The sequence below is a fragment of the Bacillus pfraonensis genome, assembly GCF_050768835.1.
Taxonomy (GTDB): Bacteria; Bacillota; Bacilli; order Bacillales; family Bacillaceae_G; genus Bacillus_A; species Bacillus_A pfraonensis.
In genome coordinates, this window is sequence record NZ_JAHCDO010000032.1 from 1 (window position 1) to 42,511 (window position 42,511).

Annotated in this window: 38 protein-coding genes, 1 rRNA gene and 2 riboswitches; of the genes, 10 read left to right on the top strand and 29 right to left on the bottom strand. The window is 36.4% G+C overall.

Going from position 1 to position 42,511, the window contains the following annotated elements; all coding sequences use genetic code 11:
• Positions 1–9: 9 nt before the first annotated feature.
• Positions 10–105 carry an IS3 family transposase gene (locus KFD70_RS23410; protein WP_414645822.1) on the top strand — a complete coding sequence of 32 codons (96 nt, stop codon included), beginning with the start codon at positions 10–12 and terminating at the stop codon, positions 103–105.
• A gap of 191 nt (positions 106–296) precedes the next feature.
• On the opposite strand, the gene KFD70_RS23415 is transcribed toward KFD70_RS23410, so the two are convergent.
• The 3 genes from KFD70_RS23415 to KFD70_RS23425 are packed head-to-tail and all read right to left on the bottom strand — an operon-like array spanning position 297 to position 2,831.
• Positions 297–1,136, bottom strand: a complete 840-nt coding sequence (locus tag KFD70_RS23415) for a MetQ/NlpA family ABC transporter substrate-binding protein (RefSeq protein WP_336454150.1) — start codon at positions 1,134–1,136, stop codon at positions 297–299.
• Between the two features lie 20 nt (positions 1,137–1,156).
• Positions 1,157–1,822 carry a methionine ABC transporter permease gene (locus KFD70_RS23420; RefSeq protein ID WP_336454149.1) on the bottom strand — a complete coding sequence of 222 codons (666 nt, stop codon included), beginning with the start codon at positions 1,820–1,822 and terminating at the stop codon, positions 1,157–1,159.
• Positions 1,812–2,831, bottom strand: a complete 1,020-nt coding sequence (locus KFD70_RS23425; protein ID WP_336454148.1) for a methionine ABC transporter ATP-binding protein — start codon at positions 2,829–2,831, stop codon at positions 1,812–1,814. Before KFD70_RS23425 ends, KFD70_RS23420 begins: the two co-directional genes overlap by 11 nt.
• Before the next feature lie 121 nt (positions 2,832–2,952).
• Positions 2,953–3,057: riboswitch (SAM riboswitch) on the bottom strand.
• A 519-nt stretch (positions 3,058–3,576) separates the two neighbouring features.
• Here KFD70_RS23425 and KFD70_RS23430 point away from each other — a divergent pair.
• Positions 3,577–4,134, top strand: coding sequence for a cysteine hydrolase family protein (locus KFD70_RS23430; RefSeq protein WP_336454147.1), 558 nt, complete (start codon positions 3,577–3,579; stop codon positions 4,132–4,134).
• A 220-nt stretch (positions 4,135–4,354) separates the two neighbouring features.
• Entirely contained in the window at positions 4,355–4,798 is a 444-nt protein-coding gene (locus KFD70_RS23435) for a hypothetical protein (RefSeq protein ID WP_336454146.1), read from the top strand.
• A gap of 458 nt (positions 4,799–5,256) precedes the next feature.
• Here KFD70_RS23435 and pruA read toward each other — a convergent pair whose 3' ends face one another.
• The 6 genes from pruA to pcrB all read right to left on the bottom strand — a co-directional run bounded on the left by pruA (position 5,257) and on the right by pcrB (position 13,989).
• Positions 5,257–6,804 (bottom strand): L-glutamate gamma-semialdehyde dehydrogenase, encoded by a 1,548-nt coding sequence (pruA, locus tag KFD70_RS23440; RefSeq protein WP_336454145.1) that lies wholly within the window; start codon positions 6,802–6,804, stop codon positions 5,257–5,259.
• Positions 6,805–6,959: 155 nt separating this feature from the next.
• Positions 6,960–7,730 carry a TSUP family transporter gene (locus KFD70_RS23445; protein ID WP_336454144.1) on the bottom strand — a complete coding sequence of 257 codons (771 nt, stop codon included), beginning with the start codon at positions 7,728–7,730 and terminating at the stop codon, positions 6,960–6,962.
• Positions 7,731–7,824: 94 nt separating this feature from the next.
• Positions 7,825–9,012, bottom strand: a complete 1,188-nt coding sequence (locus KFD70_RS23450; protein WP_336454143.1) for a CamS family sex pheromone protein — start codon at positions 9,010–9,012, stop codon at positions 7,825–7,827.
• A 16-nt stretch (positions 9,013–9,028) separates the two neighbouring features.
• Positions 9,029–11,038: an NAD-dependent DNA ligase LigA gene (ligA, locus tag KFD70_RS23455; protein WP_336454142.1), complete on the bottom strand. Its 2,010-nt coding sequence runs from the start codon at positions 11,036–11,038 to the stop codon at positions 9,029–9,031.
• Between the two features lie 14 nt (positions 11,039–11,052).
• Positions 11,053–13,299 carry a DNA helicase PcrA gene (gene pcrA / locus KFD70_RS23460; protein ID WP_336454141.1) on the bottom strand — a complete coding sequence of 749 codons (2,247 nt, stop codon included), beginning with the start codon at positions 13,297–13,299 and terminating at the stop codon, positions 11,053–11,055.
• Positions 13,300–13,989 (bottom strand): heptaprenylglyceryl phosphate synthase, encoded by a 690-nt coding sequence (gene pcrB, locus KFD70_RS23465; protein ID WP_336454140.1) that lies wholly within the window; start codon positions 13,987–13,989, stop codon positions 13,300–13,302.
• A gap of 411 nt (positions 13,990–14,400) precedes the next feature.
• Here pcrB and KFD70_RS23470 point away from each other — a divergent pair, with 411 nt between their 5' ends.
• From KFD70_RS23470 to KFD70_RS23480, 3 genes are all read left to right on the top strand, one after another.
• Positions 14,401–14,781, top strand: coding sequence for a YgaP family membrane protein (locus KFD70_RS23470; RefSeq protein ID WP_336454151.1), 381 nt, complete (start codon positions 14,401–14,403; stop codon positions 14,779–14,781).
• A 312-nt stretch (positions 14,782–15,093) separates the two neighbouring features.
• Positions 15,094–15,939 carry an SPFH domain-containing protein gene (locus KFD70_RS23475; RefSeq protein ID WP_336454139.1) on the top strand — a complete coding sequence of 282 codons (846 nt, stop codon included), beginning with the start codon at positions 15,094–15,096 and terminating at the stop codon, positions 15,937–15,939.
• Positions 15,940–15,953: 14 nt separating this feature from the next.
• Positions 15,954–16,118, top strand: coding sequence for a type II toxin-antitoxin system antitoxin (locus KFD70_RS23480; RefSeq protein ID WP_003194620.1), 165 nt, complete (start codon positions 15,954–15,956; stop codon positions 16,116–16,118).
• Positions 16,119–16,746: 628 nt separating this feature from the next.
• On the opposite strand, the gene KFD70_RS23485 is transcribed toward KFD70_RS23480, so the two are convergent.
• Both KFD70_RS23485 and KFD70_RS23490 read right to left on the bottom strand, forming a co-directional pair.
• Positions 16,747–17,310 (bottom strand): CPBP family glutamic-type intramembrane protease, encoded by a 564-nt coding sequence (locus KFD70_RS23485; RefSeq protein WP_336454138.1) that lies wholly within the window; start codon positions 17,308–17,310, stop codon positions 16,747–16,749.
• A complete protein-coding gene (locus tag KFD70_RS23490) occupies positions 17,303–19,519 on the bottom strand; it encodes a peptidase domain-containing ABC transporter (protein WP_336454137.1) in 2,217 nt (738 codons plus the stop codon). Before KFD70_RS23490 ends, KFD70_RS23485 begins: the two co-directional genes overlap by 8 nt.
• A 158-nt stretch (positions 19,520–19,677) precedes the next feature.
• Here KFD70_RS23490 and KFD70_RS23495 point away from each other — a divergent pair, with 158 nt between their 5' ends.
• Together KFD70_RS23495 and KFD70_RS23500 are read left to right on the top strand one after the other, a co-directional pair.
• Entirely contained in the window at positions 19,678–19,869 is a 192-nt protein-coding gene (locus KFD70_RS23495) for a hypothetical protein (protein ID WP_336454136.1), read from the top strand.
• Between the two features lie 45 nt (positions 19,870–19,914).
• A complete protein-coding gene (locus KFD70_RS23500) occupies positions 19,915–20,064 on the top strand; it encodes a hypothetical protein (RefSeq protein WP_336454135.1) in 150 nt (49 codons plus the stop codon).
• 396 nt (positions 20,065–20,460) lie between these two features.
• Here KFD70_RS23500 and KFD70_RS23505 read toward each other — a convergent pair whose 3' ends face one another.
• Positions 20,461–21,345: a LysR family transcriptional regulator gene (locus KFD70_RS23505; RefSeq protein WP_336454134.1), complete on the bottom strand. Its 885-nt coding sequence runs from the start codon at positions 21,343–21,345 to the stop codon at positions 20,461–20,463.
• 121 nt (positions 21,346–21,466) lie between these two features.
• On the opposite strand from KFD70_RS23505, the gene KFD70_RS23510 reads away from it, so the two are divergent.
• Complete coding sequence (locus KFD70_RS23510; RefSeq protein WP_336454133.1) at positions 21,467–22,666, top strand: YbfB/YjiJ family MFS transporter; 1,200 nt, start codon at positions 21,467–21,469, stop codon at positions 22,664–22,666.
• Between the two features lie 109 nt (positions 22,667–22,775).
• On the opposite strand, the gene KFD70_RS23515 is transcribed toward KFD70_RS23510, so the two are convergent.
• The 4 genes from KFD70_RS23515 to KFD70_RS23530 all read right to left on the bottom strand — a co-directional run bounded on the left by KFD70_RS23515 (position 22,776) and on the right by KFD70_RS23530 (position 26,898).
• Positions 22,776–22,928 (bottom strand): hypothetical protein, encoded by a 153-nt coding sequence (locus tag KFD70_RS23515; protein ID WP_336454132.1) that lies wholly within the window; start codon positions 22,926–22,928, stop codon positions 22,776–22,778.
• Between the two features lie 173 nt (positions 22,929–23,101).
• Entirely contained in the window at positions 23,102–24,673 is a 1,572-nt protein-coding gene (gene gcvPB / locus KFD70_RS23520) for an aminomethyl-transferring glycine dehydrogenase subunit GcvPB (protein ID WP_336454131.1), read from the bottom strand.
• Positions 24,674–24,702: 29 nt separating this feature from the next.
• A complete protein-coding gene (gene gcvPA, locus KFD70_RS23525; protein ID WP_336454130.1) occupies positions 24,703–26,091 on the bottom strand; it encodes an aminomethyl-transferring glycine dehydrogenase subunit GcvPA in 1,389 nt (462 codons plus the stop codon).
• Positions 26,092–26,121: 30 nt separating this feature from the next.
• The gene (locus KFD70_RS23530; protein ID WP_336454129.1) at positions 26,122–26,898 is read right to left on the bottom strand and encodes an SDR family NAD(P)-dependent oxidoreductase; all 777 of its coding nucleotides are present in this window, start codon (positions 26,896–26,898) and stop codon (positions 26,122–26,124) included.
• Positions 26,899–27,085: 187 nt separating this feature from the next.
• On the opposite strand from KFD70_RS23530, the gene KFD70_RS23535 reads away from it, so the two are divergent.
• Positions 27,086–28,492, top strand: coding sequence for a sigma-54 interaction domain-containing protein (locus KFD70_RS23535; RefSeq protein WP_336454128.1), 1,407 nt, complete (start codon positions 27,086–27,088; stop codon positions 28,490–28,492).
• Positions 28,493–28,574: 82 nt separating this feature from the next.
• Here the strand turns inward: KFD70_RS23535 and purD are convergent, their stop codons facing one another.
• From purD to rrf, 13 genes are all read right to left on the bottom strand, one after another.
• The gene (gene purD, locus KFD70_RS23540) at positions 28,575–29,840 is read right to left on the bottom strand and encodes a phosphoribosylamine--glycine ligase (RefSeq protein WP_336454127.1); all 1,266 of its coding nucleotides are present in this window, start codon (positions 29,838–29,840) and stop codon (positions 28,575–28,577) included.
• Positions 29,841–30,006: 166 nt separating this feature from the next.
• A complete protein-coding gene (purH, locus tag KFD70_RS23545; protein ID WP_336454126.1) occupies positions 30,007–31,542 on the bottom strand; it encodes a bifunctional phosphoribosylaminoimidazolecarboxamide formyltransferase/IMP cyclohydrolase in 1,536 nt (511 codons plus the stop codon).
• A 24-nt stretch (positions 31,543–31,566) separates the two neighbouring features.
• Entirely contained in the window at positions 31,567–32,154 is a 588-nt protein-coding gene (gene purN, locus KFD70_RS23550; protein WP_336454125.1) for a phosphoribosylglycinamide formyltransferase, read from the bottom strand.
• Entirely contained in the window at positions 32,151–33,191 is a 1,041-nt protein-coding gene (gene purM, locus KFD70_RS23555; RefSeq protein ID WP_336454124.1) for a phosphoribosylformylglycinamidine cyclo-ligase, read from the bottom strand. The genes purN and purM overlap by 4 nt, the downstream gene beginning before the upstream one ends.
• A 99-nt stretch (positions 33,192–33,290) precedes the next feature.
• Positions 33,291–34,706, bottom strand: a complete 1,416-nt coding sequence (gene purF, locus KFD70_RS23560; protein ID WP_336454123.1) for an amidophosphoribosyltransferase — start codon at positions 34,704–34,706, stop codon at positions 33,291–33,293.
• On the bottom strand, positions 34,691–36,910 hold the full coding sequence (gene purL, locus KFD70_RS23565) for a phosphoribosylformylglycinamidine synthase II (RefSeq protein WP_336454122.1): 2,220 nt from the start codon (positions 36,908–36,910) through the stop codon (positions 34,691–34,693). Before purL ends, purF begins: the two co-directional genes overlap by 16 nt.
• Positions 36,894–37,577 carry a phosphoribosylformylglycinamidine synthase subunit PurQ gene (gene purQ / locus KFD70_RS23570; RefSeq protein ID WP_336454121.1) on the bottom strand — a complete coding sequence of 228 codons (684 nt, stop codon included), beginning with the start codon at positions 37,575–37,577 and terminating at the stop codon, positions 36,894–36,896. Before purQ ends, purL begins: the two co-directional genes overlap by 17 nt.
• Positions 37,574–37,828 (bottom strand): phosphoribosylformylglycinamidine synthase subunit PurS, encoded by a 255-nt coding sequence (gene purS / locus KFD70_RS23575; protein ID WP_000278826.1) that lies wholly within the window; start codon positions 37,826–37,828, stop codon positions 37,574–37,576. Before purS ends, purQ begins: the two co-directional genes overlap by 4 nt.
• Positions 37,821–38,540: a phosphoribosylaminoimidazolesuccinocarboxamide synthase gene (purC, locus tag KFD70_RS23580; protein WP_336454120.1), complete on the bottom strand. Its 720-nt coding sequence runs from the start codon at positions 38,538–38,540 to the stop codon at positions 37,821–37,823. The genes purS and purC overlap by 8 nt, the downstream gene beginning before the upstream one ends.
• Positions 38,541–38,634: 94 nt before the next feature.
• Positions 38,635–39,936, bottom strand: coding sequence for an adenylosuccinate lyase (purB, locus tag KFD70_RS23585; RefSeq protein WP_336454119.1), 1,302 nt, complete (start codon positions 39,934–39,936; stop codon positions 38,635–38,637).
• Entirely contained in the window at positions 39,933–41,084 is a 1,152-nt protein-coding gene (gene purK, locus KFD70_RS23590) for a 5-(carboxyamino)imidazole ribonucleotide synthase (protein ID WP_336454118.1), read from the bottom strand. The genes purB and purK overlap by 4 nt, the downstream gene beginning before the upstream one ends.
• Entirely contained in the window at positions 41,081–41,566 is a 486-nt protein-coding gene (gene purE, locus KFD70_RS23595) for a 5-(carboxyamino)imidazole ribonucleotide mutase (protein ID WP_336454117.1), read from the bottom strand. Before purE ends, purK begins: the two co-directional genes overlap by 4 nt.
• A gap of 110 nt (positions 41,567–41,676) precedes the next feature.
• A riboswitch (purine riboswitch) is annotated at positions 41,677–41,778 on the bottom strand.
• 554 nt (positions 41,779–42,332) lie between these two features.
• Positions 42,333–42,448: ribosomal RNA gene (gene rrf, locus KFD70_RS23600) — 5S ribosomal RNA — on the bottom strand.
• Positions 42,449–42,511: the final 63 nt, after the last annotated feature.

The following is a 42,511-nucleotide window of genomic DNA, read 5'->3' on the forward strand; positions in this document are numbered from 1 at the left end:
ATACAAGCAATCGAAGAATATATTTACTTTTATAACTATAAACGTTTCCAAAAACGACTCAACCATCGAGCTCCGATAGAATATCGAATCTCGATGGCTGCTTAGTCTTTTTAATACTGTCTACTTGACAGGGATAAGACCAGAAAACTCCTGGCCTTTTTCTACCTAACAGACATTGGATTTTATATTATACAGAATTGGAAGGTACAAAATTAGGGTATCGTCCGTTAGGCATGGTATATGTTGAACGAACTAACAGCGGAGGGGTTCCTACTCTTAGTTCGTTCAACCCGATGTTATTTTACGATTTTCTCTAACTCTTCAAGTGAAAGGTCTACCGAAATTGCACCATCTTTTGTGTCTTTCTTAATTGCATCTGTTACTTCTTTTGAATGGTATAATTCAATCACTTTTTTAATCGTTGGATCATTTTTATCTTTCGTGCGAGCCGCAAAAATATTAATATATGGTTTCGCATTCTCGTTTTTTGGATCTTCTAAGAAAATAGGATCTTTCGTTGGGTTTAAACCAGCTTGACCCGCAACACCGTTATTAATAACGGAAGCTGCTACATCTTTTAATACACGTGGCGTTTGCTGCGCAACAACTGGTGTAATTTTTAATTTCTTTGGATTTTCTGCGATACCACTTGGGTCACCAAATAATCCAAAGTCTTTTTTCAACTTTAACAATCCGGCTGCATCAAGAAGTTTTAATGCACGAGCTTGGTTCGTTGGATCATTAGGAATTGCAATTTCTGAGCCAGATGGAATTTCACTTGGTTTTTTATATTTCTCAGAGAATAATCCCATTGGTGCAATTTGAGTTGTTCCAACAGCTGTAATATCTAATTTATGTTCCTTTTTAAACTGCTCTAAAAAGGCAATATGTTGGAATGAATTCAATTCGATATCGCCATCGGCCAACGCCTTGTTTGGTGTTGTATAATCCGAAAACTCTACAAGTTTAACTTTAATTCCTTCTTTTTCAGCTTTCTTCTGAAGAATAGGCCAAGCGTCTCCATCCGTTCCTGTTATACCGACGCGAACTACTTTTTCTTTTGCATCAGCTCCGCAGCCACTTAATACTGATGCACTAACCAGTGCCGATAATACAAATGCTAAAATCTTTTTCATTTCCTTTCCCTCTCTTCCCTTTATGATCTACGTAAGAATACTTTTGCAAAATAGTTTCCTAAGTTTTGTGCAATTTGTACAAGAATAATAAGCAATACAACCGTCACGAACATAACCGACGTATCAAAGCGTTGATAACCATATGTCATTGCTAAGTCACCTAGACCACCGCCACCAACAAGACCGGCAACTGCCGAAAATTCAATTAAACCTACTGTCATAAATGTAACTCCTAAAATTAATGGTGCTAACGCCTCTGGAACAAGAATTTCAAAAACAATTCTTAATGGTGATGCACCCATTGCTTGTGCTGCTTCAATAACTCCCTTTGGTACCGAAACAAGGTTTGTTTCAACCATTCTTGCAATCCCAATTGAAGCAACCAGCGTCATTGGAAAGATTGCTGCTGCCGTTCCGATTGTTGTTCCGATAACAGTGCGCGTTAAAGGACTTAATGCTACTAAAAAGATAATAAATGGAATGGGACGAATCGTATTAATAACAATATTAAGAATAGAAAAGACCAGTTTGTTTTCTAAAAAATTCCCTTTTCTTGTAACATACAAAAGTAAACCTAGAGGTATACCAAGTATTGTGGCAAATATAAGGGTTACAATTACCATCAAGAGGGTATCCCCTGTCGCATCTAATATACGAGGCCAAAATATACTCCAATCAACTCGCATGAGCTTCTACCTCCTTCAACTGCACTTGCAGTCTTAGATGTTGTAATGCTTTTTGAATTTCTTTCTGTTCACCTTGTAGTTCTACAAGAAGATTTCCAAATAAAATATTTTGGAGTTCAATAATATTTCCATAAAGAACATTTACATCAACGTTATAATTTTTCGCAATATACGATAATATCGGTTGTCCTGTCTCTTCTCCAGTAAATGTTAAGCGATAAATCTGTCCACCATTTTGGATTTTAGCAAGAACACTTTCCGGTAAATGATCGTTAATAACAGATCGAACGAAATTTTGTGTCGTCTTTGTTTTTGGCTTTGTAAAAACATCAAATAATGTGCCTTCCTCAATCACTTTTCCTTTTTCCATCACGGCTACATGGTGACAAATTTCTTTCACAACCTGCATTTCATGTGTAATAAGAAGAATTGTTAAATTGTATTCCTTGTTTACTTTCTTTAGTAGATTCAAAATTTCTGTTGTTGTTTCAGGATCTAGTGCCGATGTTGCTTCATCACAAATGAGAATATCTGGTGACGTTGCAAGTGCTCTTGCAATCCCTACGCGTTGCTTCTGACCACCTGATAGTTGTTCTGGATAATAGTTTGCTTTATCTTCTAGTCCGACAAACTTTAGCAGCTCATTTACTCTTTCTTTTATCTCATTCTTTGGCAATTTCGCTAATTTCAATGGATAAGCAATATTCCCAAACACGGTTCTCGAATTAAATAGATTAAAACTCTGAAAAATCATTCCGATTCTTTGTCTTAGCTTTCGTAACTCCTTCGTTGATAAGGAAGTAATATCTTTATCATCTATCGAAATCGTTCCCGCTGTTGGTCGTTCTAACATATTCACTAAACGTAACAGTGTACTTTTTCCAGCTCCACTGAAACCGATAATACCAAATATCTCACCCTTATCAACCGATAATGTTACATCTTCGACGGCATGAACGGATTGCCCGGCTGATTCATATACTTTACTTACATTTTCAAAAGAAATCATTACTTTCCCCTCCTATATGCTGTAATAACTTGAAGCAGAGCTTTGAGGTAAAATAAAAAATGCCCTCCTTCTTATCCGTAATAAAAATAAGAAGAAGAGCACTTATATACTCATTCACATCTTCTCATCTTCCAAGCCTCTCAGAGCTTGCTGGAATTAGCACGGTATTCAAAAACCCGTTGCTGAGGTATCATAGGGCCAGTCCCTCCACCTCTCTGGATAAGAGTGTATCAATTTAGTTGTCATTTAATTAAGTTTTATTATAAAACTCGGAAAAGTTAGAGTCAATAAAAATATTAGAAAATAATATTTTTATTTTCTACAAGATTATAAAACAGAAAGATATTATATCCATTACACTTCTTTCTATTTGATTTTCCCCACTGATTATTAGCCCTCACCAATCGGACTTTTACGGATAGTTTATCTCCCATCTAATTTCTTTAGAAAAACGGAAGCAGCTCGCTCAGAATCACAGGACGCCCGCGCCTTAGGCAGAGAGGCGTTTTTCGCCTCGTCCGAGGGGGTGAAACGACCGGAGATTCTAGCCGCTAGAGTTGGACATTGCTCCCGCCGAATTTTGAGGTGGGAGTATTACCGCCCTAAAATAGCGGGATAAATCCTAAAGCAAATTTTACATGAATGTAAAATTCTTCTTCACATCTTCTTTCTCAAAGGAAAATATCCTCTGTTAATGGAATAACATTATATGAATAAGAAATAAAGACGGAGGACGATCGTTCATATGAAAACAGCCCTTTTACTCGTTGATATTCAAAATGATTATTTTCCAAATGGTAAAATGGAACTGCGCGGTGCCGTTGAAGCTAGCGAATATGCAAGTCAACTGCTCCAGCATTTTCGAGAAGTGAATCAACCTATATTTCATATCCAACATGTATCTATGAAAGAAAATGCTACTTTTTTTCTCCCGAACACGGAAGGTGTCCACATCCATAAAAATGTTCGCCCCTTAAAAAATGAAACAGTTATTCTCAAAAACTATCCAAACAGCTTTCGGGAAACAGACCTACTAGAGCAATTACAAAACTTAGAAATTGAACATGTGATTATATGCGGGATGATGACTCATATGTGTATTGATGCTACAGTAAGAGCTGCTTTTGATTTCGGTTTTCATTGCACTGTTGTACATGATGCATGCGCAACAAAAGATCTCCTCTTTAAAAATGCTACAATTCCTGCTGTCTATATCCATAATACAATTTTAGCAAGTTTGAATGACGTATATGCAGATGTTATGAGTACAGAAGAATTCTTAAGTTTTAGAAACTCCATCTGAAATAAAAAATCATGTCCCTCACTGACAGAGACATGATTTTTTATACTGCTATTCATAGGCTAATGTAGCTTAAAATCTCCCGAACTTGTTTTCACTTTTTTTCCTCAGCACCTTTACTCCCATTAACTTATTCTTTGACTTCTCTTCATCTTGTATTATTCTTTGTATAATAAATATGATTTAGAGATTCTTATTGTTAAGAATAGAGGGGTGAAAAATCATGCAGCCAATTAAGATTGGGAAATGGATATTGGATGTTGATATTGAGAAGACAAGAGAATTTTATCAAAAAGAGTTCGATACTTGTAAATGCCAGGATTGCAGAAATTATTATATATTAGCTTCTAATGAATTAAAGCCTGCAATTTCTGATATATTTTCTCTATTGGGAATTACCCCCTCAAAACCAGCAGGACTCTCTGCATATCCAACAGAAAACAGCGAGATTCTTCTATACATGGGTCACTATCATTTTGTAGGTAAAATGCTTAAAGGTCCACTGTGTACAACCAGCCATTTTACAGAGGAGAATACAATTGAGTTAGACGGTTTCTGCTTAGGGATTTCAGAAGAGTTACTATTTGTTCCAGAAGAATTTCCAGAACCTATACTACAATTAGAATTTGAAACAAAACTTTCGTATGTTCTTCATGAAAAAGAGTAATGATTTAACAGGTACTTTATTTAACAATTCCCATTTTAAAATGAAACAACTTTATTAACCTTGTGCCATCAATTGAATAGATGGTTATTCTATTTCAAGAATCAAAATTAAACATTATTATTATTTCTGTACCACATTTTCTGAAAAAATACAAAAACACCACTTCCAGTGAGCAAAACTGAAAGCAGTGTCCTTTTGTCTAACCATAGATTTTCTTTCAAATTGTATTATACAGGAAATCTTTAAAAATAATACAGAAAAATATGACGAATGGATTAAATTTTCTGGCGTTTTTGTTTCTGTTCACTTTTTACATTTCAGCCTACTATTTGTAGGCAGTAAGACTAACACCGATTAAAGTCCTACTTTATTGAAGTAAGATAACTGTTTTCCAATCAAAAACTTTCTTATTATGAAAAAGGCCTTCCCTATTACAGGAAGGCCCTTTCACCTATTTCTTATAAAGTTTCAGAAGTAGTTTTTGCTTGCATGTGAAGTGCTAGGTAGTCAGGTCCACCAGCTTTAGAGTCTGTACCAGACATGTTAAAGCCACCGAATGGTTGGTAACCTACGATTGCACCAGTACATCCACGGTTGAAGTATAAGTTACCAACGTGGAAGTCTTCACGTGCTTTTTCGATATGTTCACGGTTGTTAGAGATAACTGCTCCTGTTAAACCGTATTCTGTATTGTTTGCAATTGCAAGCGCATGATCGAAGTCTTTTGCTTTACAGAATGCTACTACTGGTCCGAAGATTTCTTCTTTCATTAAGCGAGCATCTTCTGCAACGTCAGCAACGATTGTTGGTTGGATGAACCAGCCTTTAGAGTCATCTCCTTCGCCACCTGCTACTACTTTACCTTCTTCTTTACCAATTGCAACATAGCTCATTACTTTATCAAATGCAGCTTGGTCATTAACTGGTCCCATGTTCATGCCTTTTTCAGCTGGGTTACCTACAGTTAATTCTTTTGTTAATTCAACAGCACGATTTAATACGTAATCGTATACATCTTCGTGGATTACTGCACGAGAACAAGCAGAACATTTTTGTCCTGAGAATCCAAATGCAGATGCAACGATAGATTTAGCAGCTAATTCAAGATCTGCTTCTTTATCAACAACAATTGTATCTTTACCGCCCATTTCAGCGATAACGCGTTTTAACCAAATTTGGCCTGGATTTACTTTTGCTGCGCGCTCGTAAATACGAATACCTACATCGCGTGATCCAGTGAAGCTAATGAAACGTGTACGAGGGTGGTCTACTAAGTAGTCACCAACTTCAGATCCACTACCTGGGATGAAGTTTACAACGCCTGCTGGTAAGCCTGCTTCTTCTAATACTTCCATAAATTTCGCTGCTACTACAGGTGTTGTACTAGCTGGTTTTAGTAATACTGTGTTACCAGAAACTAATGCAGCTGTTGTCATACCTGCCATAATTGCGAATGGGAAGTTCCAAGGAGAAATGATAACACCTACTCCTAATGGAATGTAAGAGAAACGATTATATTCAATTGGACGGCTTTCTACTGGAATACCGTCTTTTAATTTCAACATTTGACGACCATAATATTCCATAAAGTCGATTGCTTCGGCTGTATCAGCATCCGCCTCATTCCATGGTTTACCTGCTTCTTTTACAAGAATAGCAGAGAACTCATGTTTTCTACGACGAACGATTGCTGCAGCGCGGAATAAAATGTCTGCACGCATTTCTGGTTTTGACTTTCTCCAAGTTTGGAATGTTTCATCCGCCACTTGCATTGCTTTTTCAGCTAATTCACGGCTTGCTTTTGAAACACTGCCCACAACTTCTTCTTTATTCGCAGGGTTTACTGAAACGATTTTCTCGTCTGTAGTGATCTTTTCTCCCCCGATAATTAATGGATAGTCTTGTCCAAGATAAGATTCTACTGTCTTTAAACCTTCTTCAAACGCTAACTTGTTAGCCTCTACTGAAAAATCTGTAAATGGCTCATGTTTGTATGCTACTACCATTCTTTTTAGCCTCCCCTTAGAAAAACGTTTACATTTTACAACATTATTCTACACGATAATTTAGATTTATTCAAATATTCCTAGACTTATATTTTAAAAATTAATTAATTTTTAAAATATAATAAATAAAAAAAGCTTCATACATACGTATGAAGCTAAATAATATGAGCATATTCCATAATATTTTTTCCAATTAATAGAATTGTTACTAATAAAAATAAAGTACGAACATATCCAACACCTTTTTGCACAGCAAACTTCGATCCTAAATATGCTCCTAAAATCATAGATAATCCCATAATAATACCGTATTCAAAATGAATAATATCCAAAAATAAAAATGTAATTAAAGATACAATGTTACTAACGAAATTCAAAACTTTTCCAGATGCAGCTGCTCGAATAAAATCCAAACCAATTAATAAAAATGCAAAAATTAAAAAAGATCCTGTCCCCGGTCCGAAAAATCCATCATAAAATCCGACAATTAAAATAACGAAGTAAAACATTAATGTTTTTCCTTTTGTCATCTTTTTATAGGTGGAGACACTTCCCCAATCTTTTTTTACAATAATATAAATTGCAATAAATACCAACATAATCAGTACGAGTGGACGTAAAATATCTGGTGGAATAAATTTTACAACTAAAGCTCCCAAAACAGCCCCAATAATAGTTAATGGGATTAACTTTCCTACTATACGAAAATCAACTTTTTTTGAACGAATAAAATAAATTGTACTTGTTAATGACCCCATCGTCGAAGCTAACTTATTTGTCGCGATTGCCGAAGCTGGTGGTAATCCTACAAACATGAGTGCCGGAAGTGAAATGAGTCCCCCTCCTCCAACAACTGAATCAATAAATGCAGCCAAAAAACCAAAAGCAACGAGTAATACGATAATCTGTAAACTTAACTCATCCATGTCTTTTCTCCTTACCCCTTTTAGTTCATAACATTAGAAATTATAACAAAATTACAGCAAAAAAAAAGCTGTTCCATATAGGAACCGCTTTTTCTTAATCTAAAATTTTCACAAATGGTTCATCTTGCTTCGCATCACGAATAATAATCGCTTCTGGTCGTTCAACAGATTTAATTGTCACCTGTACTTTAATATAATTCGGGAAGTATTGCATAACAAGTCCCGCAACATACTGTGTAAATCCAATTACTTCTGCTTTCCCATTAAACTGAACTGGAATTTCAACCTTCATTTCTTTCAATTGATCATCTTTATAAAATCCTCTACCAATAACAGCTGTATAATCACCTTTAAAATAATCACTCAATTTCGCTTTAAAGTTTTCTACATTTGTGTAATCTTCACGCACATCCGTTTTAGCTGATTCAGAAGGGAACAAGTAATATTTTTCATTAATTGCTTTCCAATCCCCTATACTTTCACTACCTTTATCCACTTGAGCGTAAGATACAAATTTCCCTGGTACGAGTGTCGATTTTGGTCCTTGACGATAAATTGCAAATGTAATTGGAACATTTTTCGTATCTTGATTTTTGTGTAACACTTTCAAAATCTCTTGTGCCATTGGCTTAGCCTTTTCTAACATCTCTTGTTCACTAATTTCAGCTTCACGTGGATATCCATGTTCTTCAGTAAAATAATGAACAGAGTTCATTGCAAGGCCAATTACAATGCCACCCAATTCAACTTGATCGCCATTTCTTTTATAATAATCATGCTCTAAAATATTCGAAAGATATACTGGTGTTTTTTTATTTCGAACCTCTAATGATTCCGATCCTGCTTCTAACGCCGGATTCAGTCCAATATTAGGAAATTTCGCTGCATCTTTTTTCAGCTTATCCTCTAACTCTTTTTGTTCCGCATCGGTACGCTTTCTCTTTACAAGCATTTGTACCGTGTCTTTTTCTAAATATTTGCCACCCTGGAATAAATAATCCTTTGTACTAAAAGATTCCTTTGCAATACGCATTAATCCAGTTTCAAATTCATCAATATCCAGACGGCTATTTAGTCCTTGTACAACTAAGCCACGCGCAGAACCTGGATCAAATGGGACTGTTGTTTTATAATACTCATCAGAAATAGAATACTTCGGAACAATTGCTTGTTCTTTTGATTTTCCCGATTTCTCAACAACTTTTTCTTCTTTTTTCGTATCTGTGCTACATCCGCTTACAAGTAGCCCAAGACTTAATACCGCTAATGCTATTTTTTTCATGGTAAGTTTGCACCTCTTACTTATTCAGCTCTTGTAAGAACCTCTCTTCATTCCAAACCTCAATATTATGCTTCTCTGCTTGTGCTAATTTTGATCCTGCTGCTTCACCAGCAACGACTAAATCAGTACTTTTACTTACACTACCTGTTACTTTTCCACCTAGCTCTTCAATCTTTTTCTTCGCTTCAGTGCGCCCCATAACTTCTAGTTTTCCTGTTAGGACAATTGTTTTTCCAGCGAAATAAGATTCAACATGTTGTAAATCCGCACGTTTTATACCCTTATATGTCATGTTAACGCCGTACTCTTTAAATTGCTGTAATAATTCTAACACGTCTTCATTATCGAAGTACGTTACAATTGATTGAGCCATTTTCTCGCCAATTTCATTAATCTCTTTTAACTCTTCTTCTGTTGCTTTTACAAGGTGGTCCATTGTTTCAAAATGCTCAGCTAACGTGCGAGCCGCTTTTGCTCCGACATGACGAATGCCGAGCCCAAATAATAGACGCTCTAGCGAGTTTTCCTTAGAAGCTTCAATTGCTTGTACTAATTTAGAAGCGGATTTCTCACCAAAACGCTCTAATTGTAACAATTGCTCCTGCGTTAATGGATATAAATCGGCAAATGTTCGAATATAATCTGCTTCAAAGAGCTGTGTAATAACACGCTCTCCGAGTCCATCAATGTTCATTGCATTTCTTGAAACAAAATGAATTAATCCTTCACGAATCTGCGCTGGACATGTTGGATTAATGCAACGAAGAGCTACCTCTTCTTCTAAACGAACAAGTTCACTGTCACAAGTCGGACAATGCGTTGGCATATGATACTCTTCTTCCTCACCAGTACGTTTATCGAAAATCACGTTAACCACTTCTGGAATAATGTCTCCAGCTTTTTTCACAACAACATAGTCACCAATTCGAATGTCTTTTTCACGAATTAAATCCTCGTTATGTAGAGATGCACGGCGGACAATTGTTCCTGCCACTCGAACAGGCTCTAGTTCCGCAGTTGGTGTTACAACACCAGTACGTCCCACACTTAGTTCAATCCCTATTAATCTCGTTACAACTTCTTCTGCTGGAAACTTATAAGCAATCGCCCAGCGCGGGCTCTTTGCTGTTGTTCCTAAACTCTCTTGCAGCGTCACATCGTCTACTTTAATTACAATTCCATCGATCTCATAATCCAGGTCCGGACGCTTTTCCTGCCATTCTTCTACATAAGCGATTACGTCTTCAATCGTTTCACATGTGCGGCGATTTGGATTTGTTTTAAATCCAAGCTCACCTAAAAAGTTTAGTGACTCGCTATGTGAGGCAATCGTTTTTTCTTCTACATCAGCAAGACCGTACACAAACATAGACAAATTGCGTTTCGCAGCAACTTTCGGATCTAACTGACGAAGTGATCCCGCTGCTGCATTACGTGGATTTGCAAAAACTGCTTCACCATTTTGTTCTTTTTCTTCATTCAATTTCACAAATGAACGCTTTGGCATATATGCCTCACCGCGCGCTTCTAACGTTACTTCTTCTTTTAAACGAAGAGGGATCGCTTTAATTGTTTTTAAATTTTGCGTAATATCTTCACCAGTTACGCCATCACCACGTGTTGCCCCTTGAACGAAGCGTCCTTTTTCATAATGAAGGGAAACAGCAAGACCGTCAATTTTTAGTTCGCATATATATCTTACATTTGAACCATCAATTCCTTGACGTACTCTGCGATCAAAATCACGTAAATCTCCCTCATTAAAGGCATTTCCTAAACTTAGCATCGGTGATTTATGCGTTACTTTTTCAAATATATCAAGCACTGCTCCCCCAACTCGAACAGTGGGAGAGTCTTCTGTTAAAAATTCTGGGTTCTCTGTTTCTAATTTTATAAGCTCCTGCATATCGCGATCATATTCCGCATCAGAAACAGAAGGATTGTCTAATACGTGATATTGATAATTAAATGCATTGAGCATATGACGAAGCTCTTCTATACGCTGCTTTATTGCTTCCTTTGACATATCCTCACTCCTCTCTATTGTTTCGTTACAGGTGCAAATTTCGCTAATAAACGTTTAATTCCAATCGGACTCGGGAAAGCAATATCTAATTCTTTTGCGTCACCTTCACCTTTCACACTTACAACTGTTCCGACTCCCCATTTTTGATGGGACGCTTTATCGCCTACAGCCCAGCCAATTTGCTCTCCGCCTGTCGTTTTCACTGCCGGCCGCACAAATGCAGAACGAGAACGTGTTGTCGTCGCCCCGGCCCCGGTTGTTCTTCCTTTTGCACTAAATGTTTCACGCTTTGGAGCTGTTTCATTTAATGATTCTAGTAATTCTGTAGGAATTTCTGAAATAAATCGAGATGCTGCATTCATATTTGTTCTACCAAATAAAGTACGCATTTGGGCGTTCGATAAGTATAACTCTTCTTCCGCGCGAGTGATCCCTACATAGGCTAAGCGGCGTTCTTCTTGCATTTCATCCTCTTCCATAAGAGAACGAGTATGCGGGAAGACTCCCTCCTCTAAACCAATAATAAAGACAACCGGGAATTCCAGTCCTTTTGCCGAGTGCATCGTCATTAAAATAACTTCTTCACCTGCAGTTGGATCTTCATCCACACGATCAATATCCGCAACAAGCGCTAAATCTGTTAAGAAAGCAACAAGACTCTTATCTTCACTTTGTGATTCAAATGTTTGCGTAACAGATAAGAACTCATCTAAGTTTTCAAGTCGTCCTTCAGCTTCTAAAGAACGTTCATTCTTTAACATATCACGGTAACCTGTCTTCTCAATCACTTCTTCTACTAGTTCCGTAACGGATAAATATTCTTGCATGTTTACCCAGTTGTGTAGTAGACTTGCAAATTCTTTTACTGCTTTTGTGATTTTTGCACTTACCCCAACATGTTCAATTTCATCTAATACAGCTGTTAATGAAATACCATTTTGCACGCCATAGTTAATGATTTTATCGATAGAAGTGGCACCGATTCCGCGTTTTGGCACGTTAATAATACGTGCAAAACTAATTTCATCATCTGGATTCGCAATTAAACGTAAGTAAGCTAAAATATCTTTAATCTCTTTACGATCATAGAACTTAATGCCGCCGACAATTTTGTATGGGATATTTGATTTTAAGAAAATCTCCTCGACCATACGAGACTGCGCGTTCGTACGATACAGAACCGCAAAGTCTGTATATTTTCGATTTCCCATTTGAATTTCATCGCGAATTTTCTTCGCCACAAAATATGCTTCATCTTTTTCCGTTGCAGCACGGTAATATGAAATCTTACTTCCGATTTGATTATCCGTCCATAATTTTTTCGGTTTACGATTTGAATTGTTTTCAATTACAGCGTTGGCTGCATTTAAAATATTTTGTGATGAGCGATAATTTTGTTCTAACAAGATAACCTGTGCATTCTCATAGTCCTTTTCAAATGACAAAATGTTAGAAATATCCGCCCCACGCCAACGGTAAATTGACTGGTCAGAATCACCAACAACACAAAGATTTTTAAAGCGAGCTGCTAATTTATTTACAAGAATGTATTGTGCTCTGTTCGTATCTTGATACTCATCAACGTGAATATATTGGAATTTACGTTGATAGAATTCCAATACTTCTGGAATACGATCAAATAATTGAATTGTAGTCATAATTAAATCATCAAAGTCTAATGAGTTATTTTTCAGAAGACGTTTTTGATACTCTGTATATACATCACTTGTTAATTTTTCAAATGGATCAGCAATTGAAATTTGCTTTGCATATTTTTCAGCTGATAACAATTCATTTTTCGCATTACTGATACCACCTAAAATAGAACGTGGATCGAATTTCTTCGGATCAATGTTTCGCTCTTTCATGATTTTTTTTACGACAGTAAGTTGATCACTTGCATCTAAAATCGTAAAGTTTCGATTAATCCCAATACGGTCGATATCACGGCGTAAAATGCGTACACACATCGAGTGGAACGTAGAAATCCAAATATCTTCTGCTTCCGGGCCAACAAGCGTATCGATACGTTCACGCATTTCACGAGCTGCCTTGTTTGTAAAGGTAATTGCTAATACATTCCAAGGCGCTACACCTTTTTCGCCAAGTAAGTATGCGATGCGATGTGTTAGCACACGCGTCTTACCACTACCTGCACCCGCCATTAATAGAAGTGGTCCATTTGTTGTTTGCACTGCTTTTTGTTGCTGTGGGTTTAAACCATTTAATAATTTATCCGTTATACTCATATGTGCCTGCACCTACTCTCCTTTTACAGCTTTTACTGTTTGTAACGCTGCTTTTATATCATCATAAATTACATTTCCTACAACAATTGTATCAGCATACTGCGCCATTTCTTTTGCCTCTTTCGCACTTGAAATTCCGCCGCCGTAATATAGCTTTGCTTGTTGTAATTCTGCCTTTACATTTTTAACAAGGTCAATATCTCCGTAAGTGCCGCTATATTCTAAATAGAAAATCGGCAAGTTCAGAAGCTTGTCTGCCATACGTGCATATGCAATCACATCATCTTCTGTTAGATCACATTTTGCTTCTGTAATTTGCGCTACCTTCGCTTCTGGATTTAAAACACAATATCCTTCCATGAAAATTTCATCCCAGTTCATAATATCCCCAAATTCTTTCAATGCCTCATGGTGAATTCCCGTTACCCATTCTACTTTGCGGCTATTTAAAACACTTGGAATGTAATAAAAATCAAACCCTGGTGTAATTGCTTCAATATCAGAAACCTCTAACACGCAAGGAACTGCATATCTACGAATGCTCACTAGCATATGTAATACATTATCTATCGTTACTCCATCACTTCCGCCTACAATCACTGCGTCCGTTCCAGATTCACAAATCATTTCTAAATGTTCATCGCTCAATTCCTTATTTGGATCAAGCTTAAATACATGTTTCCACTGTGAAATATCGTACATGAAAACACCCTTTCTTTTATCTAATCACCTTTATGTGCTTGTTCAAAAAGGCGGTTATCTTGACCGGACTTTTTAAACATCCTCTTACAATACACGTTTAAAAAGGAGGATCTAGAGAACCGAGCAGTTCGAGGCACGGAAGCCAGGAGGACACGGAATGTAGCTTTTACTACATGAGTACCGGACTGGCGACGTAACGAAGAAATGCGAAGGTTATCTTGACCGGACTTTTTAAACATCCTTTTATGCATTCTTACATTATAACAAAAAAAGACACCTATACACACGCCCAATCCAACATCTTTTTCACCGTCAAATGTTGGATTACATATCGTGAAACTTACGCGGAATAATAACAACTGAAATAGCGTTTTCTATTTCTAAGCTCATGAAGAAGGAGTGTTTTCTTTGATGAAGCAAAACATCAGCATAATGAATGCTCTAATCCGAATCACAATCGGTTTGGTCGTCCTAAGTTGTAGCACAGCGAAACTCACACGTAAACCGTGGTGCACTTGGTCAAAAGTTTTGCTGTGGATTGGTGCAATGAAAGTTGCAGAGGGAATTATTCGTTTCTGCCCTATTACGGAAGCATGTAAATTGGGAAAATACATGAACATGAGTGACTTTAAAATACCTAGCATGGATTTAAATAAAAAAGGACATGCTAAACAAGAAGAAGTAAGTCACACTTCCAGTACTGACACCAAAAAGTCACAAGGAAGTTATGATGCTTCTGACAAAGAGATTGAGTCAGCGATTGCAGAAGCAATCCTGACGAAACCGCTTTGAATCATTTGTCACGATGCAAGATGCTCTTAAAGGGACTTAGCTGCTGCAGTGGGCGGCTAAGTCTTCTTTATTTTACCACAAAACAGAACTAACGTTCCCTATTCATTTTATTTTCCCCAAAATATTTTCATAAAAAAGAGCCTATTTTTTATCCTTTATTTCCCCTACGTTTGAATAATTCTTGCTCTTGTTCTAAATTTACTTATTTTTAGGCTTTACCAGCTTTTGTTTTTTCAGAAAATTAGGTTTTTCCCCCTTGCATTTCATGATATAAAAGTGATATCATTTTTATATCAGAAGGAGGCGATTCATATGAAAGAAAAACAAGTATTTTATGTAAATGGCTTTCTAGGCATTATCGGAATTTTACTCTTAGCTGGTATTGGTGTATTTTTCCTCGTACAAGAAATATTTATAGTAGCCGCACTTTGCATTATTTTAGCTGCAATTCTTGCTACTGGTATTGGAATTGTTCAACCAAACCAAGCGAAAGTTATTACATTTTTCGGTAATTATTTAGGGACAATTCGTGAAAATGGTTTATATTTAACGATTCCTTTATCACTTCGTCAAACTGTTTCCCTTCGCGTAGAAAACTTTAATAGTAAAAAATTAAAGGTGAATGATGTCGATGGAAATCCGATTGAAATTGCGGCTGTTGTTGTTTATAAAGTTGTCGATTCAGCAAAAGCAATTTTCGGTGTCGAACATTATGATGAATTTGTAGAGATTCAAAGTGAGACAGCAATTCGTCACGTTGCAACGAAATATCCGTATGATAATTTTCAAGATGATACTTGCATCACACTACGCGGAAATGCTGAAGAAATCTCTGAGGAATTAAAACGTGAATTAGAAGCACGATTAGAAATTGCTGGTGTCGAAGTACTAGAAACACGCTTAACACATTTAGCTTATGCGACAGAAATTGCTCATGCAATGCTTCAACGTCAACAAGCAAAAGCCGTATTAGCTGCACGTAAAGAAATTGTTGAAGGCGCTGTTCAAATGGCCAAAGATTCCATTCAAAAATTAGATGAAGAAGGCATACTTGATTTAGATGACGAGCGTAAAGCGAACATGGTTAACAACTTATTGGTTGCCATCGTTTCAGATAAAGGCGCACAGCCAGTGATTAATACAGGAAGTCTATATTAAAGGTTGTAGGTAATATGGCTAAAAAGAAAAGTTTTCCATTACGTATCGACCCTGAATTACACGCAGTCATTGAAAAATGGGCGAATGATGAATTCCGCAGTGTTAACGCTCACATCGAATATTTACTTCGAGAAATGGCGAAACAAAAAGGGAAACTAAAAAAAGAGAAAGAGTCTTAAATTTATGTTAAGTCGTTCTCTTCTTCACAAAAAAGCAACTAGATTTAGTTACTTTTTCTAATTATTGAAAATGAAATCACTAATAACATGAAACTTTAATCAGTGGGGACTTTCTTCATCCCCACTGATTATTAACCCTCACCAATCGGGCTTTTACGGGATAAACTTTGTAATATCCATATAACACCGATTATGAAACACGGGTTTTATAACGAATAACGAATACAGAAATGATACGAGAAACAGATTGAAAAACTTTCCACTTATATAATTATCAAAAATTGATCTAATAATTCGAGATTATTCTCCTTTTTCGAATGTAAACTTTTGAATAGAAGTTTACTTTTAATTTCATTAGAAAAAACCAAAAGATGACGTTAAATAAGTCATCTTTTGGCTTCAAAACACCTATAAAAATTCTATTATTTTTCCTACTTTTCTACTTTTTCAGTTTTAGAACTGAATCCACTTTTAAATCCATCCAAAAAATCACAACTACCTAATATGAAAAAACAAATACACATAATAAACATATCATAATACCTTTTTTATAGTTTACCCTTATTCTGTTTCCCTCTATCATCTACTTAAATATTCACTAATAATAATAATAATATGATAAAACTAATTATTTATTAAAAGCATTTACCATAACAACAATAAAGTTATGTAATAAATGAATCCAAAAGACAATCCAAAAAGCAGATATTGTTACCTTAACTTTTTCATTCTTTTTTTGATATACCCAATAAGCATAGTTATATAAAATTCCAATTATTGCTGTAGCAACTATATAAGTAATACCATTTAAATGATTTAATCCAAATATAATTGATGCTATTAAGATGATAAGATAATCACGATCTTTAATAAGAGGAATACAACTTAATACCCAAAATAAAAATACCTGAAAAATTAATGTTTCATATACAGGTGCCGCAAATCCCCCTACTAAAACCTGTATAATAACCGATTCTTCCTTTATCGGATGTTGTTTTATCGCTGGTAAAAATAAATCTAATGGCATAACAACTAAAAATGTTCCTAATACTATAAGTAATACAAACCAAATTATAAAACCTAATAAACTCAAAAAAAGCAAAGATAATAATATAGCAATAAACCGAGGTGGTTTTCTTTCTAATAACTCCACACTATCCGTTAATTGATCAAAAGAATAGATTTTACTCATATTGACCACCCCTCATTGCATAAAATTGTTGTTCTATATGCTCTACATGAACCGTTTGATTCTTCCAAAGACGATAATATTCACCTTTTTTAAATAATAATTCTACATGCGAACCTTCTTCTATAATATTGCCCTTTTCCATTACAAAAATTTCATTTGCATGTTCAATTGTACTTAAACGATGAGCAATCATAATTACTGTTATTCCTTGTAAACCTAATTCCTTTAACATATCTGTAATATGTTTTTCAGTCGTAGAATCCAAGTTACTTGTTGCTTCATCTAAAATTAAAATATCTGTTTTTTTTAATAAAGCTCTTGCAATCGCCAAACGTTGTCTTTGTCCACCTGATAAATTCGAAGCATTTTCTTCCAAAGGAGTTTCATAACGTAGAGGTAACTCACTAATAAAATCATGAACACAAGCCTGTTTACATACTTGAATAACTTCTTCTAATGAAATAGGACTCTTAAGTCCAAACCGTAAATTATCATAAATGGATCCACTAAAGAAAAAAGATTCTTGTGATACATACGCAATTCGATCTCTCAATGCTGTTCGATTTATCTCTTTAATATGATAGTCATCATAATATATTTCACCTTGTTGCGATTCATAGTAGGACATTAATAATTTTGAAATTGTTGTTTTACCTGAACCACTTTCTCCTACAAAAGCTACTTGACTACCTGGTTCAATAGAAAAACTTATATTATTTAAAACGTTCTTACGTGTTCCATAACGAAATGTAATATTTGAACACTCAATTTTCCCAGATAAACGCTTAGGAAAAACCTTATTATTCTCTTTTTCATCTTTTTCTACGTCCAAATCAAAAATTTCATTTAATCTTTCCCCAGCAACTAATGCAGACTGCATTATAGGCTGAATTCCTATTAAATTTTCAATAGGATTTAGAAAATAAGTTAAAAGTGCATTATATGTAATCAATTCGCCTATTGTCATATTACCTTTTAATACTTGCATAGCACCCACCCAAAGAATAACTGTACCACCAATCAAATCAAGCCCTGTCTTAATAGAACCCTGTAAATTAAATAACATTCCTTTTTTAAATATATACCTAAGTAAATTAACAAAACGACTTTCTGTTTGATAAAACACTTCTTTTTCAGCATTATAAGATTTTACAGTTGCAATCCCATTTAAAGACTCCACTAAATACGATGTTAGCTTTGCATTACTTTCCATTTCTTCACGATTAATACGTCGATACGGTTTATGAAATGCTAATATAATTCCTATATAAAATGGAATTAAAAATAATGTAATTCCAAATAACATTGGACTATGTGCATATAATAAAATTGCTCCTAATAAAACCATTACAGTATCAATCATTAATGTAATAGTTACATTTGATAAAGCATCACGTATTTTACCAGCATCCATAAATCTAGAAATAATTTCGCCTACTTTTCTTGTCTCAAAAAAATTCATAGGTAAATTAATTACATGGCGATAATATTCAAGTACTAATCGAACATCAATCCTTCGACTCAAATATAAAATTAAATGTGTTCTAAAATAAGAAAGTAAAACTTTAAAAATATACAATACAATAACTCCAATAGAAATAATATGAAGTGACTGTATTAACTGATTAGCTACAATATCATCTATTAAAAATTTAAAATAAAATGCTCCCAATAATCCAAATAAATTTAAAAAAATAGATGCTAAAAATATAGGGAAAAGTAAAGATTTTTGTGTTTTTAATAATACTAAAAAACGCGATAATGTTCCTACATTCTTATTTCCTCTTTGAAAATTTTGACTAGGAACTAATAATACTAATATTCCAGTCCAAATTTTACAAAAATCATCTTTTGAATATACTACTAATCCTTCTGCCGGATCAGCCACATATATTTTTTGCTTTTTTATTTTATAAACTACTACATAATGAAGTAGTCCCCCTGGCATAACAACATGTGCAATTGCTGGTAAAGGAATTTCATTTAATGCCTCTGAATCAGTTGCTTTAACACCTTTTACTTCAAAACCTAATTTTTCACCGGACTCAATTAATCCTTGTACATTTGTCCCTTCTAGGTCAGTTCCAGCAATTTCTCTGATTTTTGAAATAGCTACAGAAAGACCATAATAACGGGAAACCATTGAAAGACAAGCTGGCCCACAATCTTTCAAATCTTGTTGTTTAACACAAACAAATTTTCTTTTCAATTTATATCCTACTCTCTTATTTCTATATAAAATTTATAATTAAGAAGATATGCATAATTGAATATAAAAATGTATATATTAAGATATATAATTATCATTGTTATTAATTTCAAAAAATTGATGCATTTTTCTACACATTATAATTAGGAGGAAATATCATGAAACTAAACACAGCAAAATTACAAGAAATGAACAAAGAAGAAATTGAAAAAGTAAACGGTGGAGTAAGTCCTTTTGACATGTATACAATTGGGTCAGAACTTTGGAAATTGACTAAAGAATACGCTAAAGGTCCAGGACCATCAATGGAAATGCAATATAAACATGGCATGCCAGGCGGTAAATGGTAATAATTAAAAACATATAAAAAATCCCTATACTAAGGAGAAATAACAATGAATAAAAACAAATATACTCTACTAACAAAAAAAGAATTACTAAAAACTAATGGTGGTAAAACAACATTTGTAGCAACTGATGCATCTTATTATCCTCGAAAATGGGGGAAAGAACTTGGAGAATGGATCGCATCAAAAATTAAATAAATTACATATAATACAATTAATCATTTGTTAAATGAAACTAACATAAAATATCATTATCGGAATTCAATATATCTAGAAACTTAGAAAAGTCCCTTTAGAAGATTTGAAGGGACTTTCGTTCGTATAATTAGTATTATCAAAAGTTCGACTTTTTCCAATAAAGTGAAACCTTAATCAGTGGGGGCTTCATCCCCCACTAATTATTAGCTCTCACCTCACTTCTTTGCTTCCACCAAATTTTGAGGTGGGAGTATTACTGCCCGCGTTAATGCGAGATAACGCATTTTATCTAATTTTCTACTTCAGCGAAGGAAGTTATCCAAACTTTATAAATAAAAGAATGAGAAGCAATATAATCCCAATTACTTTTCATATTAGGTAATCATTTGATATGTTTTAGGAATATTTACAATTCCTCTTTTCTTCTATGCTATAAAGCAATGTAATAAACTTACATAATGCCGCTGTTTTCACACTATCTTTCCGATAAATAAAGTACGTTGGAATAAATCTATTTTCATTTAATAACGGTGTACGGACGAGCTCCCCATGAGAATCAAATTGCTCCGCTACTTCCCGTGGGAGCATGGATACGCCAAGACCAGCTTTTACACATCCGATAATACCATCTAAAGAGTTTAACTCCATTACCTTCCTCGGAACAATCCCTTCCGACAATAACCATTCCTCCAATACCTTTCTATAAAAACAGCCAGATTGAAAAACGATAAATGACTGCTCTTCCATATATTTATGATCCAGTAAAAATTTTCTCTTTGACAGTAACATCATTTCCTCTTGAAATACTTCTATCTTTTCTAACGCCGGATCGTCAATGGTATTCGCTACAAATCCTCCTTCTAGCTCATGTAAAAGTATTTTTTTCGTTAATTCTTCCGTACTGTTCGTTTGAAGTGCAATCTCAACTTCTGGATATTTTGTATGATAATTAGAAAGAATACTTGGCAGTCTAACTGCTGCTGCCGTTTCCATTGCTCCGATTTTTAACATTCCCCCTGATAATTTCGTATATTTAATCTCTCTTTTTGACTCATTTAATAATTGAATCATCTTTTCAGCATATCTCAATAATGTTTCTCCTGCAGGCGTTAATGTGACCCCATTACGGTGCCGATAAAATAACTGTGTTTCATACTCTGTTTCTAGCCTTTTTATTTTAGCTGTTATATTCGATTGGACAAAATTAAGACGAACTGCTGCTTTTGAAATACTTCGCTCTTGCGCTACCATATAAAAAGCTACAAAATCTTGTAAGTTCATTTTTCTCGTCCTTTCATTCATATCATTATTTTTGATATTACATATTAAAAAACAGTATTTTACGCACTATGTATATTCCCCTATCATATGTATTAAAAGCTGTTTCAAGAAGGGAGATTACATGAAAGAAACAAAGACATGGAAAATGATTCTATCCGGTATCTTTGCCTTAGTAGCTGTAATGGGCATCAGTCGTTTCGCTTACACACCCATTATTTCTTTTATGGAAAAGCAAGCTCATATTGAGGAAGACCTCGCTGGATATTTAGCCTCCAGTAACTATCTCGGCTATCTTCTTGGTGCCTTCTTTATTGGATTTATTACGTTAAAAAATCGTGAAAAAGTGTTACATCATTGTTTATTTTTTAACGTCCTTTCGACCCTTTGTATGGGCTTTACCTCTCAAATTTTCTTTTGGTTTCCTCTTCGGCTTATTGGGGGCTTTACGAGTGCTATCGTATTCGTTCTTGCCTCTAGTATTGTTCTAGATTATTTATTTCATCGGAATAAGATTGTACTAAGTGGGATGATTTATAGTGGTGTTGGAATTGGAATTATTTTTGCTGGATTATTCGCCCCTCTGTTCAACTCGCTTTGGTATTGGAAGGGATCTTGGATTGGATTAGGTCTTATTAGCTTTAGTTTAGCTATTTTTGTGTGGAAATGGTTAAAAGAAGATACTAGACATACTGTGCAAAAATCAAAAGTTACTACAATAGACACGACTCATAGAAAAAATTATTTATTTTGGCTCATTTTAGCTTATGGATTTGAAGGATTTGGCTACATCATTACCGGAACTTTTCTTGTCACGATTGTAGAAAGAATTACCCTCTCATCCTTTTATGCGTCGTGCAGCTGGATTATTGTTGGTATCGCCGTTATTCCATCTAGCTATATTTGGTCAAACATTGCTCAAAAGTACGGGACAACACGCGCTCTTATCTCAGCCTACTGTCTACAAATTATAAGCGTTCTATCTCCACTTCTTATTCCCAACGTAATCGGAGCATTTTTAAGTGCTTTTCTTCTCGGAGCTACATTCGTAGGTATCACTATCTTAACAACGACAGAAGCAAAAAGAATCAAACCAAATGAAAGCAATAAAGTTATCGGTTATACAACTGGAATTTATGGTATTGGACAAATTATTGGGCCAATTTTTACAGGGGTTATCGCGAAACAAACACAGAGCTTCTCTTTTCCACTCATTGGCGCTGCGCTTACATTAGTTATTTCAATTTTACTATTATTAATAGGTGAACTAAAATGCAAGCATGTCTGCGCTAAGCGAACTTCTATAGATACAAATACTCCTTGAAACATTCAACATACAATATCCTTTATCCTATTTTTAAAGATAATTCCCTTATACAAAAATACCCCCGCTAACCGCGGGTGTATTTTCACAAGACTTCCTAATCCTTACTTCACAAATCATCTCGACTAAAGTCACACTCTTTTAACGGGACAACCTTCGTCTTTTTAATAAACTTATAACCTAACCAAAGAGCGATAAACACTGGCACACTAATATACGATACAAACATTCCATACCAGTTAATCTCCCCTCCAGAAACCACTTCACTTCACTTCCCTATCCAATAATAACAACGATACATAATATTAACGTAAACAATGGACCAAAGGGATACCATTGCGCCTTAAATTTTCAGATTATTTAAAGCGCAATCACTTTTATATCCCTATTTCAACATAAAAAAGGCAATCAAGAAAGCTCTTAATTGCCCCTACTCTATATCAACTCTGGTAACTGTACCTTCTTCTGATAAGCTCTCCATGTGATACACCATTTTTTCGGATCATCTAGAAAATCCTGTTCATCTAATTTATGAATCGTACTATTTTGCGGAGCAGTTTGAATTATTTCTGGACTTTCATATGCCTCTCTCGAAATTTGCTCAAGTGCCGTAATATACTCATCTAAATCTACCTTAGAATAGCTCTCAGTCGGTTCCAACGTAAACGGCTGAGGAACAATATATGGATGGTGACTCGTCCAATAATGTAAGCCGAAATCTGTCATTCTTCTTTGAACATCTTCTGTCGTAATACCCGTTTCATTGTTCATCTCTTCCCAGCTATAACGAACTTGTTCAAGCCGCTGTCCTTTTACATAAGGAGCACTTGCACCACGAATTTTTTGTACTTTATGATACATATAATTGTTGTTTAACACAGCCGTGGTCGCCACTTCTTTTAGCCCTTCTGGTCCAAGCGCACGAATCCATGCATAAGCCCTTAAAATCGTTTGTGACACCCCATGAAAAGCACGTATTTTCCCAATAGAATGTTTCAATTTATGGTTTAAATAATATTTTCCCTCATCGCACTCAACAATTGGTCCCGGTAAGTACTCTTTTAACTTTTTACTCACACCAAGTGCACCCGTTGCTGGTCCACCACACATATGCGGAGCTGCAAATGTTTTGTGAAGATTAAAGAAACACATATCAAATCCCGCTTCTTTCGCCCGAGTAATCCCAAGAAGACCGTTTGCATTTGCTTGGTCGTAGTAACAAATCCCACCAGCTTCATGAACAACCCGTGTAAACTCTTTAATCTTCGAATTAAAAATCCCTGTATCTTCAGGGTTCGCTACAACAAACCCTGCTGTTCGTTCTGAAACAACAGCTTTTAACTTTTCAAGATCAGGAAATCCATCTTTATCGGGATGAAGCGTAATGATTTTAAAACCTTTAACAGCTGCTGTAGCCGCTTGTGAAGGATGTGAAAAAATGGTTGTAATAATTTCATTCCGTTTTTCCCCTTCTCCTCGAGATTCATGATATTTTCTGACAATGGATGCCATAGCGAATAACGCCTGCGTACCACCACTTGGTTGAAATGAAAAATGATCCATACCAGAAATTTCTCTCATGCAAAGATCCAATTTATATATAATCTCCAGCATTCCTTGGACCGTACTTTCATCTTGAAGAGGATGCAATTCCATTATTTTAGGATTTCGTACTAATAATTCATTAATTTTAGGGATATATTTCATCGTACAAGTCCCTTGGCCAATTTCAACATTAAAATCTGACCCTAATGTCTCTTGCGAAAGTCTCACATAATGCCTTAACACACGCGCTTGACCGATTTCTGGAAGTCTCGCTCTTTCTTTTCTATACATAGAATGAGGAATCTTTGAAACTCCATCTCCAACTTCCTGCACAATCGTTTGATCCGCTACCGGAACTTCTACTCCTCTTTCTCCTCGCTGGTGAAGTTCAAAAATAATTGGTTCATTCCATTTCGCTTGATGAAAGTCACGAACTTTACTATCCCCTTTAATTTTTTTCATGAGTCTAGTCTCCTTTCTATTCATCTATTTTAATTCACCACAATTTCTTGAAGAGCAGCAATTAAACAATCCAAATCTTCCTTCGTATGGACTTCTGTAACGCAATATAAAGCGCATTGACCAAATACAGGAAACTCTTTCGAAATATCCTTTCCTCCAAATATCTGTTTTTCTAACAATCTCTTATTTATAGTTTCTACTGATAAACCGGTCTCATTAAAATCAACAAGAAACTCTTTAAAAAATGGAGAACTTAATCTTGAGCCTCTCACCCCAGGGATTTTGTTCAATTGTTTTACTGCATATTGACTATTTTGCATAATGGTTTGACCTAATTCATACATACCATTCGGTCCAAGTAACGATAAATAAACCCCTGCTGTAATCCCCCATAGCGCTGTTTGTGTACCAACTGATTCTTTTCCTTTTTCACGAAGCGCAAAAGATGTCCGGTCATAAGCTACATCTCCAAATCCGTACTCTCCTTCTTTTACTGTTGGTACTATTCCAAATAAACGTGAAGGATATTCATTCACAAATTTTTCTTCATCTCTTGTAGCAATAAACCCCGCTTGCCCTCCGCTATAGTTCATATGCATACCAAGAGGCTGCAAATCACCACAAACAATATCTGCTTGATAGTGACTCGGTGGTGCCAGTACTCCAAGGGATATTGGATCAACACCAACCACTACTAGCGCATTGTACTGCTTCGCAATTTCCGCAATTTCCATCCCTTGTGATTCAATAAACCCCAAATAGGAAGGATTTTCAAAATAAATCGCTGCTACATTAGAAGATACCTTATTCTTTAAATCTTCTAAATCTAGAAGACCATTTTCATCGTCATAACCAACAGAAATAAATTCAAGATCCGGAGACCCATAATTTTGAATAATTTTTATTCTCTCCGGTGATACAGTTTGTGCTACTAATACCTTTGTCCTTTTGGTTATACGGGCAGCCATCCGAATTGATGTCGCTGCTGCTTGCCCCCAATCAAATGTAGGCACATTTACAACATCCATATCAACAAGTTCCGCGACTAAACTTTGATATTCAAATAACGCTTGAAATCTACCATGATCCTCATAAGGTTCTCCAGCATATGCCGTTAGAAATTCTGAGCGTTGATTCACTTCATCACAAACAGCTGGGACAAAATGTTGCCAACAACCTGCTCCTAAAAAATTTAGATATTCATTTGTACTCGTATTCTTACACAATATCCCTTCAATATGGCGACGTAGTTCGTATTCTGTAAGCGCCTTTGGTATATTCATTTCCTCTTTTAACTTTAGTTCATCTGGTATGCAAGCGTACAATTCCATCACGGATTCAACGCCTATTTCTTTTAACATCTCTTCCTTTACTTCAGGTACCATATTTGGAATGTAAGGATGTACCTTTTTCGTCATCTTAATACCCCCTTATTAAATTTCATTCAATTACGCTAAGCCTCCACCATCAACAACGAGTTCCGTTCCTGTCACCCAAGATGACAAATCACTAGCCAAAAATAAAACACCTTTTGCAATATCACGAGGCGTACCAATTCTTGATAAAGGTCGATCTATTGCTGAATCTTTCAAAAACACTCCCTCTTCTACATTCAATTGCTTCGCCTCGTCACGTAGTAACTGCGTATCTGTATCACCTGGGCATATGCAGTTCACTCGAATATTTTGCGGTCCATGATCAATTGCCATCGCCTTCGTTAAGTTCACAACACCTGCCTTCGCAGCACAATATGCCGCTGCTTTATCGCCTCCTTTTAGCCCCCATCCGGAACCAGTGTTAATAATACTTCCACCTTTCTTTTCAGCCATAATTGGAATGATATATTTAGATAAAAGGTATACACCTTTTAATGAAACATTAATAACTGAATCCCATTCCCTTTCCTCTAATTCAACAACTGTTTTTCTTCTAATAATTCCCGCATTGTTAAACAACACATCTACATTTCCATATACCCGCTTAATATGTTCACTGATATTCTTACAATCTAAATCACTTGTTACATCACACTTCAAAAACTCTGCTCGCTGTCCCTCATCTCGTAAACTCTGTGCCGCTTGCATACCCTTTTCTTCATCAATATCTAAAAGAATAACCGTAGCCCCTACTTCAGCAAAAATCATTGCGGTCGCATACCCAATTCCTGATGCCGCTCCAGTCACAACTGCCACCTTATCCTTTAATTGAAAATAATCTCTTTCCATAAAAAAACCTCCTTTATTCACATCTGCCTTTTATTAAGCAAAAATCATGCCAATTTTATTACATAGAAAAACCTTATCGTAGCAAGCAACCTTAGCACAATCATTTGACATTTTTGACAAACATTTGACACTTTTGCATTTTTCTGAATTATCATACAATAGTTATATAATAGAAAGGGGGGCTAACTTGTCTACAATCACAGCAATTACAAAAATTATTCATACCTTTGCTGAACTATTACAAATAGAAATTGCTTATTTTAACCACGAAGGGCTATTAATTGCTTCAACGGAAGAATATAAAAAGAAAAAAGGAGAGCGTGTATACCTTCCCTTTTTCCAGAAACTATACGAACATCCCATTACCTTTGTACATAAACCCGGTCATATGAATATGTGTCATGGTTGTCACTTTCAAAAGAGTTGTCCATCAACTGCAGAAATCATACAAAATATGATTCAAAATGAACGTCACTATGGCTATCTTTCATTTGTTAGTTTTTCAAAAGATAAGCAACAGAAATTGCTCGATCAGCAAAAAGATTTTATCTATTGGATGGAAAAATTAAAAGAAATTATTACCGATATTATCCATGAAACGAACTACTCTCCTGCCAGAGTAGGGACAAAATTAAAACAAACTGAATATATCCTTGGAAATAGCTATACATTACAAAACATAAAAGAAATCTTAAAAAATATGAAAAGTAGTACTTCCTCTATCGTTATTACAGGAGAAACAGGGACAGGGAAAAGCTTAATGGCAAAACTGATTCATGAACAAAGCATGTTCCAAAGGGGAGATTTCATTGAAATAAATTGCGCTAGTATTCCTGAATCTTTATTCGAGAGTGAACTCTTTGGCTATGAGGAAGGTGCATTTACGGGAGCAAGGAAAAAAGGAAAACCGGGTTACTTTGAAATGGCTGATCGAGGAACACTATTTTTAGATGAAATTGCCGATCTCCCTCTCTATTTACAACCAAAACTATTGAAAGTACTGCAAGATGGTGTTGTACAAAGAATTGGTGGAACGCTTCCTAAAAAAGTGAATGTCCGAATAATTGCTGCATCTAATCAACCATTAGAAAAATTAATAGAATCTAAACAATTTCGTCCAGATCTTTACTACAGACTCAATGTTATTCCAATCCATTTACCACCACTCCGCGAACGGAAAGAAGACTTAAAGAAACTCGTTCCCTTCTTAATTGAAAAATTACAAACAAGAACAGGAAAATTCATTCAAACTTATACCGATGAGTTCCTAGCAAGATTAAAACAATATCACTGGCCCGGGAACATTCGTGAACTAGAGAATGTTTTAGAATATAGCATGAATATGGAGAAAAGTGGCCAATTAACTAAATCATCACTACCAGCATTTCTTCAAAATAATTCGGATTTACTGCGTTCAACTACAAAACAACATGGTGCATTACAAGAGGCTGAAAAAGAGAGTATTATTCAAAAACTTCATGATTATGGTTATGATTATGAAGGAAAAAAACAAGCCGCCGCCGCTTTAGGAGTAAGTGTGCGAACACTATACAGAAAAATGGAAAAACTCGGAATATCTGATCCAACTAGATAATATATACTTTTATTATTAGAGCTTGCTTTTTTCATAAAAACTACTAAACAAAAAAAGAAGCTAACATAAAACATGTTAGCTTCTAAAAATCTACCTTTGCAATTGCACGATATCCTATATCATTTCGATAAAATAAACCATCGCTCTCGATTTTTTCTATCTCTTTATATACTTTATCCTTCGCTTCTTGTAGGTCTTTTGCTTTACAAGCAACAAATAGCACACGACCACCGTTTGTTACAAAATCTCCATATTTCATAGCTGTACCTGCGTGAAAGACAATTGCATCTTCTAACATATCTAACCCGCGAATCACAGCACCTTTTTCATATGCTTCTGGGTATCCTTTTGAAGCAAGTACGACACCAATAACTGCTTCCTCTGACCACTTAAGTGTTAACTCTTTCCCATCTAATACGTAATTACATACGTCGACTAAATCACTTTCTAAACGAGGTAATACAACCTCTGTTTCTGGATCACCAAAACGAGCGTTGAATTCAATTACTTTCGGCCCTTCGTTTGTTAAAATAAGTCCCGCGTATAAAATACCTGTAAATGAACGTCCTTCTTGAATCATTGCCTTGGCAGTTGGATGTAAAATTGTCTCAATTGCTTCGCTAACTGCTGATTCGGGAATTTGCGGTACAGGAGAATATGCACCCATTCCTCCTGTATTCGGTCCTTTATCACCGTCAAAAGCACGTTTATGATCTTGTGCAATTACCATCGGATAAACAGTTGTTCCATTTACGAATGCCATTAAAGAGAATTCCTGTCCATCTAAAAATTCTTCAATAACAACCTTTTTACTCGCTTCACCGAATTTTACATCTTGCAGCATTTCTTTTACAGCTTCGAGCGCTTCTTCTAACGTCATTGCTACCGTTACACCTTTACCAGCTGCTAAACCGTCCGCTTTAATAACAATAGGTGCACCAACTTTTTGAATGTATGCTACCGCTTCCTCATAGTCTGTGAACGTTTCATATGCTGCCGTTGGAATATCGTATTTCTTCATCAATTCTTTTGTAAAAGCTTTACTTCCTTCAATTACAGCAGCTGCTTTATTCGGTCCAAAAACGCGAAGTCCTTCTGCTTCAAAACGGTCAACAATTCCATTCATAAGAGGAATTTCTGGACCAACGAATGTTAAGCCGATATTGTTTTCTTTCGCAAACAAAACAAGTTCATCAAAATCATTTTCATCAATATCAACTGGCATTGCCATATCTCTCATACCTTCATTGCCCGGTGCTACATACACCTTCTCCACTTGCTCAGACTGGGCAAACTTCCAAGCTAAAGCATGCTCGCGCCCACCGCGGCCGATTACTAAAACATTCATATTTTATCCTCCACTTTATTAAAACGGAAAATAGGAGCAAGCCTATTTTCCGTGTCGTATTTTGTAGATAAGTCGATATCCCATGTCGAAACGCCGATATATCATGAGAAACGGTCGATATATTTGAATTTGCGCCGATAAAATTTCATGTGCTTGTATATCTCTATTAATGTTTGAAATGACGTACACCAGTGAACACCATAGTAATACCATATTCATCAGCTTTTTTAATAGAATCTTCATCGCGGATAGATCCACCAGGTTGAATGATTGCTGTAATACCTGCTTTAGCAGCCTCTTCTACTGTATCTGGCATTGGGAAAAATGCATCAGATGCTAAGGCACTACCTTGCGCTTTGTCAGCAGCTTGCGAGATGGCAATTTTCGCCGAGCCAACGCGGTTCATTTGTCCAGCACCAACACCAATTGTCATGTTATCTTTTGCTAAAACAATCGCATTTGATTTTACGTGTTTAACAACTTTCCAAGCTAGTTTTAAATCGGCCCATTCTTGCTCCGTTGGTTCACGCTTTGTTGGAACTGTAATTGCATCTTCATCTAGTGCTAGTGTATCTTCTTCCTGAACTAAAAGGCCACCTTGTACAGAAGTTAATTTTTTACTTGCATTTGCTGCTTTTTCAATATTTACAGTTAACAGACGTAAATTTTTCTTACTTTGCAACACTTCTAAAGCTTCTTGTGAGAAAGAAGGTGCGATAATAATTTCTAAGAAGATTTCATGTAACTTTTCAGCCGTAGCTTTATCAATTTCACGATTGGCCGCAATAATGCCTCCAAAAATTGATACAGGATCCGCTTCGTAAGCACGTGTATATGCTTCATGAATATCAGTACCAACACCAACTCCACATGGGTTCATATGTTTTACAGCTACCACTGCTGGCTCTGTAAATTCTTTTACAATGCTAAGTGCTGCGTCTGCATCATTGATATTGTTATAAGATAATTCTTTTCCATGTAATTGTTCTGCATATGCAACAGAAGAAGTTGCTGCAAACGGCGCTTTATAGAATGTTGCTTTTTGATGTGGGTTTTCACCGTAACGTAAATCTTGTTTTTTCTCGAATGTTACTGTTAATGTTTCTGGGCTTTCTTCTCCCATTTGTTCAGTTAAATAGTTTGAGATTAATGCATCATATGCCGCTGTATGGCGGAATACTTTTGCTGCTAATTTTCGTTTTGTTTCGTCTGTAACTTCACCGTTTTCTTTTAGCTCAGCTAGTACAACATCATAATCTGTTGGATCAACGATCACTGATACAAATTTATGATTTTTCGCAGCTGAACGAATCATTGTTGGACCACCGATATCAATATTTTCAATTGCATCAGCAAATGTCACATCAGGTTTAGCAACTGTTTCTTTAAATGGGTATAAGTTTACAACAACAAAGTCGATTGGCTGAATGCCTAATTCATTCATCTGCGCTACATGCGTTTCATTATCACGTACTGCAAGTAAACCACCATGAATGTTTGGATGTAATGTTTTCACACGACCATCCATAATTTCCGGAAATCCTGTTACTTCAGAAATCCCAATTACTCGCAATCCATTTTCTTCCAATAATTTTTTCGTTCCACCTGTTGAAATAACTTCAATCCCTTGTTCAAGTAACCCTTTAACAAACTCTACAACACCTGTTTTATCTGAAACACTTACTAATGCACGCTTTTTCATTTATCCTTCACCCCTAGTTGAATGTTATTTAACAGTCTTCTCTTTCATAGATTGAACGATTTCGTTCACCGTATCTACGTACAATCTATGTTCAACTTGCTGAATTTTCTTTTGTAAACTCTCTCTCGTATCCGCGTCAGAAACATTTACTGCTTCTTGTGCAATAATCGGTCCTGTATCCATCCCTGCATCTACGTAGTGAATTGTCACTCCTGTTACTTTCACTCCTGCCTCTAACGCTTGACCGACAGCATCTTTCCCTGGAAAACTTGGCAATAATGATGGATGAATATTAATGATTTTTCCGCCATATGCTTCTAATAATGTTGGCCCGATAAGACGCATATATCCCGCTAAAATAACACAATCGATCTCGTATTCTCGCAGTTTTTTTAGTATCTCATTTTCAAACGCTTCTTTTGATTGATATTCTTTCGCTGAAAAAGCAAAGCATGGAACATGATGATAATGCGCTCGTTCGATAACACGCGCCTCAGGTTGATCACATACTAGTAAACTAATATCAGCTTGTAATCTTTTTTCTTCCACTGCATTCATTAGCGCTTGGAAGTTAGAGCCGCTTCCTGAGGCAAAAACTGCCAATCTACTCATAGTTCTGTGCCTCCATGAAAAGTGACACCTGATCCTTTTACAGTGCGCCCAATGATGTGTGCTTTTTCCCCTTGCTCTGCAAGAAGCTTAACAACATCTTTTGCATCTTCTTCTTTTACTGCCACTACCATACCAATACCCATGTTAAAAATATTGAACATCTCTTTTTCTTCTAGTTTTCCAACCTCTTGAAGCAAGCTAAAAATCGGTTGAATTTGCCAAGAACCTAGTTCAATTTCTGCACCCATTCCTTCTGGCAACATACGTGGAATATTTTCAATAAAACCGCCACCTGTAATATGAGCCATGCCATACACTTCATATTTCTTCAATAGTTCTAAAATAGGTTTGACATAAATTTTCGTTGGCTTTAATAGTTCTTCACCAAGAGGTAGTTCTAAACGACCATGTATACGATCTAAAGATAGCTGTCCGTCTTCTAATAACACTTTGCGCACTAAAGAATAACCATTACTATGAATACCGCTAGATGCTAAACCAATTAACACATGACCTTCTTCAATAGACTGACCTGTTACAATTTTCTTTTTATCAACAATACCAACCGTAAAGCCTGCTAAGTCGTACTCTTCAGTGGAATACATACCTGGCATCTCAGCTGTTTCTCCACCAATTAGCGCACAGCCAGCTTGGCGACAACCTTCTGATATACCTTTGACGATGTTTTCAATTTTACTAGGTTCTGCTTTACCGCAAGCAATATAGTCAAGGAAGAAAAGCGGTTCTGCCCCTTGGACAACAATATCATTTACACACATTGCTACTGCATCAATACCAATTGTGTCATGTTTATCCATCATGAAAGCGAGCATCAATTTTGTACCTACACCGTCTGTTCCAGATACTAATACAGGTTCTTCTAATGCAAATTTTGATAGGTCAAACATACCTCCAAAACCGCCAAGACCTCCTAGTACTTCTTTTCTCATTGTTGTTTGTACGTGTTTTTTCATGCGAGATACCGCTTCATATCCAGCTTCAATATCTACTCCTGCTTGCTTATATGCATTCGCCATCGTTTTTTACACCTCGTCTTTTAATTTCTCCCACCAAAGCGGGCGCTTTAGAAAAGAGCTAGCTTCTACTTCAAATAAAGTAGAAGCTCCTCACTTTTTTTATTTCATACTTTCTAAAAGCTCTTGCTCGTAATCATAAAGAGCTGTTGGATAATCCCCATTAAAGTACGCCATACATAAGCCGCCATATTTCCCTTCATATGGGCGTCCAATTGCATCTACTAAACCATCTTCACTTAAAAATGTTAAAGAATCTGCGCCAATGATTTGACGTATTTCTTCTATAGAGTGGTTTGCTGCGATTAATTCTTTTCTTGTTTGAATATCAATGCCATAGAAACAAGGATATTTAAGTGGTGGAGAAGCAATTCTCACATGCACTTCTGTCGCCCCTGCCTCGCGAAGCATTCGAACAATACGTTTACTTGTTGTTCCTCGTACAATCGAATCATCGATCATTACAACGCGTTTTCCTTCAACTACTCCTCGTACTGCTGAAAGCTTCATTTTTACCCCTTGCTCACGCAATTCTTGAGAGGGTTGGATAAAGGTACGACCAACGTAACGATTTTTAATTAATCCTAATTCATATGGAATGCCAGTTGCTTCTGCATAACCGATCGCTGCCGAAATACTAGAATCTGGTACACCCGTTACAACATCTGCTTCAATAGGAGCTTCCTTTGCTAAAGCTTTCCCCATGTTTTTACGTGCTGCATGAACATTGATACCAGCAATATTGGAATCTGGACGTGCAAAGTAAATGTATTCCATACTACAAATTGCGTGTTCCACATCATTTGTAAAACGATCTACTTGAATGCCCTTATCATTAATGATAAGTAGTTCCCCAGGTTCAACATCACGAATGTATGTCGCACCAACTACATCAAAAGCACATGTTTCAGATGCTACAACGTACGCATCTCCCATTTTTCCGATTGAAAGTGGACGGAAACCGTTCGGATCTAACGCAACGATCATTTCATTACCTGTTAGTAAAAGATACGCAAATGCGCCTTTTACTTTGTTCAACGCATCTTTTACGCTCTCAATGAGTGAACCTTTTGTATTACGCTTAATTAAATGAAGTAGTACCTCTGTATCTGAACTCGTTTGAAAAATACTTCCTTCTGCCTCTAATTCGCGACGAAGCATTTTTGCATTAATTAAATTTCCGTTGTGAGCTAATGCCATACTATGATCAGAGAAACGGAATAATAATGGTTGCACGTTCGCTACTTCACTTCCGCCTGCTGTTGCATAGCGCACATGTCCAATTGCTGATCTTCCATTTAAGCCTTCTAGCTCACCTCTTGAAAACACTTCTGATACTAAACCTAACCCCTTATGACCAACAATTTTCTCCCCATTATTTACAACAATGCCTGCGCCTTCTTGCCCACGGTGCTGTAAACTGTGCAAGCCGTAGTACGTAACTTGTGCTGCATTTTCATGCCCCCAAATTCCGAAAACGCCACATTCTTCATTTAACCCCTTTATTTCAGCAAGCATGGGATTGCCCCTTTCCAAGCCTTTCTCATTTCATCAACATTTGCTACAAGTAATACTTCGTTCTCTTCATTTTGAATTGTTACTTCATTTGTACTTGTAACTTCCCCAACTTGAATTGCTTCTACTGCTTTTTCGAATGCTTCTTGTTGTTCACGTTTTACTGTTACGACAAAGCGTGATTGTGATTCTGCGAATAATGCCGCTGTTGCTTCCCCAGCTAATTTCACAGTAGCACCTAAGCCTTTCGCACCGATTGCACTTTCAGAAATTGCAACTGCCAATCCGCCTTCTGCAACGTCATGTGCAGATTGAACAAGTCCCGCTTGAATTGCTTCTAGTAATTGTTTTTGGCGTTTTAATTCTACTTCTAAGTCGATGCTTGGTGATTGACCAAAGATTTTACCGTATACCATCTTCTGTAATTCACTTCCACCAAACTCAGCTTTCGTTTCACCAATTACATAAACTAGATCTCCAGCTTCCTTAAACTCTTGTGTTGTTACATGTTTTAAGTCATGAACAAGACCTACCATACCAACAGTTGGTGTTGGATAAACAGCTTCACCGCTACGTTCGTTGTACATTGATACGTTTCCGCCGATAACTGGGGTTTGTAGTGTACGACAAGCTTCACTCATACCATCTACTGATTTCTCAATTTGCCAGAAAATTTCTGGTTTCTCTGGATTACCAAAGTTCAAGCAATCTGTAATTGCAAGTGGCTCTCCGCCTGAACATACGATATTACGTGCAGCTTCTGCTACTGCAATTTTACCGCCCATTTCAGGATCTAAGTAAATGTAGCGAGAGTTACAGTCTGTTGTCATTGCTAATGCTTTCTCTGTGCCACGTACACGTACAACTGCCGCATCTGACCCTGGTGTAACAACTGTGCTTGTGCGTACTTGATAATCGTACTGATCATATACCCACTCTTTACTTGCAATCGTTGGTTGTTGTAATAAAGCTAGTAATGTCTCTTTATAGTTATCTACTTTTGGTGTTTCCATTTCCATTTCTTGGAACTCTTTAAAATATGCTGCCTCTTTTGAAGGTTTATGATAAACCGGTGCTTCTTCTGCTAATGCGTCCGCAGGTACTTCTGCTACCATTTCACCTTTATGGAATAAGCGAAGCATTTTATCTTCCGTTACTTTCCCCATCGTAACAGCCGCTAAACCGTACTTCTCAAATAAGTCTACAATTTCTTGCTCTCTGCCTTTTTTCACCACAATCAACATACGTTCCTGTGATTCAGATAACATCATTTCATATGGTGTCATACCTGTTTCACGTTGTGGTACATCATCTAAATACATTTCAATACCCATTCCTGCTTTACTTGCCATTTCCGCAGAAGATGATGTTAAACCTGCCGCTCCCATATCTTGAATTCCAACAAGAGCATCAGATTGGATTAGCTCTAGACATGCTTCGATAAGAAGTTTCTCCATAAATGGATCGCCTACTTGTACTGCTGGTCGTTTCGCTTCTGAACTCTCAGATAATTCTTCTGATGCGAAAGTTGCACCGTGAATACCATCGCGTCCCGTTGAAGCACCTACGTACATAACCGTGTTACCAGCACCGTGTGCTTGCCCTTTTTTAATATCTTCATGATTAATTAAGCCAACGCACATTGCGTTTACAAGTGGGTTTCCTTCATAACATGGATCAAATTGTACTTCTCCGCCCACAGTTGGAATACCAATACAATTACCGTATCCTGCAATCCCTGCAACTACTTCTTCAAATAGATATTTTACGCGTGGTGATTGTAGTTCACCGAAGCGAAGTGAGTTTAATAATGCTACTGGACGAGCTCCCATCGAGAATACGTCGCGAATAATACCACCAACACCCGTTGCTGCACCTTGATATGGCTCAATTGCCGAAGGGTGGTTATGACTTTCCATTTTAAATACAACCGCTTGATTATCACCAATATCTACAATACCTGCACCTTCGCCAGGTCCTTGTAAAACGCGCTCTCCTGTAGTCGGGAATTTGCGAAGAACTGGTTTTGAGTTTTTATAACTACAATGCTCTGACCACATAACAGAGAATAGTCCTGTTTCTGTGTAGTTCGGCAAACGTCCTAAAATCTTTTCAACCATGGCAAACTCTTCGTCTGTTAGCCCCATTTCCGCATATATACGTTCTTCTTTAATTTGTGTTGGATTTGGTTCAAGCATTAACGACATATGTTTCCCTCCAATGTTTCAAAATAGATTGAAAGACTTTTAAACCTTCAGCGCCGCCAAGAATTTCATTCACAGCACGCTCTGGATGTGGCATCATGCCAAGTACATTTCCTTTTTCGTTTACAATACCTGCAATATCTGAAACGCTTCCGTTTGGATTATCTACGTAACGGAATGCAATTTGATTCTTTTCTTCTAATTCTTTAAGAGTTGCTTCATCACAATAGTAATTTCCTTCACCATGTGCAATTGGAATGTTAATTACTGCACCTTGTTCATATTGCGATGTAAACATCGTTTCGTTATTTTCAACACGTAACTGAACAGTACGACACATAAACTTTAAGTTTTTATTTCGCATTAATGCACCTGGTAACAATCCTGATTCAACTAAAATCTGGAATCCATTACATACACCTAGAATTGGCTTTCCTTGTTCAGCAGCTTTTTGTACTGCCTTCATTGCATTTGCGAAGCGAGAAATGGCACCGCAGCGAAGGTAATCACCGTAAGAGAATCCTCCTGGTAAAAGAATCGCATCATATTCATCTAAATTCTCTGCATCATGCCAAACGTAGTCTACCTCTTCGCCAAGCTCATCTTTAATTGCATGAAACATATCAACATCACAGTTCGAACCTGGAAAAACGATTACGGCAAATTTCACTGTGCGACAACCTCCTCAACTTCATAACGGAAATCTTCCATTACTACGTTCGCTAATAGCTTTTCACACATTTCTTTTACCTTGCTATCCAGATCAGTTACTGATTTATCAATTGTTAATTCCATATATTTACCGATACGAACATCTTGTACTTCTGTGAAAGAAAGACTGTGCAAAGCACCTTTCACCGCTGTTCCTTGTGGATCTAATACGCTCTCTCTTAATGTTACATATACCTTAACTTTATACATGTGAAGCTCCCCCTAAACGTTTTAAAATTTCTTCATATGCCTCTGTTAAATTCCCAAGATCACGGCGAAATACATCTTTATCAAATTTCTCATTACTCTCTTCATCCCATAAACGACAAGTATCTGGTGAAATCTCATCTGCTAATACGATTTCGCCTTCTTCTGTTAATCCAAACTCTAATTTAAAATCTACTAATCTTACACGACAGCTTGCGAAGTGCTCAATCAATACTTGATTGATTTGTAGAGCTTGTTCTCTTAATGTACTTACTTGCTCTGGCGTTGCAACGTTTAACACACGAATATGGTCTTCTGTTACAAGCGGATCTCCTAAATCATCATCTTTGTAGTAAAGTTCTACGATTGGTGCTGCAAGTGCAGTTCCTTCTTCCATTCCTAATCGTTTTGAAAGACTTCCTGCAATTACGTTTCTTGTGACAACTTCTAATGGAATAATACTTACCTTTTTCACAAGTTGTTCTGTATCTGACAGCTTCTCAACAAAATGTGTTTTGATTCCTACTTCTTGTAACTTTCTGAATAAAAGAGTTGTAATCTCATTGTTCAGACGACCTTTTCCTGTAATTGTCGCTTTTTTCTCCCCATTGAAAGCAGTAGCACTATCTTTGTACTCTACCCAAACCATATCTGCTGCTTCTGTACGATAAATTCTTTTTGCCTTACCCTCATACAGCAATTCTAGCTTTTGCATTTCGCAAGCCCCCTGTAGTTTGAAAAATGTGAATAGTTTATTTATAAAGAATGGCACAGAATACCTCTACTCTGTGCCATATCAAATTATCAGCTTAGTTCAATCCAAGACGTTCAAAAATTGTATCAACATGTTGCATATGATGTTCATAATTGAAGCATTCGTTGATTTCTTCTTGTGTTAATTTGCTTGTAATACGCTCATCTGCTTCTACAAGCTCTTTAAATTGTACTTGTGTCTCCCAAGCTTCCATCGCTTTAGGCTGTACGATATCATAAGCTTCTTCACGTACCATACCTTTGTCGATTAGCGTAAGCATTACGCGTTGAGAGTAAATTAAGCCGTATGTTCTTTGCATGTTGCGCTTCATATTCTCTGGGAATACCGTTAAGTTTTTCACGATATTACCAAAGCGATTTAACATGTAGTTTAATGCGATCGTTGCATCTGGTAAGATCACGCGTTCTGCAGAAGAGTGAGAAATATCACGTTCGTGCCATAATGGAACATTTTCATAAGCAGTTAACATGTAACCACGAATTAAGCGAGCCATACCAGTCATATTTTCAGATCCGATTGGATTACGTTTATGCGGCATTGCAGAAGATCCTTTTTGCCCTTTGGCGAAAGCCTCTTCTACTTCACGTGTTTCACTCTTTTGCAAGCCACGAATTTCAACCGCAATCTTTTCAATAGATGTTGCAATTAATGCAAGTGTTGACATGTAATGTGCATGACGATCACGTTGTAATGTTTGTGTTGAAATTGGCGCTGCTTCTAAACCTAAGTTTTCACAAACATACTTCTCTACGAATGGATCAATGTTCGCGTATGTACCAACTGCACCAGATAATTTACCAACGCGAACTGTATTAGCTGCTTGCTTGAAACGCTCTAAGTTACGTTTCATTTCTTCATACCAAAGACCAAGTTTTAAACCAAATGTTGTTGGTTCCGCATGCACACCATGTGTTCTTCCCATCATCACTGTGTATTTATGCTCTTTTGCTTTGTTCGCTAAAATCTCAATGAAGTTTTCTAAGTCTTTTAATAAGATTTCATTTGCTTGTTTTAAGATGTAAGATAACGCTGTATCCACTACGTCTGTTGATGTTAAGCCGTAGTGTACCCATTTACGCTCTTCGCCTAATGCTGGTGTTTCTGATACTGCACGAGTGAATGCAACTACATCATGACGTGTTTCTTTCTCAATCTCATAAATACGATCAATATCAAATGATGCATTCTCACGAAGTTTTTTCACATCTTCTTTTGGAATATCGCCAAGTTCAGCCCATGCTTCACAAGCTAAAATCTCAACTTCTAACCATGCTTTAAATTTGTTCTCTTCCGTCCAAATCGCACCCATCTCAGGGCGTGTATAACGACTAATCATCTTTTTCCCTCCAAAAGTTGTTCTTGATGGTCCCAAATATGCAAACTCTGCGCTTTTTTTAAAGCAACTTCAATATTTTCATTTAAAATATTTACATGCCCCATTTTACGCTGTGGCTTTGCTTCTTCTTTTCCATACAAGTGTAAATAGCACCCGGTTAATCTATTCACTTGTCCAAGGACCCCTTCTATATGTTCGCCTAAAATGTTTACCATGACAACTGGTTTTAACAAATTTGTTTCTCCTAGAGGTAAATTACAGATTGCTCGAATATGTTGCCCGAATTGACTTATTTCACATGCATCGATTGTATAATGCCCTGAATTGTGAGGTCTTGGTGCTAATTCATTAATATAAATCTCACCAGCTGCTGTAGCAAACATCTCTACTGCTAGTGTTCCCACAAGCTGCAGTTCATCCGCAAGTACCTGTGCGTATTCAATTCCTTTTTGTGAAAGTGCTTCTGTGATGCGAGCTGGTACGATAGATTCATGTAAGATGTTATTCACGTGAATATTTTCAGCTACTGGAAATACCTTCGTTTCACCACTTATGCTACGAGTTACAATCACTGATATTTCTTTTTCAAATGGCACCCATTTTTCTAAAATGCATTCAGTTTGACTAGCAAGTTCACTTGCTCTCTCAACATCTGATTCACTTCTTAAAACCACTTGTCCTTTACCGTCATACCCTCCTGTTGTTGTTTTTAACACACAAGGGAAGGACAGTTCTTGAATCGCTTCAAGAAGATCATCTTGCTTTTGGACAAGTCGATATGGTGCTACTGGTAACCCAGCCTTTACGATTGCATTTTTCTCTGTAAAACGATTTTGTGTTTTGTATAGTAGCTGACTGCCTTGTGGTAAATACGCATGTTTTTCAAGCCATTGTAAACATCTATAATCAATATTTTCAAATTCATATGTGATAACATCGCTTATTTCTGCTAAATGCTGAATCGCTTTCAAATCATCATAAGATGCAACAATTTCAATATCAGCAACTTGTGCACATGGTGAATGTTTTGTCGGATCTAGTACAGCAATTTTATAACCCATTTCCTTCGCTGCTAGCGCCATCATTCTTCCAAGCTGGCCACCGCCAATAATTCCAATTGTTTTTCCTGGTAAAATGATTCTTGTCATATTAGTTCACTACCTTCACGCACATTTTTCTCAATTGCTTCTCGTCTCAGTTCTAATGCATCATGTATATCATCATGAAATGAGCCAAGTATTTGTGCCGCTAGTAGTCCTGCATTTGTTGAACCAGCCTGACCAATCGCAACAGTTGCAACTGGAACTCCTCCTGGCATTTGAACGATAGACAGTAACGAATCAAAACCATTTAATGCTTTTGATTGAACAGGAACACCGATTACAGGAAGATTTGTCTTCGCTGCAACCATTCCTGGTAAATGAGCGGCTCCTCCAGCTCCAGCAATAATAACTTTTAACCCACGTTCACGAGCTGTTTCTGCATATTCAAACATATAATCTGGAGTCCGATGAGCGGATACAACTTTCTTCTCATACGGAATGTTTAATTCATCTAAAATATCACAAGCATATTTCATTGTTTCCCAGTCTGACGCGCTTCCCATTATGACTCCAACTAGTGATTTCATATTAGAATCCCCCCGATTCAAATAAAAAAAGCCTGAAATAGAACATTTTCTCTTTTACTATGAGAGAAAGCGCTCTACTCAGGCATACGTATCCTTTGTGAATAGAAAAATACCGAGTGACTTTCCCTCATAGTCTAACGAATAACGGTCGTTAGGTAGAGACTTGCAGGCCATATCCCCGCGATTATATGAGGTGCGATATAATATTGTTTCTATGGCTATATTAACAATATTCCATGAGCAATGTCAATAAATAATCGAATGTTTTTTTATTACTTATTGATAACGTTCGTGTTTTAGTTATATTCAAAAGAGGAAGTGAAAATATATGCATGTATGAAAGGGAATTAGGGTAATAATTCAAAATATAGATATACAAGGATTCCCCTTTAACTACAAGGTTTCATTAGGGTACTATATCAATGGAGCTAAAAAGATTATTCAGCATATATTTTTTATTTAGGAGCTTTATGCTTATATGAATGTGTATGAAAAAGATTGCTATGAGAAAAGCTAGTTGATGAATAAACAGTACCGGACTTTTCAGGTTGTTTAAACGGTTCAATCTTATCAGGAGACTGAATAATACACAATGATAAAATATTCCCAATGTATGTATTGAAGATAATGAAGTAATTCATTTTGAGATAGAAGAACCTACCGATTAAAGTGTTTTTGAACTAAAGGATGCCTTTATGCCTGAATAATAGTATGAAAAGAGAATTTAAAACCACAAAAAACCTAAGTCAAAAAGACTTAGGTTTTTGCTTGGCGACGTCCTACTCTCACAGGGACAGGGTCCCAACTACCATCGGCGCTAGAGAGCTTAACTTCCGTGTTCGGTATGGGAACGGGTGTGACCTCTCTGCCATCATCACCAAACTATGAAGGCATATTCCTTCAAAACTAGATAACATTTGCTTCATATTATATGGTTAAGTCCTC

Coding starts and splice junctions, on each gene's coding strand:
- purM (WP_336454124.1), bottom strand. CDS start 33,191: ATGGCGAATGCATATAAGCAAGCAGGAGTAGATATTGAAGCTGGATAT.
- KFD70_RS23510 (WP_336454133.1), top strand. CDS start 21,467: ATGAAAGAAACAAAGACATGGAAAATGATTCTATCCGGTATCTTTGCC.
- purH (WP_336454126.1), bottom strand. CDS start 31,542: ATGAAAAAGCGTGCATTAGTAAGTGTTTCAGATAAAACAGGTGTTGTA.
- KFD70_RS23450 (WP_336454143.1), bottom strand. CDS start 9,012: ATGAAAAAAATAGCATTAGCGGTATTAAGTCTTGGGCTACTTGTAAGC.
- ligA (WP_336454142.1), bottom strand. CDS start 11,038: ATGTCAAAGGAAGCAATAAAGCAGCGTATAGAAGAGCTTCGTCATATG.
- KFD70_RS23420 (WP_336454149.1), bottom strand. CDS start 1,822: ATGCGAGTTGATTGGAGTATATTTTGGCCTCGTATATTAGATGCGACA.
- purE (WP_336454117.1), bottom strand. CDS start 41,566: ATGAAATCACTAGTTGGAGTCATAATGGGAAGCGCGTCAGACTGGGAA.
- purL (WP_336454122.1), bottom strand. CDS start 36,910: ATGTCGTTAATGCTTGAACCAAATCCAACACAAATTAAAGAAGAACGT.
- KFD70_RS23470 (WP_336454151.1), top strand. CDS start 14,401: ATGAAGCAAAACATCAGCATAATGAATGCTCTAATCCGAATCACAATC.
- KFD70_RS23415 (WP_336454150.1), bottom strand. CDS start 1,136: ATGAAAAAGATTTTAGCATTTGTATTATCGGCACTGGTTAGTGCATCA.
- KFD70_RS23530 (WP_336454129.1), bottom strand. CDS start 26,898: ATGGAAAGAGATTATTTTCAATTAAAGGATAAGGTGGCAGTTGTGACT.
- gcvPB (WP_336454131.1), bottom strand. CDS start 24,673: ATGAAAAAAATTAAAGGGGATAGTAAAGTTCGTGACTTTCATCAAGCG.
- KFD70_RS23485 (WP_336454138.1), bottom strand. CDS start 17,310: ATGAGTAAAATCTATTCTTTTGATCAATTAACGGATAGTGTGGAGTTA.
- gcvPA (WP_336454130.1), bottom strand. CDS start 26,091: ATGACGAAAAAGGTACATCCTTACATTCCAAATATGGTACCTGAAGTA.
- purK (WP_336454118.1), bottom strand. CDS start 41,084: ATGACAAGAATCATTTTACCAGGAAAAACAATTGGAATTATTGGCGGT.
- KFD70_RS23475 (WP_336454139.1), top strand. CDS start 15,094: ATGAAAGAAAAACAAGTATTTTATGTAAATGGCTTTCTAGGCATTATC.
- KFD70_RS23445 (WP_336454144.1), bottom strand. CDS start 7,730: ATGGATGAGTTAAGTTTACAGATTATCGTATTACTCGTTGCTTTTGGT.
- pcrB (WP_336454140.1), bottom strand. CDS start 13,989: ATGTACGATATTTCACAGTGGAAACATGTATTTAAGCTTGATCCAAAT.
- purB (WP_336454119.1), bottom strand. CDS start 39,936: ATGATTAGTCGTTATACACGCCCTGAGATGGGTGCGATTTGGACGGAA.
- KFD70_RS23425 (WP_336454148.1), bottom strand. CDS start 2,831: ATGATTTCTTTTGAAAATGTAAGTAAAGTATATGAATCAGCCGGGCAA.
- KFD70_RS23430 (WP_336454147.1), top strand. CDS start 3,577: ATGAAAACAGCCCTTTTACTCGTTGATATTCAAAATGATTATTTTCCA.
- purS (WP_000278826.1), bottom strand. CDS start 37,828: ATGTATAAAGTTAAGGTATATGTAACATTAAGAGAGAGCGTATTAGAT.
- KFD70_RS23505 (WP_336454134.1), bottom strand. CDS start 21,345: ATGAACTTACAAGATTTTGTAGCTTTTTATATGGTAGCGCAAGAGCGA.
- KFD70_RS23435 (WP_336454146.1), top strand. CDS start 4,355: ATGCAGCCAATTAAGATTGGGAAATGGATATTGGATGTTGATATTGAG.
- KFD70_RS23495 (WP_336454136.1), top strand. CDS start 19,678: ATGAAACTAAACACAGCAAAATTACAAGAAATGAACAAAGAAGAAATT.
- pruA (WP_336454145.1), bottom strand. CDS start 6,804: ATGGTAGTAGCATACAAACATGAGCCATTTACAGATTTTTCAGTAGAG.
- purF (WP_336454123.1), bottom strand. CDS start 34,706: ATGCTTGCTGAAATAAAGGGGTTAAATGAAGAATGTGGCGTTTTCGGA.
- KFD70_RS23500 (WP_336454135.1), top strand. CDS start 19,915: ATGAATAAAAACAAATATACTCTACTAACAAAAAAAGAATTACTAAAA.
- purN (WP_336454125.1), bottom strand. CDS start 32,154: ATGAGTAGATTGGCAGTTTTTGCCTCAGGAAGCGGCTCTAACTTCCAA.
- purC (WP_336454120.1), bottom strand. CDS start 38,540: ATGCAAAAGCTAGAATTGCTGTATGAGGGTAAGGCAAAAAGAATTTAT.
- KFD70_RS23480 (WP_003194620.1), top strand. CDS start 15,954: ATGGCTAAAAAGAAAAGTTTTCCATTACGTATCGACCCTGAATTACAC.
- purD (WP_336454127.1), bottom strand. CDS start 29,840: ATGAATGTTTTAGTAATCGGCCGCGGTGGGCGCGAGCATGCTTTAGCT.